This is a genomic window from Thalassobacillus sp. B23F22_16 (assembly GCF_043496955.1).
Taxonomy (GTDB): Bacteria; Bacillota; Bacilli; order Bacillales; family Halobacillaceae; genus Thalassobacillus; species Thalassobacillus devorans_A.
This window is the reverse complement of the sequence record NZ_JBIEKD010000011.1, coordinates 57672-115342: the sequence shown is the minus strand read 5'-3', so window position 1 is coordinate 115342 and position 57671 is coordinate 57672. Positions and strand designations below refer to the sequence as shown.

Below are 57671 nucleotides of genomic sequence, written 5' to 3'. Positions count from 1 at the left end.
TTCTACCCGTTGTTTGCGGGCCTTTTGCTTCGTTGTACGTGCTTTCGCTCCACGCTTTAACCACGCCAATTCCCGCCGAAGCGTATTTTGTCTCTTTTCCTCGGAAACCCGTTCCTGCTCGTCACGCTCGGCTTTCTTTTCTAAATAGGTTTCATAGTTTCCCTCATAAATATAAAGGCTGCCCCTGTCCAATTCATAAATCAGATTGGTCACTCTGTTTAAGAAATAACGGTCATGTGTGACGACTATTAATGCTCCCCGGTATTGGGAAAGATGCTCTTCCAGCCACTCGATCGTTTCATTATCTAAATGGTTGGTAGGCTCATCCAAAATCAACAGGTCGGCAGGCTGAATCAATGCCCTTGCGATAGCGACCCGTTTTTTTTGGCCTCCAGACAGTGTGCTGATCTTTTTGTCAAACGTATCAATTCCCAGCTTCGTCAGGATAGTCTTAGCAGTGGTGTTCGCTTCCCAGGCATCATTTTCATCCATTTGCTGCTGGTTCTTCAGTAACTCTGCCTGATACCTGGTATTTTCGGGATCCCTTTCAAGATGCTGGAGAGATTGTTCGTATGCCCGCATCGTTTTCATAATTTCGGAATCACCGTAATAAATTTGCTCTAATACACTCAAATTCGGATCCAGTTTTGGTTCCTGATGCAGATATTCAATCCGAAAATCCTTCGCATGCTTCATCTCTCCTGCTTCTTTTGAATCCAGACCGGCTAGTACTTTCAGCAATGTCGACTTCCCTGTACCATTAACGCCAATCAAGCCAATCCGCTGGTTTTGAGAAATTGTAAATGAAATATGGTCAAACAGGGTTTTATCCCCATAGGTTTTTGTTAAATTCTCTACTTGCAAAAGACTCATGTCTATCACCCTACCTTTTAAACTTCCCCTATTATAACATTCTCGCTCTTTTCATTAACACTTGTGACAAAACTGAAAAAAGTTATCCATTAGACTTGACTTGAGAATCATTTTCAGTAAAATTGAAGATGACATTGAAAATCATTATCATTTAAGCAATGCAAAAAAATTACATACGAGGTGAAAGGGACATGAAGAAAAGCAAGTTGTTTTTATTAGGTTTTGTATTTATTTTTTCCATCTTCGCATTAGCTGCCTGCGGTGGAAGTTCTGAAGAAGAAGGGGCAGATAATTCTTCAGAGAGTGAAGAAAATTCTTCTGAAGGAACAGAAGAGAATGCTGAAGCCGGTGGCGAACTAAACCTTTATACAGGACGTCACTATGAAACAGATCAACAGCTGTATGATAAATTTACAGAAGAAACAGGCATTAAAGTAAATGTCATTGAAGGTAAAGATGATGAGTTGATCGCACGCCTGGAGCGGGAAGGAAAAGCATCAGAAGCTGACCTTTTCATCACAGCTGATGCCGGTCGTCTGCACCGTGCTAAAGATAAAGATCTCCTTCAAGAAGTGGAAAGCGATACACTGAACGAGAATATTCCAGAAAAGTTCCGTGATGAAGATAGCAACTGGTTTGGCCTGACCAAACGTGCTCGTGTTATTGTATATAACAAAGAAACAGTCAACGAGGACGATATCAAGAATTATGAAGACCTTACGAAAGACGAGTGGAATGGCAAAGTCCTGATTCGTTCTTCTGACAACATTTACAACCAGTCCTTGTTAGCATCCATGATCGCTACAGAAGGAGAAGAAGCTGCCAAAGAATGGGCTCAGGGAATTGTTGATAATATGGCACGTGATCCTAAAGGTGGCGACCGTGATCAGGCGAAAGCTATTGCTGCCGGCGAAGGTGATGTCGCTGTCATGAATACGTATTACCTGGGGCAGATGTTGAACTCTGAAGATGAAGAAGAAGTAAAAGTCGCAGAGGATTTAGGAGTCATTTTCCCTAATCAGGACACTACCGGTACTCATGTCAATATCAGCGGTGTTGCTATGACTGCAAGCAGTAAGAATAAAGAGAATGCCGTGAAATTCATGGAATTCCTTTCCCAGGAAAAAGCTCAGAAAGATTTTGCTGAAGCGAATTATGAGTATCCAGTAAACCCTGATGTAGAGCCTGCTGAACTACTTCAATCCTGGGGCGAATTTGAAGAACAAGACATTAATCTGACAGAACTCGGTGAAAACAATGGAAAAGCTATCAAAATTATGAATGAAGTCGGTTGGAAATAATTTGACCATTTCATGACACATGGGCCGTACCAAAATAAGGTACGGCCTTATGTATATGTACATTTTCATTGAGAACTGTTATCATTAAAAGTGAAAATGATACATAAACCAATGTATATAAGTTAATTATGGGTATTGGTTTATGTTCCAAAGTCTTAATGTCGTCGCGTAGAAGGAAGTGTCCCAGTTGAAGTTTTACCGAAAGCTCCCAGGTTATATGAATATGTGGACAGTATTGAGTATGGTCATCGTCCTTCTAATTTTGATGCCTAACCTGACGATTCTGATCAGCTTTTTCACTCAAACAACTGATAATTGGGAGCATATCAAAGAACATATCTTACCATTACTCTTAAAAAATACTTCTATTATTATTGTGGTTACCGGAGTTTTAACGATACTGATCGGTACCAGTCTGGCGTGGCTGATTTCTGCATACGATTTTCCGTTGAAGGGCTTTTTCAAATGGGGACTCATCCTGCCTTTGGCGATCCCTCCCTATATTGCGGCTTATACGTATAATGGAATTTTAAATTATACAGGGATCATCCAGACGACATTACGCAATGACTATGGTATCCGAGTGGATCAAAAATACTTTGACATCATGAATATTCCTGGTTCCATTTTTATTTTCACTTTATTTTTATTTCCCTATGTCTACACGATTACACGGGCCTTTTTAGCAAATCAATCTTCTTCCCTGATTGAAAACGCAAGACTCCTTGGCCGGAATGCCTTTGAGATTTTCTTCCGGGTAGTCCTCCCGATTTCCCGTGGGGCCATCATTGGCGGAGCAAGCTTAGTGCTGCTCGAAGTGTTGAATGACTATGGGGTTGTCAAATACTTTGGTGTCCCGACTTTCAGTACAGCGATTTTTCAAACATGGTTCAGCATGGGGGACTTGAATGCTGCTATTAAACTCTCAGCTACCCTGATGTTTATTGTCTTTGCTATATTAATCTTTGAAAAAGTGTTACGAGGCCGTAAAAAATACAGTTATACGACCGCGAAAGTGAAGCCGCTCACACCTATCAAACTCACCGGGTGGAAAGCCTGGACAGTGTTCTTCTATAGTCTGCTTATATTCAGCCTGGGCTTTTTGATTCCTTTCATCCAGCTCCTGGACTGGATGTTCCTGACTTTTGAGAAAATCGCCAGTCCTGTGTTCACTCAATTAATCATGAATTCATTATTAGTCGCCTTTACCGGAGCTTTCATGATTGTTATCTTTGCTGTCATCATTGCTAACTTTACCAGGATGCATAAAAGCTGGCTTTCTAAGTCGGCATCAAGAATCACCATTCTCGGTTACTCGATTCCTGGTGCCGTCATAGCTGTCGGTATCAGTTCTGTATTCATAGATATCGACAACCTGTTGTTCACGTTTTACGAATCTTTCGGGATGGAAGCCAGCCTGTTTTTAAGCACGAGCCTATTTATGCTAATCTCAGCTTATGTTATCCGTTTTTTAGCAGTAGGCTATAACTCTATCGAATCGGGTTTTGACAAAGTAGGCAATAAATTCACTGAAGCTTCCCGAATGCTCGGGATGGGCATGACGAAAACTTTCTTCAAAGTGGATGTTCGCCTCATCAAAGGGGCGATATTCAGCGGATTCATCCTGGCATTCATCGATATTCTTAAAGAGCTGCCGCTCACTTTAATTTTAAGGCCGTTCAATTTTGACACGTTATCAACAAAAGCATTCCAATATGCCAGCGATGAGCAAATCCATGAAGCATCCTTGGCATCGATCATCATTATTGTCATCAGTGGTATTGCGATTTATCTTTTCCACCAAGTACTCGAAAAGGAGCCGAAGTGATATGTACATTCAAATCAAAGACTTATGCTTCTCTTATACAAACCAAGGGGATAAAACTATTAATAACTTCTGCCTTGAGATTGAACAAGGGGAAATCATCTCTATTCTTGGGGAAAGTGGAAGCGGTAAGAGTACCGTATTACGTCTTCTGAGCGGGTTGGAGACACCGACAAAAGGTACCATTTCCATCGGCGGAAAAATCGTAACCGATGACCGTACCTTTATTCTTCCGGAAAAGCGCGGAATTGGAATGGTATTCCAAGACTATGCGCTATTTCCACACATGACGGTTGCAGAAAATATCCAGTTCGGTCTCAAAGGGTATTCCCGCAGTGAAAAGAAAAAGCGTATCGATGAAGTACTTGAGCTTGTCAATATGGAAAAATTTAAGAAGCGCTATCCACATGAATTGAGCGGCGGCCAGCAGCAGCGGATTGCTCTTGCGCGGGCGCTCGCTCCAGAGCCTTCCCTGTTATTATTGGATGAACCTTTCAGTAACCTGGATGCTGACTTGCAAATCAAGATTCGAGAAGAATTGAAGCAAATCATCAAAAAAACAGGCATTACATCGATTTTCGTGACACATGACCGGGAGGACTCCCGAGCAATTGCTGACCGGATCATTACCATGCGCGATGGTGCGGCACACGAATGGGAGTCATTATGCACCGTAAGAAACACTTCCAATACGTACGATTACGAAATGGAAATCATGTCGTAAAGCCTAGCCAGTTAATCAATGAAAAAGCCAGATGCCGCGTTAGCTGCATCTGGCTTTTTCACTATACCCCTATTTCCAAGGAAAGTCTGTTCCGAATTCTTTGGCCAGTTGTTTTGATTCTTTACTGCGTTCCTTCCTCTGTTCATGACGTGCCGGTGCCCCGGAATGCAGCAATTTTTCTTCATCGGATTCCGGCTTCACAGGAGGGACTGGCGTTGGCCGGTTATTCTCATCTACCGCAACCATCGAGACAAAAGCGGTCGTACAGACTTTCCGCTCTCCTGTCAACAGGTTTTCCGTAATAGCTTTCACAAAAACCTCCATCGAAGTCTTATGCGTCCAAGTCACATAGCTGACGAGACATATGGTATCCCCTTCAAACACCGGTGCCAAAAAGTCGATGGAATCAATCGACGCAGTAACGACAGGTTTTCGGCAGTGACGGGTGGCAGAAATCGCCGCCACGTCATCAATGTATGCCATCAATTTGCCTCCGAATAACGTCCCATGACTATTCGTATCTGGCGGCAGAACGTGTGAATTCTTTACTGTCAATGAATCAATGCATGCTTTTGTTTCCATATCTATCTCTCCTTCATTGCTCGTTACGGTTGGACCGTTGTTTCGGCAATATTATTCTAAAAGTTGCTCCAGTTGACTTTTCATTGTTACGTGCAATAATTTTCCCACCACTCCGCTCGATAATTGCTCTCGAAATGGCTAACCCTAAACCGGTTTCTCCTTCTTTTCCTTTGATGAAGCGTTCAAAAAGCTGAGGAAGAATGTCCTCAGGGATTCCCGTCCCATCATCCTGTACTTCAATAATAATTTCATCTGAGGATTGCATAGTTACAATAGTTACTGATGCAGTAGCATGTCGAATAGCGTTGGCAATGATATTAATGAACGCTTGCATCACTTTTTCCGGGTCAATCGATAAATAATAGGAATCCTTTTGATTGTGGACGAGCTCTACCCCTTTTTCCCTGGCAAGCGGGTAAAGACCTTCCGTCGCCTGTTCCACTAACTCATGAATATCGACTTCTTCCGGGTGATACACGTTCTCGTCACTATCCAGTTTTGCCAATAAAATCATTTCATTAACAATTTTCTTCAATCTTTCGGTTTCTTTTATCATAACGTTTAGTCCTTTATCCGCTGCCTCCCCTTCAAACACCCCGTCCCGGATCCCTTCTGCATAGCCCTGTATGGACATTAACGGTGTCTTCAATTCATGGGAAGCATTTTGAAAAAACTGCTTTTGCGTGCGAATATAATTTTCTAATTCGGCTGCCATCGTTCGGATACTGTGCTCCACTTCTTCGATTTCCCCACTCGCTTTCACTGGCTGTAGCTCCTGAAATTTACGATGTTCTATTTTTTTCAGTTCTTTCTTCAACCGGATCAGCGGTGTCACCAGGCGCCGGTTAAGCATATGACTGATAGCTATCGCGAGCAGAAGCCCAATGAACAATACATAAATCATTCGCCAGGCAAACATCGTCTGCACCGCCTGTAAATCTTTAAGCGGTGTGGCCAAAACTAAAATAACGCCATCGGCCTGCGGGGTGAATGCTATATCATAAACAACAAAGTCCTGCCCCTGACTTTCCCAGAGATCCTCTTCATGCAGTTGTTCATCGTATTGGCTGGCCCAAAGGGTGGCAGTTTCAGGTGGCAGACTTGAGTACAGGATTTCCCTTTGTCCCCGGTCGAACATCAACACCCTCAAATCACTATCTCGAAGCAGCTGCGATAACTGATTCACCTTCACGGGACTGTCTTCTTCGTTCAGTAAATCGATCAGCAGTTCCCCTTTATCTTCCAGTTGTCGTTTTTCATCTACAATCAACATATTGAGAATCAAGGAGTATAATATAATCGCAGTTATCGACATTACGATGATGATCAGAACAGCGAATGCCGTATTCAATTGATGCAAAAGCTTCATGATTCGATGCCATCTTTTCTAAGACGGTAGCCATAGCCCCATACGGTTTCCAGTGGAAAATCGGCCAGCTTTTTTCTTAGCCGTTTCACTAAGTCATCCACCGCACGGTCACTGCCAAAGTAATCTTCCCCCCAGATTTGTACCAGCAGTTCTTCTCTGGAAAAAGCACGGTTCGGATGCTGAGCGAGCAACTTTAACATATCGAATTCCTTAGCAGTCACTTCCACTTCTGCTCCTCTCCAAACAGCCCTGCGTTCTGCCATGTACAGGGATAATTCCCCGACTTCCAGTGTCTCTTTGGCCGCTGAGGCAGTATTCGTATTCATTACTTCCCACCTAGTCAGCTGCCGTTTAACCCTTGCGACAAGCTCACGAGGACTGAATGGCTTAGTCAGATAGTCATCGCCTCCCAGTTCCAAGCCTAAAATCCTGTCCACTTCCTCATCTTTAGCTGAGATGATGATGATTGGAACCTGGGAATCCTTACGTACTTGTTTACAGAATTCGTAACCATCCATTCCAGGCAGCATGATATCCAACACCCATAAATCCGGCGGAGCTTGCTGAAACAATTCCCAGGCCGCTTCCGCAGATTCCATCTCGGTTACGTGATAACCTTCTTTCTCTAAATAAGCTTTGACAATATCGCGAATGTTCGGATCGTCTTCCACTATTCCAATAGTTTGTTTCATGGAAAAGCCTCCTTCTCCATTTAAGTCTGCTCTTATTCTCCCACAATTCTATAATTGATGTTCCATTTCTTTTTTATTTTACACATTTATTCCACATTTTCTCCAATCTCGTGCCATAACTCAAGTGTAGACTAAGAATTGTTCAGGAAACAGATAAACTATTTTCAAAGGAGATCTGCCTATATGGATACAGAACAACAGCGGCAAAGGCGCGCCAAAAAACGTGCTTATTTTGCCTATGTCGTTTTTGGAGCAATAGCAGCTATATTCCTGGTTACTACTGTATTTCAATGGAAAGGAATCTCCATTCAAATCAATACCGATGAACCGACAGCCCAAGCCAATGAACTGCAGATCGGCGAAGAGAAAGAGCCGGTTACTCAGGCGGTTGAAAAAGCTGGAGGGGCAGTCGTCGGTATCTCAAACATTAAACAAAGCAACCCTGTATCTCAAAATTCCGGTACAGGCTCAGGGGTCATCTATAAAAAAGAACAAGGTAACGCCTATATCGTCACCAACCATCACGTAGTTGAAAATGCGGAACAACTGGAAGTGATATTGAATGACGGTACGAAAATCAAAGCAGAATTAGAAGGAAGTGACCCATTGACTGACCTTGCCGTTTTGAAAATAAATGATAAGCATGTCAAACAGGTTGCCAAGTTAGGTGACGCAAAAGACGTAGAAGTAGGGCAGACAGCCATCGCCATTGGCAACCCGCTTGGAATGGAATTTGCTGGTTCAGCCACAAAAGGCATCGTCAGCGGAGTGAACCGTAACATTCCGGTAGATATGAATAAAGATGGACAAGCCGACTGGCAGACGGAAGTCATCCAGACAGATGCGGCCATCAACCCCGGTAATAGCGGCGGTGCACTCATCAACCTTCAAGGCGAAGTCATCGGAATTAACACAATGAAAATCGCCCAGAACGAAATTGAAGGATTAGGATTTTCCATCCCGATGGATGTAGCCAAACCAGTCATTAAAGACTTGGAAAACAATGGTGAAGTGAAACGTCCTTATATGGGAGTATCCTTACAGGACATCAAGCAAATTCCGGCTAATATCCTGACCGAGCAATTGAACCTCCCAGGAGACATTCAGCATGGTGTCATTGTAGGAGGCGTCGAGCCAGGGTCACCAGCGGATAAAGCCGGCCTTAAAAAGAGCGATGTTATTACAGAGATTGAGGGTAATAAAATAGAGTCACTGGTTAACTTACGTCAATTCCTATATAAAGAAACAGAGGAAGGCAATGAAGTAGAATTGACGATCTACCGGAATGGCGAGAAGATTAAATCTGATTTACAGTTGTCTTCCCAATAGAACAGTATGAAACAACCTCCCCCCTAAACGATATAAAAGAGAACCTGTACCTTTTCCAGCAGCAAAAGGCACAGGTTCTTTTTGTATTTCTCAGAAAATTATTCAATCAAAAGACCAAAAAGTCGAAGACTTGATTTCAAGATGCTTTGGGTCCGTTACCAAATCAGTAGTAAGGGCGGCTGGGAAACGGTTCGCTTTTCAGCTTCATCGCCTAGACACTCGCGACATAAGCAGTCCATCAACGGGAAGAAAAAACACTTCCCTTTTGATGTTCTGCTTATGCGTGTCGTGTCTCCCAAGGCGATTACGCATTCATTTCTTTCCTGTGGGGGAACCGCCGAGCCTCCTCGGTCGTTTCACTCCCTGCGGGGTCTCGTCTGGGTCCTACTCCCACGGGAGTCTCACCGTTTCCCTGCCGCCCAGCTGTTATATAGGTTAACGAACCCACAAAACCTCCGAATCAAGATTCTTTTCATTGTATATTGCATAGCACTTTTTTGTTGTCTTATAGCTTTTCGTACTAACTTATAGCGTTTCCGTGACACATACAAATGCAAGGAGGTCCGGGAAATTGCGAGACTCCTCGAAAATGCTACGCATTTCCTTCGTGCGGTGTCTTTCAAGAAGCTTTTTCAAAGTCCAATGGGAGGATAGTACATGGTGAGATCCCGCAGGGCTTTAGCCCGAGGAAGCTCACCGTACGCCCATGGAAAGCGAGTGATTTCCCGGACCTCCAAAGGCTCAACACAGTAACGGAAACAGTTTCTTTCGAAACTGGGTCTTCAGTAAAAGGGAGCTTAGCAACAATCAAAGGATTGGTGATAATAATCTTGCGATGGATTCCTTGAAACGTATCCATTTTGACCTGCTCTTATAAAGACGAAGCGTCAATTGGGTGGATTCGACGATATCATCAAGGAAAGAATCAGATAACTCCTTAGCTACATCCGGGTGGTAAAGGAATGCATTCACTTCAAAATTGAGACGAAAACTGCGAACATCAATATTTGCTGTACCAACAGAAGCAATCTTATCATCTACCACAATCGACTTCGCATGCAGGAAACCTTTTTGATAGATATAGATTTTTGCACCGGCTTCCAGCAAATCCCCCACATTGGAATAAGTCGCCCAATAAACAAAAGGATGATCCGGCATTTTGGGAATCATGACTCTGACATCGACTCCGGACAGCGTGGCAATCCGTACAGCATCCAACAGGCTGTCATCCGGAATGAAATAAGGAGTTTGAATGTATATAGATTCCTTTGCCGAAAGTATCATTTTGATATAACCATGCTTGATTTGTTCCCATTCTGAATCAGGTCCGCTGGAAACAATTTGCAATGCGACATCCCCTTTTGCTTCGGCCTGATAATAGCGGTCTTCATACCCGATATCCCTCTGGGAAGCGTGATTCCAGTCAAGGATGAACCGCGTCTGCATATTATGCACAGCACCGCCTTCGACACGCAAATGGGTATCCCGCCAATAACCAAACCTCTGATTGTAACCGAGGTATTCATCTCCGACATTAAAACCGCCAATATAACCGATTTTTCCGTCAATGATTGCAAGCTTACGATGGTTACGATAATTGATTTTCATGTTTAATTTAGGAATTAGAGCAGGAAAAAATGCTTCCATTTCCCCGCCTGCTTTTTTTATCCGTTTGATGTACTTCCTGCTCAATGTCCTTGAGCCCATATCATCATATAATACTCTTACTTTGACGCCTTCCTCTATCTTCTTGATAAGTAATTCTGATAGCCTTTGGCCAAGCTGATCATCCCGCCATATATAATAAAGCAAATGGACATGATCGGTTGCACTTTCTATGTCTTCTAACAGGGCATGAAATTTCTCTTGCCCATCGGTGAATATTTCCACTTCATTATCTTTGGTTAATAAGGCATCATTATTTTTGAGATGCAAATAAAAGAGGTCTTCAAATTCTTCTAATTCGGGATGGTCCAGCTTTAATGTATCCTCTTCAATGGAACGAAGCTGGTCCTGAACGGCTGTCAAAAGCCCTAAACGATTTTTTTTATCCCAGGTGAATATCTCTTTTTTGCTCAACCTTCTGCCAAAAATCAAATAAAGCAAGAATCCACCGACAGGGATGAAGAGGAGTACCATCAGCCATGCCCATGTAGCACTGGCGTCCCGTCTTTCCAAGAAGATGATGGCGAAGGCAAGGAATACGTTGATAATAATAACAATGGTAAATAAATAAGGGCCTACTTCAAAAATTGGCATTCACCTTCACCCTTTCTTCTATAACTGCCTGAATAAAATATAGCATATTTCCTTCCTGCACAGTAAAATCAAAGGAAGAGATATTACCTTTTAATGGTATATCTCTTCCCTTATCCTATTCTTATGAATGGGTTTTGCTTCAAGATTTTAATAGGATGCCTTCTCTCTGCAATGCTTCTAACGCTTCATCCAATGCTTCCTCACTGTCGGCAGCGATCGTATGAAGATGAATGCCATCGGTAAGCTCTGAAAGAAAAGAGGCTTCTGTCTCTTTGATATTTTCCAGGAACTTTTGGACATCACGACGATTCCAAATCAATACAGAGGCTGTCAAATCTCCATATACGGGATGTTCGACTGTTACATCTTTTATAAAAACGCCATGATCGACTAAGATCGTCAGTTCCTTCTCTGTCTCTTGCGGGGTGTGCTTTACAGCTATCGTTCGTTCAATAGGAGGACTATCGGCCTTATCCGTCATATAGATATACCCCTGGCTTGTTGCTACAATCGGTTCACCCTTTGCTTTCAGCAAGGATATATCACCGACGATTACCTGGCGGGATACTTCCATTTTATCGGCTAATTCACGGCCGGTTATGGGATCTTCCCTGTTCTTCAACATGAACAGAACCTCTTCACGCCGCTCGGAAGCTGTTGATTTCCTTTGCTCCTTCGCCATGCCTATCTTCCTTTCCTGTCGGTATATTATGTTCTCATTTTACCATAAACATACGACAGTAAAGGAGTGACAACTCTCACGCTTTGGCTGCCCGGTGAATATGAAGGGTAAGATATCCAACTTCAGCAGAAGGGAAGTGAATATAGTATTCATCGGATAGGTAAGCCGCTATATCGACGGCGCACTGGTATGCCGTTTGATATTTATTCTGAATCATCACTAACATGTCTTTATCAACAACCTGTCGTTCTTCCCGCCGTCCTATCGCTCGGTTCAAGTGAGTGACTAAATGCTGATAGGCAACATTCTCCCTGGCCAGGTACCTCTGGTAAACTCGTTCAATGATATCAATTAAATCCCGGATAATAGCAGCTTTTTTTACAGATTGGTCATTGTTTGAATCAGAGGATCTCCCTCCGTGGATGAAAACAGCAATATGACCAGCTTCCTTTTCCGGAAGCTCACGATTAAAGCGCTCTTTAATGAGTCTGACAGCCCGAAGTCCCACCTGATACTCCTTAGCATAAAGAATATCTATTTCTTCAATTAAACCATTCTGGATGGTCACATGTTTTGGAGGATCGGCTAATAAAAATGCCAGATGATCAGCCAGCTCCATGTGCAATGATTCATTTAAATCAGTTTGAAGAAATTCTTCAGCATGTGTAATGATATCTTCCGTCAATCGAATGACTTCTTCTGACACCAGGTGAAAAAACCCTTCATACCGGCTTATATCGTCTTCCATACTAATTACTATTTCAACCACTTCCGAACTAAGGTAATCTCCCCTTTTCTTTTTATGAGCTATGTCTTGCCCCAGGACCATCTTGTTCTGTTGGTTATCTGCGGCAATTACAATATTCTCATTGAGTATACGTTCAATCCTCACTCCGTCATCTCCCTCTCCAGATAGCCTGCTACTTCATTTGAAGCATCATAATTTCGGTTTCTCCGCGAATAGCATTATCCATCGTATGCTGTTCCATATTTGCAGCGACATCGTTATAATTTGTAATAATAATTGGCGTTATCGTACTTTTTGCTTTTTCCTGTACAAGATTCATATCAAACGTAATTAATTTATCACCGGTTTTCACTTTATCTCCGGATTTCACATGGCCCTCGAATCCCTCTCCCTCCATACTCACTGTTTCTAATCCAATATGAACAAGGACTTCAACACCGGATTTCGTTTTGATTCCTACCGCATGGTTCGTATGGAACAACTGGACGATTTCCCCATCTACCGGACTGACGACTTCTCCATTGACTGGTTCAATCGCTACACCCTCTCCCATCATTCGCTCGGCAAAAACAGGATCAGGAACTTCGTTCAGATCGACTACTTTTCCTTCTAATGGAGCATAAATTTTTAATTCACCAGTATTCTTTTTGAATAAATTTTTCAACATAACTTTCACCCTTTCCTAAATTAAATAGTTTGAAGCGGAATTACAAAATCGCGGTCTTAGCCGGGAAATAAACATAACAATTACTTATTTATATTTCTTCTATTACCCTTAACCACGATTAATCATTCATCAATAATTTGACCTAAATAAATTAATAATTATGTCCACCTCTATTTGTAAACTAATTGTAAAAAAGGATTGACGTTCCAATTTTAATTGGATATGATGTTACACAAATAGTAATAATTTACTGAAAATTTAAACAGGGGTGTCTTATGAAGAACTTTACAGATTTTCAGTCCCAGCTGCCAATACTTGAAGTAGATAGACTAGAGGCGGCTTTTGAAATTGATGGAGAATGGCATAATGCTGTAGATAATATCAGTTTCCACGTGAAGCCAAAACAAGTGATTGGTGTTGTAGGAGAATCCGGCTGTGGGAAAAGTGTCATGTCCCTCTCTCTGATGCAGCTCCTTCCCAAAGGCATCGGAAAGATCCGCAATGGCGAAATAAAATTCAATGGCCGGCATTTAGAAAAATTAAATGAGAAAGAAATGAATAAAGTCCGCGGAAAAGATATTGCCATGATTTTCCAAGAGCCAATGACCTCATTAAATCCAGTTTTCACCATCGGTTTTCAATTAGCGGAGGCTTTACATAACCATTTTGATATCTCGAAACAGGATGCACGCAGAAAAGTCATCCACCTGCTAGATAGAGTAGGGATTTCCCGCCCGGAAAAAGTAGTCGATGAGTATCCCCATCAACTTTCCGGAGGGATGCGCCAGCGTGTCATGATTGCCATGGCCATTGCCTGCGAACCCAAATTATTGATTGCCGATGAACCTACCACCGCTTTAGATGTCACCGTCCAGGCACAAATCCTCGAATTGCTGCAAGAACTGCAAACAGCCAATGATATGTCCATCATATTGATCACCCACGACCTTGGCGTCGTTGCTGAAACCTGTCATGAAGTAATCGTCATGTATGCCGGAGAAATCGTCGAACAGGCTGATGTGATCACATTATTCGAATGCCCTAAACATCCTTATACCGAACTGTTAATGAAGTCCATTCCTCGTATGGATCAGGAAGAAGAAGTACTCGCTTCCATTAAAGGAATTGTCCCTTCTTTAAAAAACATGCCAAGAACGGGCTGCAAATTTGTCGATCGCTGCCCAAAGGCAATGGAAGAATGCCGCACCATTACACCACAACTAGAAGAAAGCAGCCCGGGGCATGGGGTGAAGTGCCTGCTTTATGAATCCAGCTGGGAGCAGGAAGGAATGAAAGCAAAATGAGCAAGGTTGTAGATCTCCAGGAGCAGGACCACTCTCCTTATCTTCCATCAGAACGCAAAAACTTATTGGCAGTAAAAGACTTGAAAACCTACTACCCTGTCAAAGGCGGTTTTTTCAAACGCACCGTCGGGCATGTCAAAGCGGTAGACGGCGTTAGTTTTGAATTAAAAAAAGGAGAAACCCTCGGGCTTGTCGGGGAATCCGGGTGTGGAAAATCAACTGCCGGAAGAACAATTCTTAAGTTATTAAAACCTACCGGAGGAAGCATCACCTTCGAAGGGGAAGACATTACAAACATTAGAGGCCGACGGCTGAGAGAACACCGGAAAGATTTTCAGATGGTGTTCCAGGACCCCTATGCTTCCTTGAATCCCATGCAGATGGTCGGGGATATCGTAGCGGAACCAATAAAAAATTATTATCCCCGAAAAAAATCAAAAGAAATTAAGCAGGAAGTGATGGAACTACTGAACCGCGTGGGCCTGCCAGAAGACGCTTACCATAAATATGCCCATGAATTTTCAGGAGGACAGCGACAGCGAATCGGCATTGCACGTGCCCTTGCCCTGAAACCTAAGCTGATCATTGCGGACGAGCCAGTATCAGCTCTGGATGTGTCCGTACAGTCCCAGGTTTTGAACTTGCTCAATGAACTGCAGGATGACTTCGATCTCACCTACCTGTTCATCGCGCATGACCTAAGTGTCGTCAAACATATGAGTGACAAAATCGGAATCATGTACCTCGGTCAAATCGTAGAAGTTGCTGATAAGAAATCGATATATGAAGAGCCGCTTCATCCCTATACCCAGGCACTGATTTCAGCTGTGCCCGAACCAGATCCCAAGAAGAAAAAGGAACGGATTGTACTTAAAGGAGATGTCCCAAGTCCTGAAAATCCTCCATCTGGCTGCCCTTTCCATACGAGGTGTCCGGTGGCTGTGGATAAATGTTCCACCATTAAACCAGAATTGAAGGAGGTGAAACCAGGACGCCAAGTCGCATGCATTCTGGTTGATTGATCTTTTTCATCTTACTAATAATACAGGGGGTAACGACATGCAAAAGAAGAAACCTTTTTATTGGGTGGCAGCAATGCTGCTGATTATGTCTCTGTTCCTGGCTGCCTGCAACAGTGGCGAAGAAGAAGCTGGGGCAGCAGACGGCGATGACAAAGAAGCTGCAGAAACAGAAGGAAGTGATGGCGGTGAAGAAGCCGCACCACAAGAGGGCGGGACGTTAGTCTATGCACTGGATGCAGCACCTGAAGGGCTGTTCCACTGGAACTGGTATGGTATTCAGACGGATGCCGAAGTACTGGATTTGTTTGATGATAACCTGATTGAATATGATGAAGAATTAAAACCAATCCCTAATATAGCGGACTGGGAGACAGAAGATAACAAAGTTTTCACATTCAAATTCAAGGAAGGTGTCAAATGGCACAATGGTGATGAGCTGACCGTTCATGACTGGGTATTCTCTTTAGAAACGCTTGCCCATCCTGACTATGAAGGACCTCGCTATACCAATGTCCAAACCGTTGAAGGCGCCGAAGCTTTCCGGAACGGGGAAGCAGACTCCATTTCCGGCCTTGAAGTAATCAATGACTATGAAATCAAAATTACATTTGATAAAGCACGTGTTAATAACTTGTTGAATCTTTGGACATACCCAATGAACCAATCAGAATTTGAAGGTATTGAAGTCGCTGATATGGAGGGATCTGACCCCGTCCGCCGTACACCGGTCGGTACTGGTCCATTCAAAGTCAACAAAGTCGTTTCCGGTGAATCTGTCGAGCTTGTTGCTAATGAAGATTACTGGCAAGGCAAGCCTAACTTAGACAAAATCATTGTCAAAGTCATTGACAGTACGGCCGTTACCGGCGCGCTTCAAAATGAAGAAGTCGATGTTGTAAGCGTCCACCCGACTATCGGTGGTGACGTTGAGGCGATGGAAAATGTCGACTTAGTTACTGCCCCTGGCCTTTCTTACTACTATGTCGGATTCAAGCTTGGCAAATTCGACAATGACAAGAAAGAAGTCGTCGAGCAAAAAGAAAAATATGCAAACAAAGAGCTTCGCCAGGCGATGATGCATGCCATCAACCGTGAGGAATGGATTGAAGCATTCTTTGGTGGTTATGGTGATGTCGTCAACCGTCCAGTCCCTACCGCTCACTGGATCGCTGCTGAAAATGACAACTTGAATACTTACCCATATGATCCGGAAAAAGCAAAAGAAATTTTGGATGAAGCCGGTTATGTAGATACAAATGACGATGGTTTCCGAGAGGATCCTAATGGAGATGAATTTGTTGTCAACTTCTCCCACTATGCGACAGGAAACCCTACATTTGAATCGCGTGCAAAAGCTCTTACTCAATACTGGGAAGAGGTCGGTTTGAAATCCACACTTGAAATGATTGAAGTTAACCAATATTACGACATGATTGAAAAAGATAACGAGAACATGGAAGCGTTCTTTGGCGGCTGGGGCTATGGTGCCGATCCAGACCCATCCGGTCTTTGGAAGTCTGACCAGCTTTGGAACTATCCTCGCTGGGTGAACGAAGAGAGCGATCAGCTCCTTGAGGACGCTCTTGATGTCGAGGTCGTAGGAACAGACGAAGCGAAGCGTAAAGAACTGTATGTCGAATGGCAGAAGATCGTCAACGAAGAACTACCGATGTTATTCATCACCGAGCTTCAGGAAATCTATGGTATGAATAAGCGCGTCGGCGGTTTAACGCTTGATGTTTCTGGCATGAACAGTGCACATGAGTGGTTTGTAACGGAGTGATTTCATTAACCTGAAAAGATAAGGAGCATAATCATGTTAAAGTATACATTACGTAGAATCTTAGGCATGATCCCGATGCTTCTCCTGATATCCATTGTTGTGTTTTCCCTGGCATTATCTATGCCAGGGGATCCCTTCGGTGGGGAAATAGATCCTAATAATACTGATCCTCAGTACCTGGAAGACATGAGAGAAAAAGCAGGACTTAACGATCCGGTCCATGTGCAGTATGGAAGATGGATCTCTAATTTTATACAGGGGGAATTCGGAGAATCTACACGTTATAAAATGCCGGTGGCCGACCTTATTGGTGAGCGCTTGCCGAATACACTGTTTCTAGGAATCACCTCACTTGTCATTACATATATCCTTGCTTTCGCCATGGGCATGTATGCAGGGCGGAAGCCTTATACGACAGTAGATAACCTGATTGGCGGGGTCAACTACCTAGGGCTGGCCATCCCCTCTTACATTGCAGGAGTCTTCGCTATTTACTTTTTCTCCTTTCAATTGGGCTGGTTCCCTTTTAGCGGCTCTGTTGATATCACTGCGGAAAATGGGACATTGGCATACTATCTCAGCAGACTGCATCATGTCATACTTCCAGCAATCGTACTTGGTGCGCTTGGAACGGCAAGCTACACGCAATTCCTGAGGAACGATATTATCGAGAGCAGCCGCAAGGATTACGTAAGGACAGCTCGCGCTAAAGGTACACCAGAATCTCAGATATATAACAAACATATTCTCAGAAACTCGATTATTCCATTAATTACTTTCCTTGGGTTCGACATCGTTACATTAATAAGCGGAGCAATCATTACAGAAGCAATCTTCACTTACCCTGGTATCGGGATGCTATTTCTTGATTCCATTAATACTCGCGACTATCCAGTAATGATGACTTTAACCATGATGTTTTCGTTCCTCGTATTATTCGGAAATATGATCGCTGACCTCTTATATGGAATCGTCGATCCGAGAATACGTGTAGACTAGGAGGGCTTCGTATGGCAGAAGCATTAAATGACTCGCAAATAACAAAAATAAAAGCCCAAAAGTCGATGTCCCCATGGGCGGTCGCTCGTAGAAAGTTCATCCGAAACAAACTGGCGATGGTAAGCCTATTCTTTTTGCTGACTGTTTCTATTCTTTCTTTTCTGGCACCATACATCACTACGGTTGATATCTCCAGGGTTAACATCGGGTCGATGTCGCTCACCCCTTCTTCTGAACATTGGTTTGGGACTGATAAAAGTGGACGTGATGTGTTTACCAGGCTGCTGTACGGTGGTCGTGTTTCCTTGCTTGTCGGTATCTCCTGCACCTTGCTGATCATAAGCTTCGGTACACTGATCGGTGCATTGGCAGGGTTTTTTGGCGGGATTGTTGATTCGATGCTCATGCGATTCACGGATTTCATATTGAATTTTCCATTGTTGGTATTTGTTATCGTACTGAACGCCGTATTTTTTGGTAAGCTGGGCGGTGTCCCTGTACTGATTGCAGTTATCAGTGTCCTTGGCTGGGGTGGGGTTGCCCGACTTGTCCGAAGTAAGATCCTTGCCGAAAAAGAGAATGAATACATTCTTGCGGCTATTTCCATTGGGTCGAGCCCTGCTAAAGTGATCGTAAAGCATCTGCTGCCGAATGTACTTTCCACCATCATTGTCCAGGCAACCTTGACGTTCGCTGCGATGATTGTCGTCGAATCCGGTTTGAGTTATCTTGGCTTTGGGGTACCTGCCGAAACACCAAGCTGGGGCAACATGCTGTCAGCCTCACGTGAACCTGACGTACTGCAGAATATGCCGTGGATATGGATTCCTCCCGCACTTACGTTGGTGCTGACTATTTTATCGATCAACTTTATCGGAGAAGGGATTAAGGATGCCCTGAATCCAAAATCATTTCGTTAATATAAAAAGCAGGAACCGCCCCGCCGGTTCCTGCTTTTTACTTTTTCAAATCATGGGAGTTTTATTGATGTACGAACGATTACCTCCCCTTCCTGCAAAAAACACTAATTTTTTATTTCCTCTTTTGCAGCTGGTAATTTGCTTAGCGCCTTCTCCAAATCAGCCCAAATATCTTCCCAGGCTTCCAAGCCGACAGACAGCCGGATCATTTGATCGGTAATCCCCATTTTCAACCTTTCCGCTTCCGGTACGACCGCATGTGTCATCGTTGCCGGATGCTGGATCAGGCTCTCTGCATCGCCGAGACTCACCGCTATTTGAATGAACGATAAATTATTCAATAACCGCTGGGCATCTTCCTTGGTTCCTTCGATTTCAAATGCAATGATGCCTCCCCCCTGCTTCATTTGTTTTTCTTTAATCGAATAATCCGGGTGCTGCGCATCATCGGGATAGTAAACACGCTTGATACCAGCGTGTTTTTCCATTTCTTTAAATATCATAGCAGCGTTATAGGAATGACGGTCCATCCGAACCGGAAGTGTCTTTAAACCTCTTAACAAGAGCCAGGCATCAAATGGCGATATAACCCCGCCAATATCTTTTTGCGTCGTCATTGCCACCTCACTTAAAAACTCCTTTTCCGCTACGACAAGTCCGGCGATGACATCTCCATGTCCACAAATATATTTCGTCGCACTGTGGATGACGATATCACATCCTAGCTCGAGCGGACGCTGCAGATACGGAGTCGAAAACGTATTATCGACAACGACTGGTATGTCATATTCTTTTGCCACACGCGCAATCATTTCCAAATCCAAAAGACGCATCGTCGGGTTGATTGGCGTTTCAATGTAGATGCAGCTGGTATTAGGCTGAATCAGATCACGTACCTCTTCTTCTGTTTCCATCAGGCTGAAATCACTCGTGATATTGTATTTTTCATTCATCATACGCAGTAATCCGAATGTGCAACCATACAACCCCTGAGAGCAGAGGATATGGTCACCTGTTTTCGTCAGTGCTACCAGTACAGCAGAGACGGCAGCCATCCCGGAACCGAATGCAAGTCCCATTTCCCCTCCTTCCAGCTCCGCTATTTTTTCTTCCAGGGCACGTACTGTCGGATTTCCTAACCTGGAATATATATATCCTTCCTCTTCACCTGCAAACCGTCTTTCCCCTTGTTCTGCAGAATCAAAAGTGAATGTAGACGTTTGGAAAATCGGTGTCGAAAGGCTTCCTAAATGTTGTTTCGAATCATACCCCGCATGAATGACGGAGGTTTCAAAGCGTTTGGATTTGTTCATTCTATCTTCTCCCCTTTTTCAAAAATCTCCCTCTTCCCTTATGATATGTGAAAACCTTATTTTTTGAAAGCGTTTTCAGTTAAGTATTTGTTTTCTCTCCTTCCTTTTTCACATGAAAAATAAACAGTTGGTAAACCTAAATAGAAATGAAATCATTAGGAGGATTTCTTATGAAAGAAACGAGAAAATGGGAACAGCCTGAACCAATATGGCGGAAAGATACAAAGATAAAGCAGTTCGACTCTCTTAAAGAGAATGCGACTGCTGAGACTGTGATTGTAGGCGGCGGAATCACCGGTATCACTACCGCTTACCTGCTGGCAAAAGAAGGGCAGGACGTGGTGCTTCTTGAAGCTGATGAGCTGTTGAATGGGACGACCGGACATACGACCGCCAAGGTTACTGCCCAGCACGGCCTGATTTATCATGAGCTGTTGCAGCACTTTGGTAAAGAAGGTGCCCAGGCTTATTTTAAAGCTAATGACGATGCTATCCGCTTCATACGTGGTACGGTAGAACAGAATCAAATCGACTGCAACCTTCATAACGAAGATGCCTGCATTTATTCGACCACAGATCAATACACAAGAAAACTAGAAAACGAATATAACGCTTATCAAAAACTCGGAATTCCTTGTGAATATACCGATGACGTCCCTTTTGATGCCGATGCCCAAAAAGCTCTTTATATGAAAGACCAATCGCACTTCCATCCCTTAAAGTACTTGACCTTTTTGCTGGATGAATTCACAAAGCTCGGCGGACGTGTGTATGAACAAACAGTAGCTGTCGATGTTGAAAACGATCCGGAATTACGGGTCGTTACTAAGAATGGGAACCGTATCTCTTGTGATCATATCGTTTCCTGTTCTCACTTCCCTTTTTACGACGGGACTGGTTTTTATTTTGCACGTATGTATGCAGAACGTTCTTATGTAGTGGCCATCGAGCCTGAACAGGAATTTGCAGGCGGAATGTTTTTATCGGTCGACCAGCCTGTACGCTCTGTTCGTAAGACCCATTATGACGGAAGAAATGTATTATTAATTGGCGGAGAAAGCCATCGTACCGGCGAGGGAGTCGATACGGACTTCCATTATCGCGCGCTTGAAGAATTTGCAGCCGAGACCTTTGGAATTAAAGAAAAACTGTTCCAATGGTCAGCACAAGACCTTTATACCTTAGATAAAGTGCCATACATTGGCCAAATCACCCGGAACAAAGAAAATATTTATATAGCTACTGGTTATAAAAAATGGGGAATGACTTCAGGAACTGCTGCAGCTTTGATGTTGCGGGATCAGTTAACTGGAAAGGAAAACCCATACGTCCATTTATTCAGTCCATCCCGTTTCCAGGCAGACCCAAGTTTGAAAAAATTCTTCTCTAATAACTTGAACGTTGCGGGGCACCTTCTGGAAGGTAAATCAGAGCGGGTAGGCTTTAGCCATGAAGCCCTGAAAAAAGGGGAAGGCGGAGTCATACAATATAACGGCCAGCGCGCAGGTGCCTATAAGGATGAAGGTGGCCAGGTCCACCTGGTCGATACCAAATGTACCCACATGGGATGTGAAGTGGAATGGAATAGCGGCGAGCATAGCTGGGACTGCCCATGCCACGGTTCCCGGTTCTCTATCGAAGGAGAAGTAATGGAAGGTCCTGCGAAAAAACCATTGAAGCGCATAGCCATGGAAAAAAATACTAAAGCAAACGAGCACCCAGAAAAAGACATGCCAGAGCCAGTGTAAGAGCAGCAAGCCAGAACCCTGTGTTGAAAAGGGTTCTGGCTTTCGTTTTGTGGATGTATTAGAGACAAAACGCACGTAAAATAGACAATGCTTAACTTAAGAGAGACAGAATCGAAATTATGAGTGACAATTTTGAAGAAAAGAGAGATGTTTGGAAGCATTTGAGAGGCACTTTGGCGAATTTATGAGAATTTTTTCAAGTATATGAACATCCTCTTAGCCGGTACTCCTCCCACAAAAACCCTATTGCTTTACCACGATAAATTACCTTATAGTGGAAAGATAATGAGAAGCTTGCAAAGGGGATAGGAAGAATTGGATAATAATAAATTAGGAGTTATCTATACAGGCGGGGCTTATGTGTTGTGGGGATTCCTTCCGATATATTGGAAGCTGGTGCAAGAGGTGCCCCCTATCGCGATTCTCGGACATCGTATTGTCTGGTCTTTCGTGTTTATGATCGGGGTTATCTTGATATGGCGGAAATGGAATATGTTTCGCTCAGAAATTAAAAGAACATGGAAAAACAAAAAAAGCGCGCTCGGTATTACTTTCGCTTCCATTGCCATCAGTATTAATTGGCTGACCTACATATGGGCTGTAAACAGCGAGCATGTCGTGGAAGCTAGTCTGGGCTATTATATCAACCCTCTGGTGAGTATTTTACTTGGTATGATATTCTTCAAAGAAACTTTCAACCGGCCGCAATGGCTGGCATTCATACTGGCAGCTGCCGGTGTAGCTTATATGACCATCAACTTCGGCTCTGTTCCATGGCTCGCATTGATGCTGGCGTTCAGTTTCGGGATTTATGGCCTCTTGAAAAAGACTGTCGATCTAAACGCCATATTCGGTTTGACAATTGAAACATTGATCATGACTCCGATTGCTGCCATCTACTTGCTGAGCCTGCCGCAAGCAAACTGGGGAAGCATCGACTGGCTGTCCATCACTTCGTTATTATTATTCGGAGCCGGTGTGGCTACCGCCATTCCACTGCTGCTTTTTGCTGCCGGGGCAAAACGTATTCCTTTATCCATGGTTGGTTTTTTGCAATATATTGCTCCTACCATCATGCTGATCATCGGCGTATTTCTATACAATGAACCATTTACACACGTTCATCTGGTGTCATTTTTATTCATCTGGTCGGGTTTATTAATTTATACGTATGCCCGAGTGAAACGACTGCGGCGATATGACCAGGCCGCCTAGACCCTCTGGTTGAAGCTGGACACTTCACTTATGGTATGATGAAGATAAGAACCGAGGAAAGGTGGAATAGGAATGGGTCTATTAGATGGATTGATGGGGAACGCCTCTGAGGTTGATTTGAAAGATGTAGAAAAACAACTAGAAAAAGTCATTACTTCAAACGAACGGATTGAAAAGGCATATAGAATCCTTCGTGATATGATGATTTTCACTGATAAACGAATGATCATGGTAGATAAACAGGGGATGACCGGTAAGAAAATCGAGTTTCACTCTGTACCTTATAAGTCGATCACCCACTTCAGCGTGGAAACTGCTGGCACGTTCGATTTGGATGCTGAACTGAAAATCTGGCTTTCTGGTGCATCAGAACCGCTCTATAAGCAGTTCCGCAAAGATAAAAGTATTTATGATATTCAGCGGGCGATTGCTGAATATGTCACCCAGTAAAAAGCACAGGATTGCTCCTGTGCTTTTTCTATTCCTTTTCGGCTTCTACTACTTCATCTAAGATCGGGTAAGCTTCCTCTACCCCTTTTTCGGCGACAAGGCATGCGACACCGAGCGGGGTTTGCCAGAAGGAATCAGGAATCTGTGGTGTTTTCAAACCAGCTGGTTTGAACAATGCCCGGTACACCCGCTGTACATGCTCCTGGGTCAACTGCCTGTCCTCCACCCGTTCTCCCCGTGCAATCAAGAAAATGTAACGCATCGATTGGAACAGATTATCTCCAGGCATGAATGTGTACTCCTTAAATAACTTCAATTGCTTCTCGACATCCTCTTTCAGTCCATTCCTGGCCTGTAAATCATCCAGATGAGCGAGTAGATGACTGTATACTTGTTGAAATACACGCCGTTTTTCTTCCTGCATGACTTGATCTGTATAGATCTCCTGTAATTTTTCGTAAGCCACTGCCTTTGTCCACAAAGTTGACCTTCCTCCCCTTCGCTATAGTACTGACTACATTCATTTTAACATTATTTTCCGCTAAAAGAAGGACTATCCTCCAGGTGTTTCTTCCACTTATCTTAATATCGTTTCATGGTTTCCAACAAGATATTAGAGTAACGCTTATTCCTCTTTCATTAGGTTTGCTGCTTCTTGTTTAACCGCCTTCCATAATATAGGACTGTCTTTTGTATGATGTTCAAGCAGCTCCGGTAAATGCGGAGTTAATTTGTTCCATACAATGGGATTGGCGGCTATTGTATTAATAAATGCTTTTTCTTTTTCAGACCAGGAACGTACAGATTGTATGTACTCAATCGTCAATTGATAGGAGGGTATCAATTGCTTGTCCCGCTGCTGATGGAATCGCTCCATCGATTGTTTCCAATCTGCTCCCTTACTGTATTGGTCAATCGCTTCCGCAAGTAGAAAAGATTGCAGGAAAGCATCATTGATACCAAGACCAGTGCTCGGATCTTTGCTATGTGCTGCGTCCCCAATCAAGGCCCAGCCTTTTCCATAAGGCTTTCGAAAAAAGTTCTCCACTCCGGCACCGCCTGTTATTCTTCCTTGAAGCTTCGCTTGCTTCAACCGTATATCCATGCGGTAAAACTGGCCATAATAATGTTCAAACATTTGTTGAGGATTTCTGGTAAAATCTTTAAATTCCCCCTGATGAATTTCTAATCCGAGACAATCCCTCCCTGGCTCCATCGGAAACAAAAAGCCAATCCTGCCATCCTGGAGAAAAATTTCGGTGGCAGGCTCTTCCAATGGGTGTACACCTTCATAATATCCATAAAAAACCGGTCTAAGAGCAGGTAAATCGTTATACTTTTCCGCTTGAACCCATTGGGCTACTCGGGAACGCATCCCGTCTGCTCCCACGACAAGATCCCCGTAAATCTCACTTCGTTCGCCATTGTTATGTACAATTTCCACTCCAAAAACCCGGTCTGAGCCCCAGACTAGTCCGTCCACTCGTGTTTTTTCCATCACTTCTACGTGAGGGTATTCAAGCGCATGCTTAAGTAATGTATAATCCAGAAAATCCCTCCTCGGAGCCATCGTATATGACTGGCGGGGTCCTTCCATCAAGCTGTCTCCAATATATGTCCGCATCCTTGTAATTTTTCTCAGTCCACCTTTTTCAACCGCCTCCAGCACACCTAATTGTTTTAAATAATTCAGGTGTGAAAGGTGGTGCGTAGACAACACATCACTGGGAAATGCTGCTTTATCAATCAGCAGTACCTTTTTACCTTGCCGGCCTAATAAAATTCCGAGGCTCGCCCCTGCAGCTCTTGCCCCCACAATGATGACGTCATAATCTGCTCGCTTCATGTAATCCCGCCTTTACTGATTTTCTCTTACTTAAGGTTAGCCGAAATACACGAAACCCGCCAAGAAAAAAACTGATTATTTTCAAGTTACTAAGAAATGAAAACAAAAGCGCCCTAAATAAAACAAGCCCAGAGCCAAATAGTGACTCTGAGCTTGTTTGCATTTATGAAGTAACTCGATTGTTAAAAGGTCCTTTCTTCGATCACTTCTTTATTTTCATCCTGGATCGATACTTTGCTTGGTTTATTTTCTTTTGCCAGCTCTTCCGCTTTTTCAATGGCTACTGATTTTTCATCATATAGATCTGTCGGAGCTATATCCTCAATTTTTACAAACCAGCCTGTTACATCTTTGTTAGGTTCTACGCTATATTTTTTCATGTCATCCACTCCTCTATCTTTTGTTCTTGGTACTCCTGTTCCCACTAACCTGTACAGCAAAACATCGCCCGCTCTATAAATTACCATTAAGCCTTTCCTGGTCGAAAAGTCGAAGACTTGATTTCGAAATGTTGTATGAGTAGAAGGGGCGTTGGGGAAGGATTCGCTTTCCAGCTCCATCACCTAGACACTCGCGACATAAGCAGTCCATCAACGGGAAGAAAAATCACTTCCCTTTTGATGTTCTGCTTATGCGTGTCGTGTCTCCCAAGGTGATTACGCATTAATTTCTTTCCGCGGGGAAGACGGCAAGCATCCTCGAGCTAAAGCTCTGTGGGGTCTTGCCAGCCTATCCTTTCCCAATGTTAAATCAGCACTAAGATTTAATAGAGAATCTTTCTTAAAAATAAAAAATTGTTTGACTTTAAATTTGTAATCATCTAGAATACGTAGCAAGCATAAATATTGCAACAACCAATCGAATCTCTTATCGAGAGCGGCGGAGGGACTAGGCCCGACGATGCCCGGCAACCATCAAGCATTGCTTGAAAAGGTGCTAATTCCTACAGATCTGTGGATCTGAAAGATAAGAGGAGGACCGTATATACGCCCTCTTCTTAGGAAGAGGGCTTTTTGTTTTCCCTTCGAAATCTTTCCCCCACTGTTTCTGCGTGGAATACCTTTACATCCAAATCGATTATTTACAATTTTCAAGGAGGAATATTAATGAGTCTACCATTCAATCAATACAACCCGGAAACATTATTATTACACGGAGGACAGGAAGTCGACCCTTCGACCGGCTCCCGTGCCGTTCCAATCTATCAAACTACTTCCTATGTATTCCGTGATACGGAGCACGCTAAAAACCTGTTTGGTCTTGCTGAGCCAGGAAACATTTATTCCCGAATCATGAACCCGACTGTCGATGCTTTCGAGCAACGAATCGCTTTGCTGGAAGATGGTGCTGCTGCAGTAGCTACTTCTTCCGGAATGGCTGCGATCACGTTGGCCATTCTTAATATCGCTTCTGCCGGTGATGAAATTGTTGCGTCCACCAACTTGTATGGTGGGACGTATAATTTATTCACTCATACTTTGCCGCGCTATGGCATTACAGTTAATTTCGTCGACAGTACTGACCCGGAAAATATCAAAAAAGCTATTACGCCAAATACGAAGGCTGTTTTTTCTGAAATCATTGGCAACCCGAGTTTGAATGTATTGGACATTGAAGCAGTGGCAGATGTCGCTCATGAAAATGGTATCCCACTCATTATCGACAACACGTTTGCTACTCCATATATTTGCAAACCGATATCATGGGGAGCAGATATCGTCGTTCACTCGGCTACTAAATGGATTGGGGGTCATGGTACCACCATCGGCGGCGTAGTGGTAGACAGTGGCCGGTTCGATTGGACGAACGGCAAGTTCCCAGGCTTCACGGAACCTGATGAAAGTTACAACGGACTTCGTTATGCCTATGATGTCGGCCCATTGGCTTTCGCCATCAAACTGCGTGTACAGCTGCTTAGGGATATCGGTGCTTGCCTAAGCCCACAAAACGCATTCCTGTTACTGCAAGGTCTGGAAACCCTCCACCTTCGCATCAAGCAGCACACACAAAACGCGCGTGAAGTAGCACAACATCTAGTGGAACATGATGGAGTCGAATGGGTGAACTATCCTGGTCTTGAAAGCCACCCTACCCACCACCTGGCCAAAAAGTACTTGAACCATGGTGCAGGTTCTATTGTTGTATTTGGTATCAGGGGTGGACGAGAAGCCGGTCGGAAAATGATTGATAACATCAACTTGTGGTCACATGTTGCCAATGTCGGCGATGCCAAGTCATTGATCATCCACCCTGCTTCTACGACACACCAGCAGCTAAGCGCCCAGGACCTTGAGAAAACGGGTGTTACTGAAGAATTGATCCGTTTATCCATTGGTCTGGAATCTACCACCGACCTGCTTGCCGAACTGGATCAGGCAATTGAATTAGCAACAGGAGCGGAAACACCTGCTCCCAAGAATGCAAAAGATACTGTCCAATCTGTTCTCGGTTCCTCGCTGGATCGCGAAAATGGAGATTTGAGAAGACGTGTGATTGTCACGACAGGAGAACTTTCTGAAACGGGTAAATCAGAAATCAAGAAATTGGAACGTCTAGGCTTCCAAGTGAAAGATATATCAGAAAAAGACGAGCTGCTCGATACTAAAGTTGATATTGTTTACAGTGAGTCTGCCACTGAAATAAGAAATAACCGGGAGGAAGTTGCTCAACTGGCTCCTGCATTGGTTTGGGTGAAAGAGAATGAAGACGTCACTTTAGAAGAAGGACCAGAAACGATTACCGGGGAGAATTTATACGAACGTGCCGTCACATTACGACAAGCGACGGATCACTCCGATGTAGCCCTTACGCTATAAGGCCCTTATCAAGCGTTCGTATTTTCAAAAACAGCCGGGGAATCAGCACCCCGGCTGATATTAAGGAGGATAACTATGCAAAAAATCAAAGCCGCACTGCTGGGGTATGGCACAGTCGGCCAGGGAATACAGGAAGTGATTCATCAGCATCAAGAGCGGTTCCGCCTCCTCCTGGGTAAGGAAGTAGAAATTGTAGCTGTTCTTGTCCAAAACCCTGTGAAACAAAGAAACTTGCCGGAAAACATTCTTGTTACAACTGATTTTGAAGAAATCATCTCTCTTCCTGATTTGAATGTGGTATTCGAAGCGATTGTTGGTGAAGAACCAGCGCTAACCTATTCAAGAAGATCGTTGAATAAGGGCATCCATGTCATTACGGCGAATAAAATGATGTTTGCGAGGCATGCCAAAGAATTGCTTGAAACAGCCCGGGAAAACAAAGTGCATATCGGCTTTGAGGCAACTACTGCAGGCGGTACACCAATCATCCGTACAATCGATCAGCTGCTTCAGGTGAATCGGATAGAAAAAGTAGAAGCAATCCTCAATGGCACCAGCAACTACATTTTAACGGCAATGAACGACCGTTTTATTAATTTTGATACTGCTTTGAAAGAAGCCCAGGAAAAAGGGTATGCCGAAGCCGATCCAACTCATGATATAGATGGTACTGATGCTTTTAATAAATTGATGATTCTCAGCCAACTGATCTATGGAGAGCAGCCCAACTGGCTGAACGTGAGAAAAACGGGGATCAATGGTCTGACAGAAGCAGATATAAATCATGCAAAACAAGAAAATAAAAAGTATAAGCATATTGGAGTCATTAAAAAAGAGGAGAATGACATCATAGCGGAAGTCTCCCCAGTGTTACTCTCTCCTACCCACCCATTACATCATATTGACGGTGTCGATAATGCACTTGCAATTACAAGTGATATCGTAGGCACAATCACGCTGACTGGTCCAGGCGCAGGAAAGCTGCCAACAGCCAGTGCCATGGTAGAAGATTTAGTACAAATTTTTCAGACGGAACATGCGGAGTTCTACGAAAAAATCTATGAAAAACAGGCCGCAGGATAAAAAAAGAGCAGCAAGCTTCAGGCTTGCTGCTCTTTTTTATGGGCGCCATGACGACAGAGTTGGTTGTCCTGTTATTTCCGGTTGTTTTTCCTGCAACAGCTGACTTACCGTTACCAGTTGGAACCCTTCCTCGGTCAGACGCTTTATTAGTGGTTCAATCACTTCTTGCATATGAGGTGAGACCTCCTGCAAAGAAATAATTGCTCTGTCTTCCGTGTGCTTCATCACTTCGTTAATAATCGCCTTTTCTTCTGATAAACGCCAAATTTCTATGTCATGACTATTCTCGATGACAGGAAGTCCAGTAATTCTTTGTATTTCCCGCTTTCCACGATTATAAGGAGCCTTAATAACACTTGGCTGGTGACCGGTCAATTCCTCTACTTTATCAGCAGTTCTCTGGAGCTGTTCTTCGATAGCAGCGTCACTCAGTCGGCTCCATTGACGGTGATTCCATGAATGGTTACCAATTTCATGTCCTGCAGACGCAGCTTGGCTGATCAGTTCGGGATAATAAGTGAGCCTGTTTCCTAAGACAAAAAACGTTGCTTTTGCTTCATAGTTATCTAATACTTCCAAAATCCGTTCTGTAATGGAATGATGGGGGCCATCATCAAAGGTTAAAGCAATCTGCTTCTTTTTCTCATTCATCAGCACCTGGTCGGCCGCCACAGGAGCACCTTCCGCTTTAACATTCAGCTTTTTAACTGGAAGCTCTGTACGATACTTTTTCAATGCTTCCATATACCTGTCCTTCATAAGTCCTTCAAGTTTGTTTAATGGTATGGTCACTTCGACTGATTCGCACGAATTTTCACCAGACGATATTGGATAATAAAAATTCATGCCGTGACTGTCCAGTGAAAACACATCAAAATTAGCTTCGTCGGGTGAAGCGATTTGTTTTACCCACGCTTCATCAAACGAGGTTCCCAGTTTTTCATGGGCAAGCAGCTGGTCTGAGACATGTTCTGACAGCTTATCTACATAATCAGTGTTACTTTTAAATAATCTATCCAGTTTCAAGCGCAACCCATTACTCACGTCAAAATTAAGGACCGATGTATCCACAGATGGATACTCGCCCCCTAAATCAACCACTTCATTGAAAGTAATGCTGACAATCTCCCCCGATTTATAAAGAATATCATAATCAATGTTTAGTTCATGGGGAATATCGCCCTTTTTCTCTTGTTTCAACTGGTAACTGTCCTGCTTGAATTTAGCAATGCTCTTTTTCACATAATCCATGATCACTTGATTCAACTGATCACTGGAGGTCTGAGGATAATGGACAGCTAACCGGTACTCATCGTATTCTTCAATGATTGATTCTATCGATATATTCAGTTTTATTTCTTTTTCCTTATTGGATGATAACGCTTGTTCTTCCCCTGAACTTGCCTGTGAAAAAGAGCAGGCAGTCATTAAAACAAGCATAATTAGTAATACAGTTATTTGTTTCATAGTCAGGTTACCCTTCTATTCGTTAATAGTGAGCAACCTTATTGTAACATGTTTGTAATATTAATCGACATTTTTTTTGAAATCCACTAGAAAAGTTCCCTATTCTATCACAAATTCGTTCGAACATCCCATAATTCTGGAAAAAATCGGTGGTCCAGTACTTTTTTCAAGTAACCTACTCCCGATGAGCCGCCTGTACCAGTTTTATGACCAATAATCCTCTCCACCGTTTTCATGTGACGGAAGCGCCATTGCTGAAGCCAATCTTCGATATCTACCAGCTTTTCAGCCAGTTGATATAGATCCCAGTATTTTTCTACATTTTCATATACCTTTGTCCAGGCAGCTTCCACCGTCTCGTCTCCATGATAGGTCTCTGTAAAATCACGATTGACTAATGCAGGATTGATGTCCAGCCCAGCTTTGGCAAGTGCTTCTATTGCTGCGTCATATATGCTTGGCGCTTCATACGCCTCCTGTAATTTTCCGTGGAGCTCTGGATTCTTTTCATAAATTTTCAATACATGGGGGGTTTTATACCCGAGAGCAAATTCAATCATCCTGTATTGATAGGACTGAAATCCGGAAGCCTGGCCCAGTTGATCACGAAATTGAATGTACTCTGCAGGTGTCAAGGTCGATAATACGTCCCAGGCGTGGATAATCTGGGTCTGGATTTTCGAAACTCTGGCAAGCATTTTAAAGGCTGACTGCAGGTCCCCTCCTCGTATAGATTCAATGGAAGCCCGCAATTCATGAAGAATCAATTTCATCCAAAGCTCACTGACTTGATGGATAACGATGAACAACATTTCATCATGGTGGTCGGATAAACGATTCTGGGCATCTAGCAGCTTATCAAGATCGAGGTACTCTCCATAAGTCATCTTTTCCCGAAAATCTGTATGTACCTTTTCCTTTGCCTTTGAATCCTCATACTTCACTTTAGATACTCCTCCCTTTTCCCTGTTTATTATAGTTTACCATGTTATCCTCGGCACTTTAGTTGTTAGTTGTTATTGTTAAACTTTCTTACGTATAAAAAGCTCATCAGCCGCTGCTGATGAGCTTCGCTCAATTGGAGAGCACTTCCACCGGGTAATTGAAAAAGATACCGTTTTCTATTACTCCAGGTATAGCATTTAAGTCCACCTCTGTTGTCAATCCGATATGGTTGAATCTGACCTCAAGTATCATATTCCCCGCTTCCGTAATGACAGGCCCATCCTTATGTTTAGCCATCCGCAGACCGACTGCTGTGACATCCATTTCCTGAAGCTTTGTTTCGACAAGATGAATGGCTCGTGGATCAACCTCAACCGGAACCGGAAAATTATGGCCGAGACGGTCGACGAACTTACTTTCGTCAACCAGGATAAACGTTTTTGGGGAGCTTGCCATCACTAACTTTTCAGCAAACATCGCGCCTCCGCGTCCCTTTATCAAATTAAATTCGGAATCTACTTCATCAGCACCATCAAATCCCCAGTCCGGCCGCGCTTCCGTTAATGTCGTGGTCGGGATCCCCAATCGCGCACAGCTTAAAGCCACTTCAATTGATGTAGGAATAGCTGTAATCGATAAATTTTCTTTTTTCACTTTATCGGCAATTGCCTGGATAGCCAGAAAGGAGGTTGAACCAGAACCCACTCCAATGACTTGTCCATCTTTTACATGTGCTGCTACTTGCTCGGCCACTATTTCCTTTTGCTGTCGATTAGAGATATCAGCAGACCATTTCAAATTACCTGCCAATTGATTTTTCCATTCCATGGGACTCACCCCTTCCGGTTATGCTATTACCAGTATTCCCAACTTATTAAATAAGCAAGCGTACAATTGTATCTATAAGAAGCATTGCCTTACAATTATTTAGTGGATAAGCTAATACTGGGAGGGTTATGAAATGGGTACTTATTTATTAAAAGGAATTGGGCAAATGCTGTTGATTGTCTTTGGCGGGATATTTTTTTGGAACCTCATTCGATATGGCAATCTTTATTTTGTTGAATTAGGAATGGCGATCGTTGGATTACTCCTTTATGTATGGGGGCGAAAAAGGGCAGTTAAGAAGAAAGGGAACCAGCCTCAATGACATAGTTCCCTTCCCTTTTAAGTTAATTCAAGCGGACGAAGCTTCGATTCTATCTCTTCTCTTTCCGGCTCTAAAAATGGCGGTAAAGAAAGGTTTTCCCCTAACGCTTCGAGCGGTTCATCCACATCAAAACCTGGCATATCAGTGGATAGCTCAAATAAAATACCATTTGGTTCCCTGAAATAAAGCGCTTTGAAGTAATGGCGATCCACTTTTCCTGAGTTAGGTACACGTGCCTGTCTGATACGTTCTGCCCAGGCATCGTACTCTTCTTCATTTGGGACGCGGAAGGCTACATGGTGGACCCCGCCGCGGCCAAGTCGTTCTTTTGGCAGCTCAGGACGGGTTTCGATATGGACCTCTGCTCCAGCTCCACCCTCTCCGGTTGCATAAACTTCGATATCGGGAAGGTTTTCACTGACAAGAGATGGATAGGAGCCGACATGAGTAAATCCCATCAGGCTGGTGAGTACCTCTGCCGTCGGCGTTATTTCGGCGACCGTCAATGTGACAGGACCGAGACCGACAATAGCAAATTGTGCCGGTATCTCCTCAGTTTCCCAAGGTTCTCCAGCTTCTACTCCCGTTTCACCGTTATCAGCCACTAATATAATTTTTGTCCCTTCTGTATCTTCCAAAGTCAGTGTATCTCTTCCTGCTCGCTTTATAATCTCTCCATGCTTGATACGCTTCTCTTCCAATCGCTTTTTCCAAAAGTGCAAGGATGCCGTGTCTTTAACTCTAAGTGAGGTGGACGATATACTGGACACTCCTGGATGGGTCCTTCCCAACATCGGTATATCAAAAAACGTCACCTCTGTGCCAGGGTTACCTTTCGCATCTCCGTAAAATAAATGATAAGACTGGGTATCATCCTGGTTGACGGACTTTTTGACGAGACGCATCCCTAATACTTTTGTATAAAAACGGTAGTTCTCTTCTGCTTTACCGGTCAACAGCGAAACATGATGCAGACCTAATAATTTCATTGCAGTTCCTCCTGTAAATATCTCGAATTTGAGATAATTTTATCTCAGATTTGAGATACTGTCAATCAATTGAAATATTTCAAGCTTATCTCCCCTGTCTACATTCCTTCCCGGCTTACTGCGATCCTATTACTAAACATTAAAAAAACTTAGCTTATCGCAAAGTACTTATGGCGAAAGCCTTAGATTTTCTTATCTTTAAAAAAGTTAAACATTCTTAAAGTATAAAAAAGAGCCTCCTCCAAAAGGAAGCTCCTCCTTATCACCTTATTTTGCATTCAAATATGGTAATTTATTTTTTAAGTAATTCATACTGATCTCCAGGCTCTCAAACGGCGAACGCCGGCTCTCGTCCTGTTCAACAATCCACCACTTCACTCCTGTTTCTTCCCCTGCCGCAAGAACTGCTTCTATATCGACGCCTCCAGTTCCGAGCTCCGCGAAGAACTGCTCATCATCATTCGTCATATCTTTCAAATGAACAAGCGGCGCCCTTCCTTGATAGCGTGTCAGCCAATCTACCGGATTCTCCTCTGCTTTTTTCAGCCAGTAAATATCGAGCTCTATATGTAACTCCTCAGGATTCGTTTCATCAAAAATCGTTTCCAGTGCCATTCTGCCGTCGGATAAACGATCGAGCTCAAAATCATGGTTATGGTAGCAAAGTGTAATGCCTTCTTCCCGACAGGTCTTTCCTGCTCGCTGTAAAAATGGTATCAGAGACCGGTAATCGGCTTCGTTTCGTTGCTCGGGCAGCAGGAACGGAACTACAATATATTGGCTGCCCAATATTTTTTGCTCCTCTATGACTTTAGGTAAGTTCTCCTGTAATTCTTCCAGCGGTACATGCGAAGATACGGCCTGGAGGCTCAGTTCATCTAAAAGACTTTTAACTTCCTGTACGGTTAAATCTCCGTATCCTGCGAACTCCACTCCGTCAAAACCAAGTTCCGCTACCTTTTTTAGGGTGCCGGAAAAATCTCGTTCACTTTCATTTCTTAAGGTATACATTTGAACGGCTACTGGTATATGCTTCATACTCTCTCCCCTTCTCCGAATTTATTTGACGAGGTCATGCTTAAAGGCGTAAATGACAGCTTGCGTTCGATCATGTACCTCCAGTTTACCAAGAATATTGCTGACGTGGACTTTTACCGTCTTAAGAGCGATATACAACTCGTCCGCGATCTCCTGATTCGTTTTCCCTTCCGCTATTTTAAGCAGAATTTCCATTTCCCGCCCTGTTAATTGTTCATGTGGCGAGTCCTCTACTCGATTACGCATCCGGCTCATGATTTTCCCCGTCACTTCCGGTTCCAGAATCGATTGCCCTTCATAGGTAGCACGTATTGCTGAAGCAATCTCTTCCGCTTTTGATGTTTTCAGTAAATAACTGGTCGCTCCCGCTTCAAGCGCCGGGTATACCTTTTCATCATCAATGAAGCTGGTAACAATGATTATTTTAGCTTCTGGCCAGCCAGCGATGATTTCCCTGGTAGCTTCAATTCCATCCATTTCTTTCATGACCAGGTCCATCAGTATAACATCAGGCTTTAAACGTAAAGCTAACTCCACCGCTTCCCCGCCATCATCCGCTTCTGCCACCACATCAATATCTGCCTGTGCAGATAAATAAGCGGATACACCAATGCGAACCATTTCATGATCATCCGCAAACAGTACTTTAATCATTGCTCTCACCTTCCTTTAACGCTGGAACTTTTACTTCCAGCCTGGTTCCTTGTCCTTCAATACTGACTATTTTAAACGTACCTCCCACTTCATACGCTCGTTCTTGCATATTCTGTAAACCATAGGAACTCGACTTTGCCTGTTCGACATCAAAACCGGTCCCATCATCCACAACTCGCATAATGATCAGTTCATCACGCTCGATCAACAAAACATCCAGTCTATCTGCTTTCGCGTGTCTTAACGTATTCGAGATGGATTCCTGCAATATACGGAAAAGTTGATCTTCCACGCCTTTATCCATTTTTATATCTTCAATATTCCATTCAATTGTCATCGGCACTTTTTGCGTGAGTTCTGCCAGGAGTTCTTCCACCCCTTCGCGAATCGACTTACCTTTTAATGCTACTGGCCTTAAATGAAGCAGCAGGGCGCGCATTTCAAGCTGGGATTGATGAATCATTTTTTCAACCATAGCGAGCTGCTTTTTAATAGCGATGTTACCCGGATTGTCTCCTTCGTTTATCGCTGACATCATCATCGATGCAGCAAACAGCTGCTGGCTGACAGAATCATGCAATTCACGCGCCAGCCGGTTACGCTCCTGGATGACTACTTCCTGAAGACTTTGCTCTCGTTCATTCGTTCTTTCTGTCGCCAGTCGTTGTGAAAGTTCAACCTGTTTATTTATTTTTTCTTCCAGTTGGGAAATATGCTTTTCAATAGCTGTGATTTCCTGAATCGTTTCATTTTCAAATTTGGATCGCTTCTGTCCTTTCACCAGTTCATTCAGCTGCCTGTCAATACCATGCAGCTTTCTGCGCCAAAACCAGCCATAGACAACACCGATGATCATCCCAATAATAAGAGGGGCACTCACAATCACCATTAAGTAAGGAAAATCAAACACTTCTACTTCCCATAACCTCTCCCATTCTTTCAAAGGAAAAGCTAAAAAAGTAGTGCCTGCTATGATGATTGTTATCAATATACTAAACAGTACTGCCGACAAGATTTGGCGCATAACCATATTCATATGCGCTTCACCTCAATATTACCGGAGAACACGCTAGTGATGATTTTCACCTGTGGCTGTTTCGTTCCATACCCTTCTGTCCGGTAAGCAAGCTGCTGGTTGATTAGATTTGTATGAGGGTTATCAAAAACAGCGGCACGCCCAAATACGGCACTGTGCGAAATGCTTACTTCCACTTCATATGGAACATAGATTTCAATATTACCTATCAGATGCCGAATAGAAATAACAGCGGTATCGTCAACCGGAAGAACGGTATTGCTTAAGTCAATGATCCGATCACCAAAACCGCCGTGAATATTAATATCTTTCCATTGATATGCTGTATCGTCCGTTTGCTGGTTGCCAAAAAACTTCTGCTGAAAAAGAGGCTCCACTTTAAAAAGAGGTTCCCGGGCATCAGGCGACCATTCTGGCTTCAGGTGTACCGCTTCCTTTTTGGAGCGGGAATAATGGACCAAAAATAATATAAGCCCTGCTACAATCAGAAATCGCACCGCCATCATATTAAGAATTGTGAAGGTTAGACTGACCGCTCCCACCCAAAACACTACTTTGGCCCATAAGCGAGCGTATTTTTTCCAGCCCATGTACATCAGTAACCCCGAAAAGAGGACAGAAAAGATCAGTCCCCCATTAAAAAAAGCGATTTCAAGCACAAAAAGGAGGACACCGATGATGATAATCCAGTTTAAAGTATCGGTATTCAATCGTTGCAGCATCAGTGGTTCCCTCCTTTTTGTTGATTATGTATAAAAAGACGCAATGCCTGCGCCTTTTTAGGATATCATGTTTTTAATGATTCGCTGTAGTCTTTTCTTGTTCCTGTATTTGCTTTTCCAGGTGAGCAATTTTGCTGTCGAATGTATTGCGATAATAAGCACTGTTCACTTTATATTCCAGGTTGTCGATGTAATGCTCCATCTCCTGAAAGCGATTATAGGAGCTTTCTGATGTATGTTCGATTACGTGGTTCATTTTATGGTGAGCTCGCGCGACATTTTCCCGTCCCATCAATTCCATCCGTTTCAGGTGCATATCCTTTAACCGGTGTTTCATATCTTCATATTTCTGTTCCAATTCTACTAATTGCTCAATTGCTTCCTGTCGGGAGTCTTTCATACGTTCCGCACGCTCATGGTATTCCTGGTATTCCTTCATCGCGAATTCATACATACCCTCTTCTCCTGCCTGTTTCGCGATGTCTGCCTGCTTTTGCCGCTTATCAGCCATGTCCTGTGCTTTCAATTGTTCCCGGGCAAACTCTTCTTTCAACTTATGTTGACGTTCCACTAATACTCTCACTTTTTCCGTTTCCTGTTCACTTTGGCGCAAGTATTGATTCAGTACAGCCATTGGATTCTTTTGTTCTTTCTGATCCAATAATTCATGAAAGTCAGCTGAAATAGTATCTTTGATACGTGTAAATAAATTAGCCATTACTATTCTCTCCTTTAATTAATAATTTTTCATTTCCGCCCATTGCTTTTCAAAATTAGTGAATGGATCGTCTTGCTTAACGCTGAAACTTACATCTTCCTCCAGCTTGTCTTCTTGCCATTTTTTATAAATGACATACAAGACATAAGCAGCAGCAAGACCAATGACTGCGTACACATTCGCAACCGCTATACTCAGGATAAGCAGACCGGCTATGACCCATCCGATTTTACCTGCTGTAGAATCGCTCTTGATAAATTGCTTGAATACGATATACAACAGCCACACGCTCACCCCAAGCAAAACCATCGGTCCAAGATTAGCCAATAACACGAACAGAGCGATCAAACCAATAATAAATAACATAAACTTCTTCATTTTTCCTGCCTCCTTTCCGTTATCTTGATTTCATTCTACTTTTAAAAACCAGCTTTCATAATGAGCCTGAGCTATATTTCTTCCTAAGACCTGAGGCGTATATTTTTTTGAAAAACATTTCTTATAACACTGGTCATATAAACGACACATGTGTTAATATACATATTATCGTATATTTATTCTTCAATAACCCTTACCTATCTACTTTATCATCGTGGTCACTGTATAAGTACGGTATAAATATGTAAGCAAAAAAAAGAGAGGAGAATGGATGGATGATTCAGGAACAGACCGTTGACAAACCAGTGAAAACACTGGCAGGAAGAAGCTTTTTGACATTGAAAGATTATGCAGAGGACGAAATACATCAACTGATTGATCTCGCGGAAGATTTAAAGGCTAAAAAGAAAGCAGGGATTCCCCATCGCTACTTGGAGGGGCAAAATGTTGCGATGTTATTCGAAAAGCCTTCCACTCGTACACGCTGCGCCTTTACAGTGGCTTGTAATGACCTGGGCGCTCGCGCAGAATACCTGGGGAAGAATGATATTCAACTCGGGAAAAAGGAATCCGTCCGTGATACAGCGAAAGTTCTTGGGAGCATGTTTGATGGTATCGAATTTAGAGGGTTCAGCCATCAGACTGTAGAAGAGCTGGCGGAACATGCTGGAGTCCCTGTCTGGAACGGCCTGACGGATTTATATCACCCAACCCAGGTGCTGGCAGATTTTCTGACTGTGAAAGAACAGCTTGGTTCTTTGAAGGGTATCACTTTTGTGTATGTGGGAGATGGACGTAATAACGTGGCTAACAGCCTGTTGATTGGTGGAGCAAAAGTTGGGATGGACGTGCGAATTTGTGCACCTGAAGCCCTTTTTCCAGATACATCGATTGTCCAGTATGCCGAACAGACCGCACAGGAATCCGGGGGAAAAGTGACTGTTTCAGCCAATATTGACGAAGCCGTTGCCGGAGCAGATGTCCTCTATACTGACGTATGGGTTTCTATGGGGGAAGAAGATCAATTCGAAGAACGAATCAAGCTTCTCCACCCCTACCAGGTCAACCAAACGATGCTGGAAAAAACCAATAACCAGGAAGTCATCTTTCTTCACTGTCTGCCGGCTTTTCATGACTTAGAAACAGAAGTGGGCAAAGAAATCTATGAAAAATTCGGGTTATCCGAAATGGAAGTGACGGATGAAGTTTTTCGCAGTAAACATTCCTTTGTTTTCGACCAGGCAGAAAACCGCCTCCACACCATCAAAGCATTGATGGCAGCAACCAATCAAAAAGCCTAAGCTTATATTTCATTACTTACTTAATGAAACTGTATTTGGACTTAACCAGGAGATATTCCTCTAACTTAATTCCCTGTAACACAAAAAAGCGGATTACCTCTCGTAGAAGGTAATCCGCTTTTTACTATTCGATAACCTGGAGTTCTTTCGGGAACTTTGTTAACGTTTCATAGCCCTCGTCGGTAACTAATACATCATCTTCGATTCGGACTCCGCCAATGGCAGGATCATAGATGCCAGGCTCAATGGTGTAGACCATTCCTTCTTTCAGCTGCCCGTCATTCAAATGGCTCATGGAAGGAAACTCATGAACATTAATGCCCATTCCATGACCGATTCGGTGCGGGAACTTGTCTCCATAACCAGCCACTTCAATGATATCCCGCGCGGTTTGATCCAAGTCGCCGATTCTCGTTCCTGGCTTGCTGATTCCCAACGAGGCTTTCTGAGCTTTTAGTACGGTGTCATAGATTTCTCTTTGCTGATCGCTGGCAGATTGATAGATAAACGTACGGGTTATATCAGAAGTGTAGCCTTCCAGCACTACTCCTAAATCAAATAATACGAAATCCCCTCTTTGAAGCCTGCGGTCTCCAGGGGACCCGTGGGGCTGTCCAGACTTTTCCCCGAATAAAACCATGGTTGAAAACGACATCTCCCTGACACCTTTTTTCTTCAGTTCATATTCGATTTTAGCTAGAACTTCCATTTCCGTAATTCCGGTCTGTAATGCTTCTGTTCCAACCTGGACTCCATAATCTGCCAGTTCCGCTGCACGGCGGATGATTTCCACTTCCGAAGCATCCTTAATGACCCGCATGTTATTCAATATTCCAGCAATATCTTTTACCTTTGCTTCTGGGAACTGTTGAAGCAGCAATTCGCTTCTGCCGTAGGAAAGGACATCTTTTTCTATCCCTATTATATTAATTTCGTCAGTAGCTTTTTCTTTAACCGATTTACCCAGCATAGCCCACGGGTCCTCATGGTCCGCGTAACTAATCACCTCGTATTTCCAGCCGGCCTCACGAAGCTGAGCCCTCTCCATGCCTGGTACGACAGCTATAGGGTCGTCTTCCGGGAAAATCATGAGCCCGATTAAACGTTCATGGGGATCTGTATGGAAGCCGCTTAAATAAAAGAAGTTCTCTTTAGCATTGATAAACGCTGCATCCAGTCCTTCACTTTTCAGTTGGTTCGCCAGTTTTTCCAGGCGGTGTTCCATTCTACCACTCCTTATGTAAATATCTTCTTCTATCATAGCTCAAGCAACTAATTTAGAAAAACTTATTCAACTAAAGGGCCGAAAAGTCGAAGACTTGATTTCGAGATGTTGTATGAGTGAAGGGGCGTTGGGGAAGGATTCGCTTTCCGCGGGGAAGCCGTCAAGCCTCCTCGAGCTAAAGCTCTGTGGGGTCTTGCCAGTCTATCCTTTCCCGCAGGAGTCTCAACCTTCCCCCACGCCCTTACCATAAAAAGTTCTCGAACTCACCCTTTGGACAGGCCCATCAATAATGAAAAAAGACGTTTTGTCCTTTATATAGGCGTCTAGATGAAGGTTTTAGTTATGCACTACCTGAAGGGTCCGTTTATTACAAAACTGGGATTTAAAAGAGCCAACTATAAAAAAGCCGACCTTAAAACAGGTCAGCTGTGGAGATTATAAGAGAGTTTTCATGCTTAATCCTATCTCCTTGAAATCATTCATTACTTTCATAAGAGAAGAATCTGCAAGTTCCTCCTCATCAATACTTTCACTATTCAGGTCATCCACTCCCTGCTGGAATTCCTGTTTTATATTTTCACCTAATGATAACAGCTTTTCTTTAGCGGTGTTCAGATAAGTTTCAATGTCCGTTTCTTTTACTTTTTCAGAAACTGTTTCATAAAGGCTTTCCAGCCGGGGCAATATGTTGGTCTCCTCTAAATTTTGCTTCGACTTTTCATACGCAACGATAAAAAACTGTTCTATTTCATTCCAACCCTGTTCCCCATTCTCACTGCCATCTGCAGCCTGAACACCTTGCACTGGTGTATAGGCGGATATAAGTAACACAGCTATAATTACCGCTAGGATATTTTTCAATTTCATTCCTCCCTGATGTTTTTTCTATTGCTGCGGGACATGGAATTCTATAATGTGACCATCGGGATCACAACAGAATATTTGTGCAAAACCACTAGTGCTGTCCGGCTTTTCCTTTATATCTACTCCACTGGCTTTTAAATGGGCGCTTGTTTCCTGAAAATCTTTTACCCGGAATGCGACATGATTGCCCCTTGTATCAATATGAAGCTCAGGATTGTACACGAATTCAGGATCTTCAATCAAGTGAAGCTGCTGGTAGTCACCGATACGGTACCAGGCTCCAGCAAATGAAAAATCCGGTCTGTTTTCTTCCTCCAGCCCAAGTATATTTCCATAAAATTGTTTCGCTTTCTTCAAATCTTTCGTCTTTAGACTGATATGATGAATCATAGTTATATCCATACTCTCTCTCCTTTTTATTTTACAATACATCTGAACTGCTAAAAAATAAAACGTTTCTGGGAAAATTGACATTCTTGTGATAGATATTTTCTTCCTTGATTGCTTCCGATATAATTAGGTAGTCACTATGTGCATATTACTAATTACATCATACAGGAGGTTGAATGATGGATCGTACACGTTTTCTGATTCGTGTTTCTGCTATATATGCCGTTATCGGTGCTTTTATCGGTTCGCATATGGCCGGAGCAGGCGGCTATGAGTTCAGGGCTGTCCATGCCCATATCCTCGTGGTCGGCTGGTTATCACTGTTTGCTTTTGCTATCTATTATAAAGTTTTCCCTATTCCGAAAAGATCCGCCATGGCAGCTTTCCAAGTCTGGACTGCATTTGTCGGTTCAATTGGTCTGACTGCAGGAATGTGGCTCTATTATGTCAAACCTTTAGAAGGAATGGATACTTTTAACTTGATATTCTTCATTGTCGGCGGATCGGTTCTTATGATTTCTTTCATTGTATTCGCCATTATGACTTTCATCCAGGGGAAGTATATTTCGGAAGATAACTAATTGCGAGGCAAACAAGATATATCCGCTATCATGCTGGCAAGGTGCCCTGCCCGGTCCATCGATTATGATTGGACCGGGCACTTTCTATAACAATGGGTACCTCGCTGATATATATTACGGAAGGTTCATCCGGACCAGGCGGTCGTCATCTTCTGAAGGAGTCCCACGTCCATCGGTATTATTCGTAATAAAAAACAACGCATCGTTTTCGATTATGACATCACGGATCCGCCCATAATCATCGGTCACAATCTCAGGTTCTAACGCCTTCAAGTCCATTATTCGCAAAGCCTGTCCCCGCAAGCTGGCTACAAATAGCTTACTTTCATTAATAGCGATACCGGAGGGTGCCCATGTATCAGTTCCGGTATGGAAGATAGGTGTCACCATGCCCTCCCGCTCTTCGTCACCACGAATTTCCGGCCAGCCGTAATTATTGCCCGCTTCAATTTTGTTTATTTCATCGTGGGCATCGGAACCATGTTCAGAGGCATACATTTCATTCTCTTCTGTCCAGGCAAGACCCTGTGGGTTTCTGTGACCTGACGTATAGACGTAAGAATTACCAAAAGGATTATCATCAGGTATGCTTCCATCCAGACTCATGCGAAGGATTTTACCTGCCAGGCTGTCCTCTTGCTGAGCTGTCTGTTGATTTCCCGCATCTCCTGTCGTTACGTACAGTTTTTGATCAGGGCCAATCTTAATTCTTCCCCCATTATGGATCCTGCTTCCAGGTATATTCTCCAGCAATACGTCCACTTCTTCCCATCCTTCATTTTCCAAACGAATGACAATGACACGATTTTTTGTTTCTCCATTATTTTGATAAGTATGGTAGACAAAAGCTTCTCGTGACTCCTCAAAGTCCGGGCGGAGTTCGAAGCCAAGCAATCCCCCTTCTCCTTGCTGATGTACTGCCTCCTTCGTATTCACACTCTCTCTTACCCGTCCTTCACTTTCCGTCCAGGTCACTATATTTCCCGCTCTTTCTGTTATATAGAAAGTGTCACCTGATACCTCGATATCCCAGGGAGACCTCAGCTCGCTTGCCAGGATTTCCATATCGCTTCCCTGCGTAGTTTTAGAATTTGGTTCCGTCTCTTCTTGATTTTCTCCATTTTCACTACATGCCACAGTAAGTATCATGAGTAAAAATAATAGAGCATATTTATACATGGTACCCACCTTTCTCTTAGTCTGACAAATTATTTTAAAGGAGATATGGTCCTATAAATACGGCGATTAGAAGAATGTGCACTGTCACAAAATAAGTGAACTTCAACACAACTCCCCAATCCCTCTTTACTGCTTCCTGCTTCATTAAAAGGAAGGATATTAAACCAAACACAATCAGCAATACCAAGGAACTTCCCGCAAAATCCAAATATACAGGCAGACGATTCATCAGGCGTTCTGTAAACAGCAGGTCATACCATATCCCTGCCGATACAATATAAATCGCAAAAGCACCATACAGCACCCAGCTCTTCTCATCTTCTATTGCTTTATGAAACCCTACTATGATGATAAACAAATATAAAAATGGTCCAATATACCACATCAATGTGACAAATATCGTGAGCGGGGCGTAGGAAAACATAGCGAGCGTCTTGCCAAGAGCCTTTAATAAATCATCCCTGCTCCAGCCTGATGCCTTCTCATCAAAATCATATTCACTTGAGGCTACTTTAATTTCCTTGTAATTCCCTGTTCCCTCCATCCAAAGAACGGTTTCTTCTTCGACCCGCGTTGGCTTTTGTGATCGTTCCGGTGTATTGCTGATACGAGTAACACCTGATTGACTTTCATTAATAGTCATCTCATAAATATTGAAAGCTGGATCATCTTTATATGTAGTTTGAGTAGCCCCATGGGCGGAAAACAGGATATTTATACCTTTGCCGGTCAATGACAGTTCTAAGTCGCTCCATTCGTTCAACTGGCCAGGTCCAAAGGGATCTTCTGCATGAATTCTATTTAGCGCCAGCTCACTATCTTTCAGTTCATGTAAAGCGAGGTAATAATGATATTTTGAGCTGCCTTGTCTTAGATGAGTTGCCAATACTATTCCGAGTTTATCACCTTTCATATCAAAAGCGATCTCCCGGATCGACTCACCTGGTGCCACAGAGAAGGTATAAGCAGCCTCTTTTAGCATATGGCCTTCTTCAGGTAATCGATAAACCTCCAATTTGGACTCGTTATTTTCAGCCCTATGAATCAGTGTATAAACTTCTCCATCGTTCTCCTTCACCATAACTTCACCGAAGGGTTTGTCCAGTTTTAAAACCTCTTTGGTTTCCAGCGTCTCACGATTTATCTGTATGAGCTGCTCATCTTTTAAAAATAACAAATGTGATTCTGTGGGGTAAAATTTATCAACCGCCGTAAACAGCTCGCCCTCTACCCCTTGATGCAGGCTATTAGCTTTAGAATAAAACATTGTTTCCCCATCGTTGAAAACCCGGGAAAATTCTTGATGATCAATTGGAAAACGATTCTCTGACTGTTGTGTCCAGGCACGATCATACCTGCTTTCTATCAAAAACCCATCAGAAAAATAACAGATCGTATAGCCATTACTGTCCGAATGAATGAAAGGCTTTGTGTTGGCTGATGTTTCACCCAGCTGCCAATCACGGCTTATATTTTCATCCGGAGCTTCTGTCACCTTAAGTAAGTTTTCAGTAAACAACACGGCCACGCCGATTAACAAAAGAATCAACGGTAATAGCCAATAACTTCTCTCCCTATACCACATGCAAGCTCCCCCTTGTTTCTACCTATTACGGCTGGGGCGGGAAAAAGGTTTCATTAGAAAAAATCGGCTTGTCTCCATGTGTTTATAGCAGAAGCCTTAATACTTTTCATATACTTGAATCCTTCTACTTCCTTAAACTATCCTGAATTATAAATAAGAATAAGAAGGGGAAATATCCCCTTCTTATAGTAAAATTACTGTTCTTTTCTCAATCTGCGGATATCTAATTTAGTTAAAATCGATACGACTAAGGCGATGACAAAAAATCCGGCAAAATAAATCAGGCTGCTTTCATAACTTCCCGTGGCGTCTTTCATCCAGGCTGAAAAAGAAGGTCCAACTAACCCTGCTGCTGCCCAGGCCGTCAGCAAATAACCATGGATTGCCCCCAGCTCTTTCGTGCCGAATAGATCTCCTATGAATGCTGGCAACGTAGAAAAACCACCACCATAACAGGTATAGATGACAGCCAGGAATATAACGAAAAGCGCCGTAACGGTTGTCCAAGGCAATAAGATGAACAAGGCTATTTGCAGAATGAAAAAAATCAAATAAGTATTTCCTCTTCCAATGTAGTCAGATAAGCTCGCCCATCCGATTCGACCAGCACCATTGAAAATCCCCATTACCCCAACTAAGGTAGCTGCGGCTGCTGTGCTCATTCCAACGCTTTCCACCGCCAAAGGTTTGGCCGCTGATATGACAGCGATTCCACATGTTACATTAATGAAAAGCATAATCCAAAGATAATAAAATCTTTTTGTTTTCAACGACTTCTTAGCACTCATATAGGCAAGGTCTTTTTTATTATCTTCCCCTGTATCTCCTTCGAACCCTTCTGGCTTCCAGCCTTCAGGCGGTCTCTCTATATATAAAGAAGACAGAATCATAACGGCAAAATAGCTTGCACCTAAAATATAGAATGTCATCGCAATGCCGACGCTGTTAATCAAAAAGTCCATGACTGGACTGGCAATAGCCGCCGCAAAACCGAATCCCATGATTGCCATGCCGGTAGCCAGGCCTCGCCGGTCAGGGAACCATTTGACCAGCGTTGAAACGGGTGCTATATAACCGACTCCTAGTCCGATGCCGCCTAAAGCACCATAAAAGAAGTAAAGAAGCCAAAGTGATTCCATCTGGACGGCAAACCCGGAGCCGAAAACCCCAATCCCAAAGAATATGGCCGCTGTAATCCCAGCTACCCTCGGACCATATTTTTCTACAAACCAGCCTAAGAAAGCTGCTGATAAACCTAAGAATAATATAGCAAGACTAAAAGTGAACTGAACTTGACTGGAAGTCCAGCCAAATTGATCACTCAATGGCGTAGTGAAGTTGCTCCATGCATAGACAGAACCAATGGAAATATGGATGCCTACGGCACATAAAGCAATTAACCAGCGGTTTTTTACTTTCCCATTTGACATATTAACCCTCCATCACTATTAATTGGTAACATACTAATATAGACATTTCCTTTCTTGCTGTTGCTAAAACTTAAAATATTCATAAAATGTTCATATTTCACGCCTGTTTAGTTATTTATCCATATTCTTTCCGTTATACAAAAAACGATGCAGCCTCTTTCAGAGAAAGCGTGCATCGTTTTCGCAAAAACTTACAAAACATGATTATTTCCGGGGAAATAATCATGTTTTCGATCCATTTCCCACCTGGTAATGAGACCATTCAGGCGGGAAAAGACTTAAATATTTATTGGTAAGAAAGCGATCATCGACTAACAGTATCGCCCCATGGTCTTTTTCCGATCGTATCAATCTTCCACCAGCTTGCAGCACTTTATTCATCCCCGGGTAAACATAAGCATAATCATACCCCGGTTTACCTTTTGCGTTAAAATGGTCCTTGATTAAATTCCGTTCCATACTTGTTGGAGACAACCCTATCCCTACAACGGCAACACCGTTCAAACGGTCACCTCTCAAATCGACCCCTTCGGAAAAAACGCCGCCCAACACAGCAAAACCTACCAGCTTCTGTTCATCCCCTTCCTGGAAGCTGCCGAGAAAGTCATCCCTTTCCTGCTCTGTCATACCTTGACTCTGGATAATAGAGCGGTACTTCTTGCCTTGCCTGTTCCGTTTCAACCATTCGGCATAGACAAGTTCCATATAATGATAGGAAGGAAAGAAAAATAAATGATTTCCTTTAACAGTATCGACCATACTATATAAGCTTTCTGCCAACTGTATGCTTGTTCTTTCGCGATCTTTATACCTTGTCGATAGAGGCTGGATCGTTATATCCACTTGTTCATAATCATACGGGGAGGCCAGCTGGAGAATGTAATCTTCTTTTCTGCCTCCAAGCATATCTTTATAATAGGCAAATGGTGACAATGTTGCCGAAAAAAACACAGAAGCACGATAGTTCTTAGTTACTTCTCTCAGCAAATAGGAAGGATCGACACAAAACAATCGAAGTAGCAGATCGTTTTTTTCTATCATCCCATAGATGACGTAATGATCATCTACCAGCTGCAGAACTTTCAAGAAATTCTGTGCTGCAAAGTATGTTTCTAATAACAAATCATTTTCATGCCGTTCCGGTTCTTCCCGCAACTCTAACTCGGCTTTTGTGGTGAAGTGTTCAACAGCTTCTTCTATCATTCCTGGAACTTCTTCTAAAATAAAGGAATCATCACCCCTATGGTCCTTTATCAAATAATCAAAAGCAGCACTTACGTATTCAACGGCTTCAGCCAGTTCTCCCCCATGATAAAGCTCCTGAAGGTCATAGAAGGGACCTCCAGACAATTCGGCGGAAAACATTTCCCGTGACCTTTCTACAAGATTATGGGCCTCGTCGATAAGAAGTGCGGTTTCTTTTCTGTCCTCCTGAACCATTCGTTTTAAAGAAACCCTGGGGTCAAAAATGTAATTATAGTCACCAATCACTACATCTACGATATAGGCAAGATCCAGGGAAAATTCAAATGGACACACCCGATGCTTTCTTGCATAGTCCTCTATTACGTTACGTGTCATCCGGGTTTCATTGCGAAGAATATCTACCATCGCTTCGTTCACCCGGTCATAGTAGCCATCTGCATATTCACAGTATTCCGGCTGGCAAATAGTTTCTTCCTGAAAGCAAATCTTGTCTTTTGCTGTTAATGTAACCGAACGAAGCCGCAGGCCCTTCTCTTCCATTAGAGCCAAAGCTTCTTCCGCAGTCATCCGGGTAATCGTTTTCGCCGTCAAATAAAAAAGCCGTTCGGTATCAGAATCTCTCATAGCTTTGATGGCAGGGAACAATGTCGACACCGTTTTCCCAATGCCAGTCGGGGCCTGGCCAAATAAATTGCGCTCTTCTTTAAGTGTTTTATAAACAGCACCTGCGAGTTTCCGTTGTCCTGACCGGTAAGATGGAAAGGGAAAATCCAAATCAGGAATGCTCTTAGTTTTCTCCTCTCTAATATGAACTAAAATCCTTGCATAAGATGTATAGGCTGCAATCGTTTCTTCCATAAAATCGGATAGTTCCTCAAATCGGCAGGTTTGAATAAACCGCTTCTTTTCTTTCGTTGTTTTTTGAACATAAGTCACCTGTACATGAATTTCATCCAATTTATGATCCAGGGCATAAATATAGGCATACCCTTTTGCCTGAGCCCAATAGACAGGGAAACTTTCTTCCGTCAATTCATCCAAAGGCATGGAGGTTGATTTAATTTCGTCGATCACCACCCCATTATCCGTTTTTAATAATCCGTCACAACGGCCATGCACAATGATTTTCATATCGCCGCTATGAAAATCTGTTTTTAAAAATACCTCTTTTTCATCTTCCCTTTTATACTCCCGCTGTACATGTTGATGAATCAGCGTTCCTTCCATTAAAGAACTGCTTGAACGGAAGCGGTTATCAATATTTCCGCCACGATAGACATATTCAACTAACGATCGGACAGAAATCTTCATTTCATTCATTATTTTCACCTTCAATTATAGGAAATCCTTTAGTCACGGACATGTTCTTTCAAAATTTATCGAAACAATTAATAAACGTTTGTCTGCTAGAATATTACTATTAGTAAGAATCAAAATAATTTCCACAACCCGTTGATTCAGCATATAATAGAGATACTAAAACACATAATACAGGTGTGATACTGTGAAAAATAAATGGTTCGTATCCGGAATTGTGGCCATCATCTTATTGACAGGCCTTTTTATTATAACTACCACCCAAGAACAGCCTGGTAATAATAATGATACGCCCCAGGAAACACAAGAGCAAGCAGACAAAAATAATGATACTACTGAAGAAGATAGTGATGAAGCTGAATCCTCTGAAGAGGAACATAGTATTGGGGAGGATCTGAAAGAATCCTTTACCAATGCGCTAGAAAGCGCTGTCGGTTTATTTATTAAAAAAGATTTAAAAATTGTAGCAGTTGGAGATTCATTGACCCAAGGAGTCGGTGATGATACTGATAACGGTGGGTATGTTGGTATCCTGGAAGATAATTTGAAAAATGAAGAGCTTAATCCCAATTTAATGATTGAGAATTATGGAAAGCGGGGAAACCGTACCGATCAGCTCATCGAACGTATGAAAACAGAAGAAATATCAAGTTCCCTGGAGGATGCCGATATCGTTTTAATTACAATTGGTGCTAACGATGTCATGAAAGTGATCAAAGACAACTTTCAGGACCTTGATTACCAGGACTTTGTTAAGCAGCATGACCAATACGAACAAAATCTGAATGAGATTTTCCAAATGATTCTTGAGAAAAACCCTGATGCGAGCATTTATCACCTTGGCCTCTTCAACCCTTTCGCCGGTTATTTCAACAATATCCCGGAAATGGGAGACATCATGAGCGACTGGAACCAAATAGGGATTAAAGTTTCAGAAGAATATGAAGAGGTTACGTTCATACCGATTGAAGACCTCTTCGTAAATCCGGAAGAAACCTTACTTTGGGAAGATCATTTCCATCCAAATACAAAAGGCTATAAACTTATTGCCGAACGCGTGTTAGAATATATAAGACCGGACATCGAACGGAACGAATAGTCCGGTAAAAAAATTTATCATCTATCAGGTGGAATGCTATGAAAGCCTTAGACTTTAAAAATAAATGGAAAGTATTATTTTTGGCCTTGGCCGCATTGAATATCGGTATTGTTCTATGGATTCTGGCTATGATTTTTTTACCGACTTCCTACACCCTCGTCAATGTAGACAACCAGGAGCAGAGCGATGAAGCGGAATTTACGATTGTTTCGACAAAGGAAAATATGGAGCAGCTTGTCAATGAATTTTTAAATGAACTCCCGAGTGACGAAGATATGAATTTTTCCGTTTCACTGGAACGCAATGTTGAATTGAAAGGCAACATTAAAGCCTTCGATCAGAAGATACCTTTGACCGTCAGCTTTGAACCGATCGTTCAGGAAAATGGCGATGTCATTCTCCAGCAGGAAGGCATATCGCTTGGAAAGCTTCCTTTGCCTAATAAAAAAGTATTAGAGTATGTCGATAAGAGTTTTGACCTGCCGGAATGGGTCATCGTCAACCCAAATGAAGAAAATATCTACGTAGCGGTCACCGATATGAAGCCAGCAAGTAACTTCGATCTTAGAGTAGATCGCTTCAACCTTAAAACGAACCAATTGGCTTTTAAAATTCGTGTGCCGAACCATAGTTTCCGGTTTGCTCACGACTTCGCCCAGGAAAACTTTTAACATGAAACCACCCGCCAGCTTTTCTGACGGGTGGTTTCATATTTACTCATATAGTTCTGATGGGATTTGTTTTAAAAACGGACTCATTTCACCGCGATAACAAATGTCCAATTCATGCATCGCTCTTGTACAAGCGGTATAAAACAGCTTTCGTTCATTTTCACGATAGTAGGTGGCTGCCGATGCATCCGGAATAATGACAGAATCAAATTCTATCCCTTTCGCTAAATAAACCGGAAGGACCATCAGCCCCTTCTCAAAAGTCTGTGACTCTTTATAAATAAAACGAGGAGAAAATTCATCTTGCAGGCTTGACGCAATGTGCTTACATTCCTCTTTGGTGCGACCAAGAATTGCAATCGTCTCCTGCCCTTCTTGCTGCCTCTCACGGATAGTTGCTTTTATTTGGTCCAACTGACTGGACTCACTAACAGCTAAGTGAATGCGCGGCAGCCTGCCGTCACGATTGAATGCCTGGATTTCATGCCAACCCGGCACAATCTTACTTGTAAATTCTACGATTGGCTTGGTGGAACGATAGCTGCGCATCAATTTCATTCGTTCTACATGCTCATAACCACCTGCAGCTTCTAATATGGTCGGTGATTCTCCTACATTAGCCAATATCGCCTGATTGTAATCGCCTAATAATGTAAAATGTGCATTTGGGAACAATTGTCTGATGAACTCAAACTGAAAAGGAGTATAATCCTGCGCTTCGTCAATGAACACATATTGGATAACCGGATTAATCTTCCTGCCCTCGATTTGATCCTGCAAGTATAAATAAGGAGTGACCTCTTCCGCATGGAGTATGTTAGATTGTAAAGCAGCGATAGACTTCTCGCCTATCCGTTTCCAATTATCCGGATAGGAAACAGGCAAATCGTGCTCATATAGCCCTTGGTAAATTTTCCGTAAATGAATGAATTTCAGCTTTTTTATTTTCTTTCTTAACGGTCGCAGGCTTCGCTCTACTACTACCCTCGTCAGGAGCTCCTCTTCTCTTTGATAGTCATCAAATGTCTCTTCGTTGAATTGCTGATTCTTTTGCAATGACTTGTAGGCATCCAGATAATCTTTTTTGTCCATGAAAGCAGCTTCTTCTACCGGCCAATCTTTCTCAATCTCCCGCTTCTCCAGTTTCTTAACTTTTTCCAGCAGCCACTCCATAACCTGTTCTATTTTGTTCGGAATAGACATAGCAGCATCCAGCTGATAAAAATAGTTAGAAATTTCATTAGCCGTGACTATCCGCTCCCCGCGGAACTTTATATTGCGAAAATGCATTCCTTTTTTAGCAAGATCTTTAACATATTCATCAATCAAGTGCTTGAATTCCAACCCAGCCTTGAAATGAATGCCATCGATTCGGGCGTCAGCGCCATCATCTTGAGAAGTTAACAGATATTCTAACTGTTCAAACGGCGTTTCTAATTTATATTCATCATCCAGGCGCTGTGCTGCATATTCCTGAAATGTATTCTGTCTCATGTTCTCTTCTCCCAATTCAGGAAGAACGGATGAAACATAGCTGATGAACATTTGATTGGGAGAAAATAATAACACTTGATCGGCACGAATTGTTTTCCGGTAGCGGTAGAGCAAATAAGCAATCCGCTGCATCGCAGCAGAAGTTTTTCCACTTCCCGCAACACCTTGCACGACAAGCATTTTATTCTTCTCATAACGTATGATCCGATTCTGTTCTCTCTGGATGGTGGCAACAATACTTTTCATCTGTGATGATGCATTTCCGCCAAGTACCTGCTGGAGCAATGCATCTCCAATAGTGATGCCGGTGTCAAATAGTCCGGTTATCTTACCCTTCCGAATCAGGAATTGGCGCTTTAAGTCCATTTCACCTTCTATCTTGCCTTCTGGTGTTTCATATTCAGCCGCTCCTGGGGAATAGTCGTAATACATGCTTGATATAGGGGCTCGCCAGTCATAGATAAGGAAATCATCTTCTTTTTTATCCACCAAGGAACCAATTCCTATATATACCGTTTCTTTTTCGCCTCCATCTTCTGTAAAATCAATTCGGGCAAAATAAGGGGAATCTTCCAGGCGATTATATAGTTTGATTGACTTATAAAATTGACCGTGGCTTCTTTCACGCTCAGACAATAGTTCTGCCTGCTGCTTTATACTGGCATACGTTTCAATCACTTCGTCCGGTTCATCGATATTGACGGTAACATCGTCCCAGAAGTTTTTACGTAGATCAATTATATTTTCTTTCAGTTGTCCCGTGTTCTGTTCAAGAGCCGTCCTTTTTGTACGGATTAGCTCAATAATATTATCGACACGTGATTGTTCAAGCTCCCATATACTTTTCTTCTCCATCGGCCTCACTCCCCAACTTTTTATCTGTTCCACTTGACAAGAGATTTTCAATGCTGTAAAATTATAATTGGATATTTATAATTAAATCGTCATAAAATGGATAGACGTTTCTTATTTTACTATACGTTGAAAACAGATACAATATGTAAAGGGCACTTTTGTGTCCTTTTTTGTTTGCGCAGGCTAATCCCTATCACATTCGTAGGTATTAGACGTTATGATATGTTAAAATCAATGATATATACAGACCTAAAGGATGTGACGACATGAAAGTAGTAAATAACATGGCTGAACTAATCGGAGATACACCCTTAGTCAAATTGAATCGGCTGTCACCGGAAAACGGAGCGGATATCTACTTGAAACTGGAAATGTTCAATCCAAGTGGAAGTGTCAAAGACCGGGCAGCTTATAATATGATTGTAGAGGCTGAAAAAGCCGGGCATTTAAAGGAAGGATCGGTTATCATCGAACCGACCAGCGGCAATACCGGTATAGGTCTGGCTATGAATGCTGCCGCAAAAGGCTATCGCGCTATTTTGGTCATGCCTGATACCATGACCCAGGAGCGGATCAATTTATTAAAAGCCTACGGTGCTGAAATTGTTTTGACACCAGGAGCAGATAAAATGCCAGGAGCGATTGAAAAGGCAAAAGAGTTAGTCGCAGAAACACCGGGTGGTTTTATGCCAATGCAATTTGAAAACGAAGCAAACCCGGACGCCCATCGTCATACAACAGCTACAGAAATTATCAAGGCTATGGAAAAGCTCGGTAAACCGTTATCCGCCTTTGTTTCAACCGCTGGAACAGGAGGTACGATCACAGGTACCGGTGAAGAGCTTAAAAAACATTTCAAAGATATGACGATTCATGTAGCAGAACCAGCTGGCTCCCCTGTTTTATCAGGAGGTAAACCTGGAAAGCATAAACTAGTGGGCACAAGTCCAGGGTTTATTCCGAGTATCCTCAACCAGGATGTTTATGATGAAATCTTTAAGATAGAAGATGATGATGCCTATGACATCACCCGACGTCTGGCACGTGAAGAAGGTATTTTAGTAGGAACTTCTGCAGGAGCTGCATGCTATGCAGCTATCCAGACAGCAAAACAGAAAGAGCCCGGTGATATTGTCGTTGCTATCGCCCCGGATACAGGCGAACGCTATCTCTCCGGTGACCTCTTCCGTATATAAACATCTTTTGACAGATAATCGAGTATGAAATCGGATAGATTTTATACTCGATTTTTTGTGATGCTTATGGAAAGCTAAAGTTATTTTTTTCTTTTTTTGTTAGAATAATAAGCTTTACATTCGGTAAAGGTCTCGGAAACGCAGGTGCCAGCCGAGATGGTAGGAAAGCACACGTAACAAAATAATTACAAAAAACAGGAGGTACATTTCAAAGGTATGATTGATATCCACCCATCCTAAGCCGATGGCTAACCCGGCAAACATTGCCCATACCGCATAAATCTCCTGGTGCAGCACCATCGGCTTCCGCTGCGCCAATACATCTCTGGTCATTCCTCCGCCAACCCCCGTCAAAATGGCAGCAAAAATGACGCCCCCTAACGGAAATCCAGCGGCCACCGCAAAAGCGCCACCCTGAAGAGCAAAAGCTGATAGTCCAATAGCATCAAGGTAAATATTCCAGCGATCCCAGAATAGCACCCAGCTTTTCGGAAAAAAATAGACGATGGCTATGGTTGCTACAGCTATGTAGAAAAGATATCCCTGTTCCCATACGTGAACGACAGGTACATCCAGCGCAATATTCCTTATTATTCCCCCAGCGAAAGGCGTGGCAATCCCCAGCATAAATGTCCCGAATATATCGTAACGCTCACTTAAAGCAACAATCGCTCCACTAAAAGCGAAAGCTGCTACGGCGACAATATTAAGTATTTCCCAAGTCATGAATAACGCTACCCTTCAACAATCTTTTAAACTTTATATTATCAGGATTAACCCAGGAGCACCACCGATTCTTACTTATTTGACTTCTGATAGTCTAAAATAAAGGTTCTAAACATGGTTGTGACACTAAACATGTAGCTAAATTACCTAAGACCTATATTTTTTCATACTTTTCTATTATTGTTGCAATTTGCCACAAGGAAATCTTATGATAATGCCGAATTAAGTTTGTATAGAAGTATGGCTACAGTGAGGAAGCGGTTAAATGAGAACATGGCTGATCAAGCTTAGAAAAGAAAAAAGGTATACCCAGCAGGAAGTAGCATCCAAGGTTCATATCGATCGAGCCTATTATGCACAAATCGAAAACGGAACAAGAAATCCTAGTATTTTTGTCGCCAAACAAATCGCTGATTTTTTTCATATTCATCCTTCGGTATTTTTCACGGAGCATATCAGCGACCCGTTTCAAACGGCATTACTGCATTCCCCGATAGTTCTCGCCCATTGCGGAAGAGATTTGCGCTATACTTGGGTTTTTAATGCTCCCCCTCCCCACGGTGAAGAAATTCTCCTCGGGAAAAGGGATGATGAATTGGATGAAAACGAAGGAACATTAGAATTGATGAAAATGAAACAAGATGTAATCCATAACGGAAAGCCCCTCAGAAAACAGATAAGCTTTCCCCTTCACGAAGAGCTTGTCACCTATGATATTTACGCACAGCCAATTTACGATCCACCAGGTACTATCATTGGGGCAGCTACATGTTCAACCAGGCTTTCCTGACGGGGTGAAAGGAGTCGAACGCATGGAAAACCTATCTTATGAAATGCTGGTACAAGCCTATCGCGCTGCCCTCCAGTTAAATGTAGACGAGGATTTTATAAAGCTATTGAAAAATGAACTGAGACGCAGGGAAGACAAAAGAGGAAAAACATCCCCAAGTTTCCCCTCTACCCGATAACCTCTTTATGACCTCCTTCATATATTCCATTAGAAAAACTTGGCTTATCGCCAAGTACTTATGGCGAAAGCCTTAGATTTTCTTATACTTTAATCCTTTAACAAAGTTAAACATTCTTAAAGTATAAAAAAGGACGCAGTTTCCTGCGCCCTTTAACAAACTCTCCTATCACCTGTTCAATCGTTCTTTCACCCAATTGATCAAGCCGCCCATCAAGATGAATTCTAACTGTCTTGGTGATAAAGCGTGCTCTACTTTAATTGTTTTGTCTTTCCCTTTCACCTTCACTTCCAATTGATTACTTTCCTGAATTTTATCCCGCAGCTGATTGAATTGCAGAATATCCCCTTGTTCAAGAACATTCCAATCTTCTTCATTGACAAAAGTAACGGGTAATATACCGAAGTTGGCCAGGTTCTGCCAGTGAATTCTGGCAAAGTCTTTCACAATAGCTACTTTCAACCCTAAATACCGGGGAGCTAAGGCAGCATGCTCACGACTGGATCCTTGCCCATAGTTTTGACCTCCAACGATAGCATGACCACCCTGGTCGCGAATTTTCATTGCCCGATCATAATAAGTCTCATCTACAATTTCAAAACAAAACTTACTGATTTCCGGAAGGTTGCTTCGGTATGGCAAGACCCTTGCTCCTCCTGCCAAAATTTCATCTGTGGAGATGTCATCGCCCATTTTTAGAAGAATAGGAACTTCCAAATCTTCAGGAAGTGCGTCCATTTTAGGTATCGTAGCAATATTAGGCCCTTTCACCAGTTCTACCTGCTTCGCTTCTTCTTCCGGGAGTGGCTCCTGGAGTAAATCGACGTCAACTGTCGGATTTTTCGGTTCATCCACTTTTGGATATTTCATATCAAGTGTTCTTGGATCCGTAATCACCCCAGTAAGCGCAGAAGCAGCAGCGGTTTCGGGACTGACT

Annotated in this window: 54 protein-coding genes and 1 riboswitch (2 of these 55 cut by a window edge); of the genes, 22 read left to right on the top strand and 32 right to left on the bottom strand. The window is 42.9% G+C overall.

What is annotated here, in order from left to right:
* On the bottom strand, positions 1-873 hold the start of the coding sequence (locus ACGTNI_RS10690) for an ABC transporter ATP-binding protein (RefSeq protein ID WP_394462247.1). The gene continues 1032 nt to the left of window position 1, outside the view; the window shows 873 of its 1905 coding nt (coding positions 1-873); it begins with the start codon at positions 871-873; the stop codon falls past the left edge of the window.
* A 191-nt stretch (positions 874-1064) separates the two neighbouring features.
* Here ACGTNI_RS10690 and ACGTNI_RS10685 point away from each other — a divergent pair, with 191 nt between their 5' ends.
* From ACGTNI_RS10685 to ACGTNI_RS10675, 3 genes are all read left to right on the top strand, one after another.
* Positions 1065-2174, top strand: a complete 1110-nt coding sequence (locus ACGTNI_RS10685) for a Fe(3+) ABC transporter substrate-binding protein (protein WP_085506363.1) — start codon at positions 1065-1067, stop codon at positions 2172-2174.
* A 217-nt stretch (positions 2175-2391) separates the two neighbouring features.
* A complete protein-coding gene (locus tag ACGTNI_RS10680) occupies positions 2392-4002 on the top strand; it encodes an ABC transporter permease (RefSeq protein WP_139823782.1) in 1611 nt (536 codons plus the stop codon).
* Between the two features lies 1 nt (position 4003).
* Positions 4004-4723 carry an ABC transporter ATP-binding protein gene (locus tag ACGTNI_RS10675; protein ID WP_085506365.1) on the top strand — a complete coding sequence of 240 codons (720 nt, stop codon included), beginning with the start codon at positions 4004-4006 and terminating at the stop codon, positions 4721-4723.
* 69 nt (positions 4724-4792) lie between these two features.
* Here the strand turns inward: ACGTNI_RS10675 and ACGTNI_RS10670 are convergent, their stop codons facing one another.
* Genes ACGTNI_RS10670 through ACGTNI_RS10660 form a run of 3 tightly spaced genes read right to left on the bottom strand, consistent with a single transcriptional unit; the run spans position 4793 to position 7366 of the window.
* Complete coding sequence (locus tag ACGTNI_RS10670) at positions 4793-5305, bottom strand: acyl-CoA thioesterase (protein ID WP_062442734.1); 513 nt, start codon at positions 5303-5305, stop codon at positions 4793-4795.
* A gap of 13 nt (positions 5306-5318) precedes the next feature.
* A complete protein-coding gene (locus ACGTNI_RS10665; RefSeq protein WP_394462244.1) occupies positions 5319-6674 on the bottom strand; it encodes a sensor histidine kinase in 1356 nt (451 codons plus the stop codon).
* Entirely contained in the window at positions 6671-7366 is a 696-nt protein-coding gene (locus tag ACGTNI_RS10660; RefSeq protein ID WP_394462242.1) for a response regulator transcription factor, read from the bottom strand. Before ACGTNI_RS10660 ends, ACGTNI_RS10665 begins: the two co-directional genes overlap by 4 nt.
* Positions 7367-7549: 183 nt before the next feature.
* Here ACGTNI_RS10660 and ACGTNI_RS10655 point away from each other — a divergent pair, with 183 nt between their 5' ends.
* A complete protein-coding gene (locus tag ACGTNI_RS10655) occupies positions 7550-8695 on the top strand; it encodes a S1C family serine protease (protein ID WP_394462240.1) in 1146 nt (381 codons plus the stop codon).
* An 807-nt stretch (positions 8696-9502) separates the two neighbouring features.
* On the opposite strand, the gene cls is transcribed toward ACGTNI_RS10655, so the two are convergent.
* The 4 genes from cls to ACGTNI_RS10635 all read right to left on the bottom strand — a co-directional run bounded on the left by cls (position 9503) and on the right by ACGTNI_RS10635 (position 13051).
* Positions 9503-10954, bottom strand: coding sequence for a cardiolipin synthase (cls, locus tag ACGTNI_RS10650; protein ID WP_394462238.1), 1452 nt, complete (start codon positions 10952-10954; stop codon positions 9503-9505).
* Between the two features lie 139 nt (positions 10955-11093).
* On the bottom strand, positions 11094-11636 hold the full coding sequence (locus ACGTNI_RS10645) for a transcription repressor NadR (RefSeq protein WP_085506370.1): 543 nt from the start codon (positions 11634-11636) through the stop codon (positions 11094-11096).
* 76 nt (positions 11637-11712) lie between these two features.
* Complete coding sequence (locus tag ACGTNI_RS10640; protein ID WP_394462235.1) at positions 11713-12528, bottom strand: PRD domain-containing protein; 816 nt, start codon at positions 12526-12528, stop codon at positions 11713-11715.
* A gap of 28 nt (positions 12529-12556) precedes the next feature.
* Entirely contained in the window at positions 12557-13051 is a 495-nt protein-coding gene (locus tag ACGTNI_RS10635) for a PTS sugar transporter subunit IIA (protein WP_394462233.1), read from the bottom strand.
* 275 nt (positions 13052-13326) lie between these two features.
* On the opposite strand from ACGTNI_RS10635, the gene ACGTNI_RS10630 reads away from it, so the two are divergent.
* The 5 genes from ACGTNI_RS10630 to opp4C are packed head-to-tail and all read left to right on the top strand — an operon-like array spanning position 13327 to position 19079.
* Complete coding sequence (locus ACGTNI_RS10630; protein WP_394462231.1) at positions 13327-14355, top strand: ABC transporter ATP-binding protein; 1029 nt, start codon at positions 13327-13329, stop codon at positions 14353-14355.
* Entirely contained in the window at positions 14352-15377 is a 1026-nt protein-coding gene (locus ACGTNI_RS10625) for an ABC transporter ATP-binding protein (RefSeq protein WP_394462229.1), read from the top strand. Before ACGTNI_RS10630 ends, ACGTNI_RS10625 begins: the two co-directional genes overlap by 4 nt.
* A 37-nt stretch (positions 15378-15414) precedes the next feature.
* Complete coding sequence (gene opp4A / locus ACGTNI_RS10620) at positions 15415-17160, top strand: oligopeptide ABC transporter substrate-binding protein (protein WP_394462227.1); 1746 nt, start codon at positions 15415-15417, stop codon at positions 17158-17160.
* A gap of 33 nt (positions 17161-17193) precedes the next feature.
* The gene (gene opp4B / locus ACGTNI_RS10615; RefSeq protein WP_394462225.1) at positions 17194-18159 is read left to right on the top strand and encodes an oligopeptide ABC transporter permease; all 966 of its coding nucleotides are present in this window, start codon (positions 17194-17196) and stop codon (positions 18157-18159) included.
* Between the two features lie 11 nt (positions 18160-18170).
* Positions 18171-19079 carry an oligopeptide ABC transporter permease gene (opp4C, locus tag ACGTNI_RS10610; protein ID WP_394462223.1) on the top strand — a complete coding sequence of 303 codons (909 nt, stop codon included), beginning with the start codon at positions 18171-18173 and terminating at the stop codon, positions 19077-19079.
* A gap of 104 nt (positions 19080-19183) precedes the next feature.
* Here the strand turns inward: opp4C and megL are convergent, their stop codons facing one another.
* On the bottom strand, positions 19184-20392 hold the full coding sequence (gene megL / locus ACGTNI_RS10605; protein ID WP_394462221.1) for a methionine gamma-lyase: 1209 nt from the start codon (positions 20390-20392) through the stop codon (positions 19184-19186).
* Between the two features lie 170 nt (positions 20393-20562).
* Here megL and ACGTNI_RS10600 point away from each other — a divergent pair, with 170 nt between their 5' ends.
* The 3 genes from ACGTNI_RS10600 (at position 20563) to ACGTNI_RS10590 (ending at position 23805) form a co-directional block, all read left to right on the top strand.
* Positions 20563-22140 carry an FAD-dependent oxidoreductase gene (locus tag ACGTNI_RS10600; RefSeq protein WP_394462219.1) on the top strand — a complete coding sequence of 526 codons (1578 nt, stop codon included), beginning with the start codon at positions 20563-20565 and terminating at the stop codon, positions 22138-22140.
* 315 nt (positions 22141-22455) lie between these two features.
* Entirely contained in the window at positions 22456-23355 is a 900-nt protein-coding gene (gene rarD, locus ACGTNI_RS10595) for an EamA family transporter RarD (protein ID WP_394462217.1), read from the top strand.
* Positions 23356-23427: 72 nt separating this feature from the next.
* Entirely contained in the window at positions 23428-23805 is a 378-nt protein-coding gene (locus ACGTNI_RS10590; protein WP_394462215.1) for a PH domain-containing protein, read from the top strand.
* Positions 23806-23833: 28 nt separating this feature from the next.
* Here ACGTNI_RS10590 and ACGTNI_RS10585 read toward each other — a convergent pair whose 3' ends face one another.
* The 3 genes from ACGTNI_RS10585 to ACGTNI_RS10575 form a co-directional block, all read right to left on the bottom strand.
* Positions 23834-24286 (bottom strand): hypothetical protein, encoded by a 453-nt coding sequence (locus ACGTNI_RS10585; protein WP_394462213.1) that lies wholly within the window; start codon positions 24284-24286, stop codon positions 23834-23836.
* Positions 24287-24430: 144 nt separating this feature from the next.
* Positions 24431-25651 (bottom strand): NAD(P)/FAD-dependent oxidoreductase, encoded by a 1221-nt coding sequence (locus ACGTNI_RS10580; protein WP_394462211.1) that lies wholly within the window; start codon positions 25649-25651, stop codon positions 24431-24433.
* Between the two features lie 182 nt (positions 25652-25833).
* Entirely contained in the window at positions 25834-26031 is a 198-nt protein-coding gene (locus ACGTNI_RS10575) for a DUF2188 domain-containing protein (RefSeq protein ID WP_062442776.1), read from the bottom strand.
* Positions 26032-26515: 484 nt separating this feature from the next.
* A riboswitch (SAM riboswitch) is annotated at positions 26516-26624 on the top strand.
* A 133-nt stretch (positions 26625-26757) separates the two neighbouring features.
* Here ACGTNI_RS10575 and ACGTNI_RS10570 point away from each other — a divergent pair.
* The gene (locus tag ACGTNI_RS10570; RefSeq protein WP_394462209.1) at positions 26758-28467 is read left to right on the top strand and encodes an O-acetylhomoserine aminocarboxypropyltransferase/cysteine synthase family protein; all 1710 of its coding nucleotides are present in this window, start codon (positions 26758-26760) and stop codon (positions 28465-28467) included.
* Between the two features lie 75 nt (positions 28468-28542).
* The gene (locus ACGTNI_RS10565; protein WP_394462207.1) at positions 28543-29550 is read left to right on the top strand and encodes a homoserine dehydrogenase; all 1008 of its coding nucleotides are present in this window, start codon (positions 28543-28545) and stop codon (positions 29548-29550) included.
* Positions 29551-29586: 36 nt separating this feature from the next.
* On the opposite strand, the gene ACGTNI_RS10560 is transcribed toward ACGTNI_RS10565, so the two are convergent.
* The 3 genes from ACGTNI_RS10560 to rpiA all read right to left on the bottom strand — a co-directional run bounded on the left by ACGTNI_RS10560 (position 29587) and on the right by rpiA (position 32790).
* Complete coding sequence (locus ACGTNI_RS10560; protein ID WP_394462205.1) at positions 29587-31017, bottom strand: polysaccharide deacetylase family protein; 1431 nt, start codon at positions 31015-31017, stop codon at positions 29587-29589.
* 107 nt (positions 31018-31124) lie between these two features.
* The gene (kynA, locus tag ACGTNI_RS10555) at positions 31125-31961 is read right to left on the bottom strand and encodes a tryptophan 2,3-dioxygenase (RefSeq protein ID WP_394462203.1); all 837 of its coding nucleotides are present in this window, start codon (positions 31959-31961) and stop codon (positions 31125-31127) included.
* A 130-nt stretch (positions 31962-32091) separates the two neighbouring features.
* Positions 32092-32790, bottom strand: coding sequence for a ribose 5-phosphate isomerase A (gene rpiA, locus ACGTNI_RS10550; protein WP_394462201.1), 699 nt, complete (start codon positions 32788-32790; stop codon positions 32092-32094).
* A gap of 133 nt (positions 32791-32923) precedes the next feature.
* On the opposite strand from rpiA, the gene ACGTNI_RS10545 reads away from it, so the two are divergent.
* Positions 32924-33112, top strand: a complete 189-nt coding sequence (locus tag ACGTNI_RS10545) for a hypothetical protein (RefSeq protein ID WP_394462199.1) — start codon at positions 32924-32926, stop codon at positions 33110-33112.
* Between the two features lie 17 nt (positions 33113-33129).
* Here the strand turns inward: ACGTNI_RS10545 and ACGTNI_RS10540 are convergent, their stop codons facing one another.
* The 7 genes from ACGTNI_RS10540 to ACGTNI_RS10510 all read right to left on the bottom strand — a co-directional run bounded on the left by ACGTNI_RS10540 (position 33130) and on the right by ACGTNI_RS10510 (position 38647).
* On the bottom strand, positions 33130-34101 hold the full coding sequence (locus ACGTNI_RS10540) for a ring-cleaving dioxygenase (RefSeq protein ID WP_394462197.1): 972 nt from the start codon (positions 34099-34101) through the stop codon (positions 33130-33132).
* A 267-nt stretch (positions 34102-34368) separates the two neighbouring features.
* Positions 34369-35139, bottom strand: a complete 771-nt coding sequence (locus ACGTNI_RS10535) for a sugar phosphate isomerase/epimerase family protein (protein ID WP_394462195.1) — start codon at positions 35137-35139, stop codon at positions 34369-34371.
* 21 nt (positions 35140-35160) lie between these two features.
* Entirely contained in the window at positions 35161-35793 is a 633-nt protein-coding gene (locus tag ACGTNI_RS10530; protein ID WP_394462194.1) for a response regulator transcription factor, read from the bottom strand.
* Entirely contained in the window at positions 35786-36829 is a 1044-nt protein-coding gene (locus tag ACGTNI_RS10525) for a sensor histidine kinase (protein WP_394462192.1), read from the bottom strand. Before ACGTNI_RS10525 ends, ACGTNI_RS10530 begins: the two co-directional genes overlap by 8 nt.
* A complete protein-coding gene (gene liaF / locus ACGTNI_RS10520) occupies positions 36826-37551 on the bottom strand; it encodes a cell wall-active antibiotics response protein LiaF (RefSeq protein WP_085506387.1) in 726 nt (241 codons plus the stop codon). The genes ACGTNI_RS10525 and liaF overlap by 4 nt, the downstream gene beginning before the upstream one ends.
* Before the next feature lie 73 nt (positions 37552-37624).
* Positions 37625-38269, bottom strand: a complete 645-nt coding sequence (locus tag ACGTNI_RS10515; protein WP_394462190.1) for a PspA/IM30 family protein — start codon at positions 38267-38269, stop codon at positions 37625-37627.
* An 18-nt stretch (positions 38270-38287) separates the two neighbouring features.
* Entirely contained in the window at positions 38288-38647 is a 360-nt protein-coding gene (locus ACGTNI_RS10510) for a lmo0954 family membrane protein (RefSeq protein ID WP_394462188.1), read from the bottom strand.
* Positions 38648-38922: 275 nt separating this feature from the next.
* Here ACGTNI_RS10510 and argF point away from each other — a divergent pair, with 275 nt between their 5' ends.
* Complete coding sequence (gene argF / locus ACGTNI_RS10505) at positions 38923-39948, top strand: ornithine carbamoyltransferase (RefSeq protein ID WP_394462186.1); 1026 nt, start codon at positions 38923-38925, stop codon at positions 39946-39948.
* Between the two features lie 124 nt (positions 39949-40072).
* Here the strand turns inward: argF and ACGTNI_RS10500 are convergent, their stop codons facing one another.
* The 3 genes from ACGTNI_RS10500 to ACGTNI_RS10490 all read right to left on the bottom strand — a co-directional run bounded on the left by ACGTNI_RS10500 (position 40073) and on the right by ACGTNI_RS10490 (position 42439).
* On the bottom strand, positions 40073-41173 hold the full coding sequence (locus tag ACGTNI_RS10500; protein WP_394462184.1) for a M24 family metallopeptidase: 1101 nt from the start codon (positions 41171-41173) through the stop codon (positions 40073-40075).
* Positions 41174-41608: 435 nt separating this feature from the next.
* Complete coding sequence (locus ACGTNI_RS10495; RefSeq protein WP_394462183.1) at positions 41609-42034, bottom strand: hypothetical protein; 426 nt, start codon at positions 42032-42034, stop codon at positions 41609-41611.
* 24 nt (positions 42035-42058) lie between these two features.
* Positions 42059-42439, bottom strand: a complete 381-nt coding sequence (locus ACGTNI_RS10490; RefSeq protein WP_394462181.1) for a VOC family protein — start codon at positions 42437-42439, stop codon at positions 42059-42061.
* Between the two features lie 167 nt (positions 42440-42606).
* On the opposite strand from ACGTNI_RS10490, the gene ACGTNI_RS10485 reads away from it, so the two are divergent.
* Positions 42607-43008 carry a hypothetical protein gene (locus ACGTNI_RS10485; RefSeq protein ID WP_085506394.1) on the top strand — a complete coding sequence of 134 codons (402 nt, stop codon included), beginning with the start codon at positions 42607-42609 and terminating at the stop codon, positions 43006-43008.
* 114 nt (positions 43009-43122) lie between these two features.
* On the opposite strand, the gene ACGTNI_RS10480 is transcribed toward ACGTNI_RS10485, so the two are convergent.
* From ACGTNI_RS10480 to ACGTNI_RS10465, 4 genes are all read right to left on the bottom strand, one after another.
* On the bottom strand, positions 43123-44187 hold the full coding sequence (locus ACGTNI_RS10480) for a PQQ-dependent sugar dehydrogenase (RefSeq protein WP_394462179.1): 1065 nt from the start codon (positions 44185-44187) through the stop codon (positions 43123-43125).
* Positions 44188-44221: 34 nt separating this feature from the next.
* On the bottom strand, positions 44222-45772 hold the full coding sequence (locus ACGTNI_RS10475) for a hypothetical protein (protein ID WP_394462177.1): 1551 nt from the start codon (positions 45770-45772) through the stop codon (positions 44222-44224).
* A gap of 194 nt (positions 45773-45966) precedes the next feature.
* Positions 45967-47202: an L-lactate MFS transporter gene (locus ACGTNI_RS10470; RefSeq protein WP_085506397.1), complete on the bottom strand. Its 1236-nt coding sequence runs from the start codon at positions 47200-47202 to the stop codon at positions 45967-45969.
* 222 nt (positions 47203-47424) lie between these two features.
* A complete protein-coding gene (locus ACGTNI_RS10465; protein WP_394462175.1) occupies positions 47425-49728 on the bottom strand; it encodes a helicase C-terminal domain-containing protein in 2304 nt (767 codons plus the stop codon).
* A 184-nt stretch (positions 49729-49912) separates the two neighbouring features.
* On the opposite strand from ACGTNI_RS10465, the gene ACGTNI_RS10460 reads away from it, so the two are divergent.
* Complete coding sequence (locus tag ACGTNI_RS10460; protein ID WP_394462173.1) at positions 49913-50824, top strand: SGNH/GDSL hydrolase family protein; 912 nt, start codon at positions 49913-49915, stop codon at positions 50822-50824.
* Positions 50825-50862: 38 nt separating this feature from the next.
* Positions 50863-51495 (top strand): YpmS family protein, encoded by a 633-nt coding sequence (locus tag ACGTNI_RS10455; protein ID WP_394462171.1) that lies wholly within the window; start codon positions 50863-50865, stop codon positions 51493-51495.
* Between the two features lie 42 nt (positions 51496-51537).
* Here the strand turns inward: ACGTNI_RS10455 and helD are convergent, their stop codons facing one another.
* The gene (gene helD, locus ACGTNI_RS10450; protein WP_394462169.1) at positions 51538-53844 is read right to left on the bottom strand and encodes an RNA polymerase recycling motor HelD; all 2307 of its coding nucleotides are present in this window, start codon (positions 53842-53844) and stop codon (positions 51538-51540) included.
* 266 nt (positions 53845-54110) lie between these two features.
* On the opposite strand from helD, the gene cysK reads away from it, so the two are divergent.
* Entirely contained in the window at positions 54111-55040 is a 930-nt protein-coding gene (gene cysK, locus ACGTNI_RS10445; RefSeq protein WP_085506400.1) for a cysteine synthase A, read from the top strand.
* A 114-nt stretch (positions 55041-55154) separates the two neighbouring features.
* Here the strand turns inward: cysK and ACGTNI_RS10440 are convergent, their stop codons facing one another.
* Positions 55155-55766: a trimeric intracellular cation channel family protein gene (locus tag ACGTNI_RS10440; RefSeq protein WP_062442836.1), complete on the bottom strand. Its 612-nt coding sequence runs from the start codon at positions 55764-55766 to the stop codon at positions 55155-55157.
* Between the two features lie 265 nt (positions 55767-56031).
* Here ACGTNI_RS10440 and ACGTNI_RS10435 point away from each other — a divergent pair, with 265 nt between their 5' ends.
* Positions 56032-56556 carry a helix-turn-helix transcriptional regulator gene (locus ACGTNI_RS10435; protein WP_085506401.1) on the top strand — a complete coding sequence of 175 codons (525 nt, stop codon included), beginning with the start codon at positions 56032-56034 and terminating at the stop codon, positions 56554-56556.
* 22 nt (positions 56557-56578) lie between these two features.
* On the top strand, positions 56579-56734 hold the full coding sequence (locus ACGTNI_RS10430) for a sporulation histidine kinase inhibitor Sda (protein ID WP_139823763.1): 156 nt from the start codon (positions 56579-56581) through the stop codon (positions 56732-56734).
* 168 nt (positions 56735-56902) lie between these two features.
* Here ACGTNI_RS10430 and ACGTNI_RS10425 read toward each other — a convergent pair whose 3' ends face one another.
* A protein-coding gene (locus ACGTNI_RS10425; protein ID WP_394462166.1) for an aconitate hydratase crosses the window boundary here: on the bottom strand, positions 56903-57671 show its 3' end. Its footprint extends 1181 nt past the window's final position; 769 of the gene's 1950 nt are visible here — the last part of the coding sequence; the start codon falls outside the window, past its right edge; it ends in the stop codon at positions 56903-56905.

Bases quoted from the DNA above. Each gene is read 5' to 3' on its own strand.
- ACGTNI_RS10580 (WP_394462211.1), bottom strand. From the start codon at position 25,651: ATGAAGCGAGCAGATTATGACGTCATCATTGTGGGGGCAAGAGCTGCA.
- opp4B (WP_394462225.1), top strand. From the start codon at position 17,194: ATGTTAAAGTATACATTACGTAGAATCTTAGGCATGATCCCGATGCTT.
- ACGTNI_RS10575 (WP_062442776.1), bottom strand. From the start codon at position 26,031: ATGAAAAAATATAGCGTAGAACCTAACAAAGATGTAACAGGCTGGTTT.
- ACGTNI_RS10665 (WP_394462244.1), bottom strand. From the start codon at position 6,674: ATGAAGCTTTTGCATCAATTGAATACGGCATTCGCTGTTCTGATCATC.
- ACGTNI_RS10440 (WP_062442836.1), bottom strand. From the start codon at position 55,766: ATGACTTGGGAAATACTTAATATTGTCGCCGTAGCAGCTTTCGCTTTT.
- megL (WP_394462221.1), bottom strand. From the start codon at position 20,392: ATGAACAAATCCAAACGCTTTGAAACCTCCGTCATTCATGCGGGGTAT.
- liaF (WP_085506387.1), bottom strand. From the start codon at position 37,551: ATGCTGCAACGATTGAATACCGATACTTTAAACTGGATTATCATCATC.
- ACGTNI_RS10680 (WP_139823782.1), top strand. From the start codon at position 2,392: ATGAATATGTGGACAGTATTGAGTATGGTCATCGTCCTTCTAATTTTG.
- ACGTNI_RS10600 (WP_394462219.1), top strand. From the start codon at position 20,563: ATGAAAGAAACGAGAAAATGGGAACAGCCTGAACCAATATGGCGGAAA.
- ACGTNI_RS10675 (WP_085506365.1), top strand. From the start codon at position 4,004: ATGTACATTCAAATCAAAGACTTATGCTTCTCTTATACAAACCAAGGG.
- ACGTNI_RS10645 (WP_085506370.1), bottom strand. From the start codon at position 11,636: ATGGCGAAGGAGCAAAGGAAATCAACAGCTTCCGAGCGGCGTGAAGAG.
- opp4C (WP_394462223.1), top strand. From the start codon at position 18,171: ATGGCAGAAGCATTAAATGACTCGCAAATAACAAAAATAAAAGCCCAA.
- ACGTNI_RS10490 (WP_394462181.1), bottom strand. From the start codon at position 42,439: ATGGATATAACTATGATTCATCATATCAGTCTAAAGACGAAAGATTTG.
- ACGTNI_RS10685 (WP_085506363.1), top strand. From the start codon at position 1,065: ATGAAGAAAAGCAAGTTGTTTTTATTAGGTTTTGTATTTATTTTTTCC.
- ACGTNI_RS10540 (WP_394462197.1), bottom strand. From the start codon at position 34,101: ATGAAATTATTAGGTCTGCATCATGTTTCGCTGTTGACCGGTAAAGCA.
- helD (WP_394462169.1), bottom strand. From the start codon at position 53,844: ATGGAGAAGAAAAGTATATGGGAGCTTGAACAATCACGTGTCGATAAT.
- ACGTNI_RS10475 (WP_394462177.1), bottom strand. From the start codon at position 45,772: ATGTGGTATAGGGAGAGAAGTTATTGGCTATTACCGTTGATTCTTTTG.
- ACGTNI_RS10500 (WP_394462184.1), bottom strand. From the start codon at position 41,173: ATGGAACACCGCCTGGAAAAACTGGCGAACCAACTGAAAAGTGAAGGA.
- ACGTNI_RS10465 (WP_394462175.1), bottom strand. From the start codon at position 49,728: ATGAATGAAATGAAGATTTCTGTCCGATCGTTAGTTGAATATGTCTAT.
- ACGTNI_RS10470 (WP_085506397.1), bottom strand. From the start codon at position 47,202: ATGTCAAATGGGAAAGTAAAAAACCGCTGGTTAATTGCTTTATGTGCC.
- ACGTNI_RS10630 (WP_394462231.1), top strand. From the start codon at position 13,327: ATGAAGAACTTTACAGATTTTCAGTCCCAGCTGCCAATACTTGAAGTA.
- ACGTNI_RS10535 (WP_394462195.1), bottom strand. From the start codon at position 35,139: ATGAAGCATATACCAGTAGCCGTTCAAATGTATACCTTAAGAAATGAA.
- ACGTNI_RS10430 (WP_139823763.1), top strand. From the start codon at position 56,579: ATGGAAAACCTATCTTATGAAATGCTGGTACAAGCCTATCGCGCTGCC.
- ACGTNI_RS10480 (WP_394462179.1), bottom strand. From the start codon at position 44,187: ATGTATAAATATGCTCTATTATTTTTACTCATGATACTTACTGTGGCA.
- cls (WP_394462238.1), bottom strand. From the start codon at position 10,954: ATGCCAATTTTTGAAGTAGGCCCTTATTTATTTACCATTGTTATTATT.
- ACGTNI_RS10560 (WP_394462205.1), bottom strand. From the start codon at position 31,017: ATGAAACAAATAACTGTATTACTAATTATGCTTGTTTTAATGACTGCC.
- ACGTNI_RS10455 (WP_394462171.1), top strand. From the start codon at position 50,863: ATGAAAGCCTTAGACTTTAAAAATAAATGGAAAGTATTATTTTTGGCC.
- ACGTNI_RS10530 (WP_394462194.1), bottom strand. From the start codon at position 35,793: ATGATTAAAGTACTGTTTGCGGATGATCATGAAATGGTTCGCATTGGT.
- ACGTNI_RS10660 (WP_394462242.1), bottom strand. From the start codon at position 7,366: ATGAAACAAACTATTGGAATAGTGGAAGACGATCCGAACATTCGCGAT.
- ACGTNI_RS10590 (WP_394462215.1), top strand. From the start codon at position 23,428: ATGGGTCTATTAGATGGATTGATGGGGAACGCCTCTGAGGTTGATTTG.
- ACGTNI_RS10635 (WP_394462233.1), bottom strand. From the start codon at position 13,051: ATGTTGAAAAATTTATTCAAAAAGAATACTGGTGAATTAAAAATTTAT.
- cysK (WP_085506400.1), top strand. From the start codon at position 54,111: ATGAAAGTAGTAAATAACATGGCTGAACTAATCGGAGATACACCCTTA.
- ACGTNI_RS10670 (WP_062442734.1), bottom strand. From the start codon at position 5,305: ATGGAAACAAAAGCATGCATTGATTCATTGACAGTAAAGAATTCACAC.
- ACGTNI_RS10545 (WP_394462199.1), top strand. From the start codon at position 32,924: ATGGGTACTTATTTATTAAAAGGAATTGGGCAAATGCTGTTGATTGTC.
- ACGTNI_RS10525 (WP_394462192.1), bottom strand. From the start codon at position 36,829: ATGAATATGGTTATGCGCCAAATCTTGTCGGCAGTACTGTTTAGTATA.
- ACGTNI_RS10625 (WP_394462229.1), top strand. From the start codon at position 14,352: ATGAGCAAGGTTGTAGATCTCCAGGAGCAGGACCACTCTCCTTATCTT.
- argF (WP_394462186.1), top strand. From the start codon at position 38,923: ATGATTCAGGAACAGACCGTTGACAAACCAGTGAAAACACTGGCAGGA.
- ACGTNI_RS10510 (WP_394462188.1), bottom strand. From the start codon at position 38,647: ATGAAGAAGTTTATGTTATTTATTATTGGTTTGATCGCTCTGTTCGTG.
- ACGTNI_RS10515 (WP_394462190.1), bottom strand. From the start codon at position 38,269: ATGGCTAATTTATTTACACGTATCAAAGATACTATTTCAGCTGACTTT.
- ACGTNI_RS10565 (WP_394462207.1), top strand. From the start codon at position 28,543: ATGCAAAAAATCAAAGCCGCACTGCTGGGGTATGGCACAGTCGGCCAG.
- ACGTNI_RS10655 (WP_394462240.1), top strand. From the start codon at position 7,550: ATGGATACAGAACAACAGCGGCAAAGGCGCGCCAAAAAACGTGCTTAT.
- ACGTNI_RS10570 (WP_394462209.1), top strand. From the start codon at position 26,758: ATGAGTCTACCATTCAATCAATACAACCCGGAAACATTATTATTACAC.
- ACGTNI_RS10435 (WP_085506401.1), top strand. From the start codon at position 56,032: ATGAGAACATGGCTGATCAAGCTTAGAAAAGAAAAAAGGTATACCCAG.
- ACGTNI_RS10485 (WP_085506394.1), top strand. From the start codon at position 42,607: ATGGATCGTACACGTTTTCTGATTCGTGTTTCTGCTATATATGCCGTT.
- opp4A (WP_394462227.1), top strand. From the start codon at position 15,415: ATGCAAAAGAAGAAACCTTTTTATTGGGTGGCAGCAATGCTGCTGATT.
- rpiA (WP_394462201.1), bottom strand. From the start codon at position 32,790: ATGGAATGGAAAAATCAATTGGCAGGTAATTTGAAATGGTCTGCTGAT.